The organism is Acinetobacter sp. GN11 (assembly GCF_054823985.1).
The window spans coordinates 1-57,671 of sequence record NZ_JRVL01000039.1 but is presented as its reverse complement, the minus strand read 5'-3'; the positions used below and the strand labels follow the sequence as shown (position 1 = coordinate 57,671).

49 protein-coding genes and 1 riboswitch (1 of these 50 running past the window's edge) are annotated in these 57,671 nt (G+C 39.7%); of the genes, 24 read left to right on the top strand and 25 right to left on the bottom strand.

Annotated features, from left to right (window positions below; translation table 11 throughout):
• The 4 genes from NL42_RS05095 to NL42_RS05080 all read right to left on the bottom strand — a co-directional run.
• Positions 1 to 1,015, bottom strand: the 5' portion of a protein-coding gene (locus tag NL42_RS05095; RefSeq protein ID WP_461311987.1) for a nitrite/sulfite reductase. Its footprint begins 629 nt before the window's first position; 1,015 of the gene's 1,644 nt are visible here — the first part of the coding sequence; the start codon lies at positions 1,013 to 1,015; its stop codon lies beyond the left edge, outside the window.
• A gap of 166 nt (positions 1,016 to 1,181) precedes the next feature.
• The gene (locus NL42_RS05090) at positions 1,182 to 3,587 is read right to left on the bottom strand and encodes a glucose/quinate/shikimate family membrane-bound PQQ-dependent dehydrogenase (protein WP_461311986.1); all 2,406 of its coding nucleotides are present in this window, start codon (positions 3,585 to 3,587) and stop codon (positions 1,182 to 1,184) included.
• A gap of 173 nt (positions 3,588 to 3,760) precedes the next feature.
• Entirely contained in the window at positions 3,761 to 4,993 is a 1,233-nt protein-coding gene (locus NL42_RS05085) for a carbohydrate porin (protein ID WP_151743478.1), read from the bottom strand.
• A gap of 155 nt (positions 4,994 to 5,148) precedes the next feature.
• A complete protein-coding gene (locus tag NL42_RS05080; protein WP_461311985.1) occupies positions 5,149 to 6,267 on the bottom strand; it encodes a CaiB/BaiF CoA transferase family protein in 1,119 nt (372 codons plus the stop codon).
• Positions 6,268 to 6,476: 209 nt separating this feature from the next.
• On the opposite strand from NL42_RS05080, the gene NL42_RS05075 reads away from it, so the two are divergent.
• From NL42_RS05075 to NL42_RS05055, 5 genes are all read left to right on the top strand, one after another.
• Positions 6,477 to 7,487: an AraC family transcriptional regulator gene (locus tag NL42_RS05075; RefSeq protein ID WP_004638954.1), complete on the top strand. Its 1,011-nt coding sequence runs from the start codon at positions 6,477 to 6,479 to the stop codon at positions 7,485 to 7,487.
• A gap of 170 nt (positions 7,488 to 7,657) precedes the next feature.
• The gene (locus NL42_RS05070) at positions 7,658 to 8,863 is read left to right on the top strand and encodes an acetyl-CoA C-acetyltransferase (protein ID WP_461311984.1); all 1,206 of its coding nucleotides are present in this window, start codon (positions 7,658 to 7,660) and stop codon (positions 8,861 to 8,863) included.
• 18 nt (positions 8,864 to 8,881) lie between these two features.
• A complete protein-coding gene (locus NL42_RS05065) occupies positions 8,882 to 11,017 on the top strand; it encodes a 3-hydroxyacyl-CoA dehydrogenase NAD-binding domain-containing protein (RefSeq protein ID WP_461311983.1) in 2,136 nt (711 codons plus the stop codon).
• 164 nt (positions 11,018 to 11,181) lie between these two features.
• Positions 11,182 to 11,439, top strand: coding sequence for a hypothetical protein (locus NL42_RS05060; protein ID WP_016137173.1), 258 nt, complete (start codon positions 11,182 to 11,184; stop codon positions 11,437 to 11,439).
• 15 nt (positions 11,440 to 11,454) lie between these two features.
• Complete coding sequence (locus tag NL42_RS05055) at positions 11,455 to 12,315, top strand: patatin-like phospholipase family protein (RefSeq protein WP_461311982.1); 861 nt, start codon at positions 11,455 to 11,457, stop codon at positions 12,313 to 12,315.
• A gap of 29 nt (positions 12,316 to 12,344) precedes the next feature.
• On the opposite strand, the gene NL42_RS05050 is transcribed toward NL42_RS05055, so the two are convergent.
• Together NL42_RS05050 and NL42_RS05045 are read right to left on the bottom strand one after the other, a co-directional pair.
• On the bottom strand, positions 12,345 to 12,764 hold the full coding sequence (locus NL42_RS05050) for a GNAT family N-acetyltransferase (RefSeq protein WP_461311981.1): 420 nt from the start codon (positions 12,762 to 12,764) through the stop codon (positions 12,345 to 12,347).
• 12 nt (positions 12,765 to 12,776) lie between these two features.
• Positions 12,777 to 13,988: a class I SAM-dependent methyltransferase gene (locus tag NL42_RS05045; protein WP_461311980.1), complete on the bottom strand. Its 1,212-nt coding sequence runs from the start codon at positions 13,986 to 13,988 to the stop codon at positions 12,777 to 12,779.
• Positions 13,989 to 14,116: 128 nt separating this feature from the next.
• Here NL42_RS05045 and trhA point away from each other — a divergent pair, with 128 nt between their 5' ends.
• Both trhA and NL42_RS05035 read left to right on the top strand, forming a co-directional pair.
• The gene (gene trhA / locus NL42_RS05040) at positions 14,117 to 14,758 is read left to right on the top strand and encodes a PAQR family membrane homeostasis protein TrhA (protein ID WP_461311979.1); all 642 of its coding nucleotides are present in this window, start codon (positions 14,117 to 14,119) and stop codon (positions 14,756 to 14,758) included.
• A gap of 133 nt (positions 14,759 to 14,891) precedes the next feature.
• Entirely contained in the window at positions 14,892 to 16,202 is a 1,311-nt protein-coding gene (locus NL42_RS05035; protein WP_461311978.1) for an MFS transporter, read from the top strand.
• Positions 16,203 to 16,265: 63 nt separating this feature from the next.
• On the opposite strand, the gene NL42_RS05030 is transcribed toward NL42_RS05035, so the two are convergent.
• Both NL42_RS05030 and secA read right to left on the bottom strand, forming a co-directional pair.
• On the bottom strand, positions 16,266 to 16,709 hold the full coding sequence (locus NL42_RS05030) for a hypothetical protein (RefSeq protein WP_461311977.1): 444 nt from the start codon (positions 16,707 to 16,709) through the stop codon (positions 16,266 to 16,268).
• Positions 16,710 to 16,842: 133 nt separating this feature from the next.
• Positions 16,843 to 19,563 carry a preprotein translocase subunit SecA gene (gene secA, locus NL42_RS05025; RefSeq protein ID WP_461311976.1) on the bottom strand — a complete coding sequence of 907 codons (2,721 nt, stop codon included), beginning with the start codon at positions 19,561 to 19,563 and terminating at the stop codon, positions 16,843 to 16,845.
• Between the two features lie 407 nt (positions 19,564 to 19,970).
• Here secA and NL42_RS05020 point away from each other — a divergent pair, with 407 nt between their 5' ends.
• The 3 genes from NL42_RS05020 to NL42_RS05010 all read left to right on the top strand — a co-directional run bounded on the left by NL42_RS05020 (position 19,971) and on the right by NL42_RS05010 (position 22,322).
• The gene (locus NL42_RS05020; protein ID WP_461311975.1) at positions 19,971 to 20,612 is read left to right on the top strand and encodes a peroxiredoxin; all 642 of its coding nucleotides are present in this window, start codon (positions 19,971 to 19,973) and stop codon (positions 20,610 to 20,612) included.
• A 319-nt stretch (positions 20,613 to 20,931) separates the two neighbouring features.
• Complete coding sequence (locus NL42_RS05015) at positions 20,932 to 21,744, top strand: MBL fold metallo-hydrolase (RefSeq protein WP_461311974.1); 813 nt, start codon at positions 20,932 to 20,934, stop codon at positions 21,742 to 21,744.
• Positions 21,741 to 22,322 (top strand): dual specificity protein phosphatase family protein, encoded by a 582-nt coding sequence (locus NL42_RS05010; protein ID WP_461311973.1) that lies wholly within the window; start codon positions 21,741 to 21,743, stop codon positions 22,320 to 22,322. The genes NL42_RS05015 and NL42_RS05010 overlap by 4 nt, the downstream gene beginning before the upstream one ends.
• Before the next feature lie 145 nt (positions 22,323 to 22,467).
• On the opposite strand, the gene NL42_RS05005 is transcribed toward NL42_RS05010, so the two are convergent.
• From NL42_RS05005 to NL42_RS04980, 6 genes are all read right to left on the bottom strand, one after another.
• Positions 22,468 to 23,397, bottom strand: coding sequence for a DUF6929 family protein (locus tag NL42_RS05005; protein WP_461311972.1), 930 nt, complete (start codon positions 23,395 to 23,397; stop codon positions 22,468 to 22,470).
• Positions 23,398 to 23,493: 96 nt separating this feature from the next.
• Positions 23,494 to 24,552, bottom strand: coding sequence for an SPOR domain-containing protein (locus NL42_RS05000; RefSeq protein ID WP_461311971.1), 1,059 nt, complete (start codon positions 24,550 to 24,552; stop codon positions 23,494 to 23,496).
• Positions 24,543 to 25,829 carry a bifunctional tetrahydrofolate synthase/dihydrofolate synthase gene (gene folC / locus NL42_RS04995; protein WP_461311970.1) on the bottom strand — a complete coding sequence of 429 codons (1,287 nt, stop codon included), beginning with the start codon at positions 25,827 to 25,829 and terminating at the stop codon, positions 24,543 to 24,545. The genes NL42_RS05000 and folC overlap by 10 nt, the downstream gene beginning before the upstream one ends.
• Positions 25,826 to 26,722: an acetyl-CoA carboxylase, carboxyltransferase subunit beta gene (gene accD / locus NL42_RS04990; RefSeq protein ID WP_016137187.1), complete on the bottom strand. Its 897-nt coding sequence runs from the start codon at positions 26,720 to 26,722 to the stop codon at positions 25,826 to 25,828. Before accD ends, folC begins: the two co-directional genes overlap by 4 nt.
• Positions 26,719 to 27,522, bottom strand: a complete 804-nt coding sequence (gene trpA, locus NL42_RS04985) for a tryptophan synthase subunit alpha (RefSeq protein WP_016137188.1) — start codon at positions 27,520 to 27,522, stop codon at positions 26,719 to 26,721. Before trpA ends, accD begins: the two co-directional genes overlap by 4 nt.
• A 246-nt stretch (positions 27,523 to 27,768) precedes the next feature.
• On the bottom strand, positions 27,769 to 28,818 hold the full coding sequence (locus tag NL42_RS04980) for an AraC family transcriptional regulator (protein WP_461311969.1): 1,050 nt from the start codon (positions 28,816 to 28,818) through the stop codon (positions 27,769 to 27,771).
• 121 nt (positions 28,819 to 28,939) lie between these two features.
• Here NL42_RS04980 and NL42_RS04975 point away from each other — a divergent pair, with 121 nt between their 5' ends.
• Positions 28,940 to 29,815, top strand: coding sequence for a metal-dependent hydrolase (locus NL42_RS04975; RefSeq protein ID WP_461311968.1), 876 nt, complete (start codon positions 28,940 to 28,942; stop codon positions 29,813 to 29,815).
• 8 nt (positions 29,816 to 29,823) lie between these two features.
• On the opposite strand, the gene NL42_RS04970 is transcribed toward NL42_RS04975, so the two are convergent.
• The 4 genes from NL42_RS04970 to NL42_RS04955 are packed head-to-tail and all read right to left on the bottom strand — an operon-like array spanning position 29,824 to position 33,252.
• Positions 29,824 to 30,819 (bottom strand): DUF2804 domain-containing protein, encoded by a 996-nt coding sequence (locus tag NL42_RS04970; protein ID WP_198307077.1) that lies wholly within the window; start codon positions 30,817 to 30,819, stop codon positions 29,824 to 29,826.
• Between the two features lie 37 nt (positions 30,820 to 30,856).
• Complete coding sequence (locus tag NL42_RS04965) at positions 30,857 to 31,369, bottom strand: DUF1543 domain-containing protein (protein ID WP_461311967.1); 513 nt, start codon at positions 31,367 to 31,369, stop codon at positions 30,857 to 30,859.
• Between the two features lie 10 nt (positions 31,370 to 31,379).
• Positions 31,380 to 32,609 carry a tryptophan synthase subunit beta gene (gene trpB / locus NL42_RS04960; protein WP_003655197.1) on the bottom strand — a complete coding sequence of 410 codons (1,230 nt, stop codon included), beginning with the start codon at positions 32,607 to 32,609 and terminating at the stop codon, positions 31,380 to 31,382.
• Entirely contained in the window at positions 32,584 to 33,252 is a 669-nt protein-coding gene (locus tag NL42_RS04955) for a phosphoribosylanthranilate isomerase (protein WP_461311966.1), read from the bottom strand. The genes trpB and NL42_RS04955 overlap by 26 nt, the downstream gene beginning before the upstream one ends.
• 126 nt (positions 33,253 to 33,378) lie before the next feature.
• A riboswitch (cobalamin riboswitch) is annotated at positions 33,379 to 33,585 on the top strand.
• A 36-nt stretch (positions 33,586 to 33,621) separates the two neighbouring features.
• Between NL42_RS04955 and NL42_RS04950 the strand changes: the two genes are divergently transcribed.
• The 3 genes from NL42_RS04950 (at position 33,622) to NL42_RS04940 (ending at position 36,956) form a co-directional block, all read left to right on the top strand.
• Entirely contained in the window at positions 33,622 to 35,493 is a 1,872-nt protein-coding gene (locus NL42_RS04950) for a TonB-dependent receptor plug domain-containing protein (RefSeq protein ID WP_461311965.1), read from the top strand.
• A 96-nt stretch (positions 35,494 to 35,589) separates the two neighbouring features.
• On the top strand, positions 35,590 to 36,168 hold the full coding sequence (locus NL42_RS04945; RefSeq protein ID WP_461311964.1) for a cob(I)yrinic acid a,c-diamide adenosyltransferase: 579 nt from the start codon (positions 35,590 to 35,592) through the stop codon (positions 36,166 to 36,168).
• A 74-nt stretch (positions 36,169 to 36,242) separates the two neighbouring features.
• Positions 36,243 to 36,956 carry a glycerophosphodiester phosphodiesterase gene (locus tag NL42_RS04940; protein ID WP_461311963.1) on the top strand — a complete coding sequence of 238 codons (714 nt, stop codon included), beginning with the start codon at positions 36,243 to 36,245 and terminating at the stop codon, positions 36,954 to 36,956.
• A gap of 27 nt (positions 36,957 to 36,983) precedes the next feature.
• Here the strand turns inward: NL42_RS04940 and NL42_RS04935 are convergent, their stop codons facing one another.
• Complete coding sequence (locus NL42_RS04935) at positions 36,984 to 37,517, bottom strand: META domain-containing protein (RefSeq protein ID WP_461311962.1); 534 nt, start codon at positions 37,515 to 37,517, stop codon at positions 36,984 to 36,986.
• A gap of 208 nt (positions 37,518 to 37,725) precedes the next feature.
• On the opposite strand from NL42_RS04935, the gene NL42_RS04930 reads away from it, so the two are divergent.
• The 3 genes from NL42_RS04930 to NL42_RS04920 all read left to right on the top strand — a co-directional run bounded on the left by NL42_RS04930 (position 37,726) and on the right by NL42_RS04920 (position 41,099).
• Positions 37,726 to 38,898 (top strand): acyl-CoA desaturase, encoded by a 1,173-nt coding sequence (locus NL42_RS04930; RefSeq protein ID WP_461311961.1) that lies wholly within the window; start codon positions 37,726 to 37,728, stop codon positions 38,896 to 38,898.
• Between the two features lie 99 nt (positions 38,899 to 38,997).
• The gene (locus NL42_RS04925; protein ID WP_461311960.1) at positions 38,998 to 40,440 is read left to right on the top strand and encodes a protein adenylyltransferase SelO; all 1,443 of its coding nucleotides are present in this window, start codon (positions 38,998 to 39,000) and stop codon (positions 40,438 to 40,440) included.
• 77 nt (positions 40,441 to 40,517) lie between these two features.
• Positions 40,518 to 41,099 (top strand): L,D-transpeptidase family protein, encoded by a 582-nt coding sequence (locus tag NL42_RS04920; RefSeq protein ID WP_461311959.1) that lies wholly within the window; start codon positions 40,518 to 40,520, stop codon positions 41,097 to 41,099.
• 70 nt (positions 41,100 to 41,169) lie between these two features.
• On the opposite strand, the gene NL42_RS04915 is transcribed toward NL42_RS04920, so the two are convergent.
• A complete protein-coding gene (locus NL42_RS04915) occupies positions 41,170 to 41,856 on the bottom strand; it encodes a response regulator (protein ID WP_461311958.1) in 687 nt (228 codons plus the stop codon).
• Positions 41,857 to 41,877: 21 nt separating this feature from the next.
• The gene (gene baeS, locus NL42_RS04910; RefSeq protein WP_461311957.1) at positions 41,878 to 43,536 is read right to left on the bottom strand and encodes a sensor histidine kinase efflux regulator BaeS; all 1,659 of its coding nucleotides are present in this window, start codon (positions 43,534 to 43,536) and stop codon (positions 41,878 to 41,880) included.
• A 132-nt stretch (positions 43,537 to 43,668) separates the two neighbouring features.
• Here baeS and NL42_RS04905 point away from each other — a divergent pair, with 132 nt between their 5' ends.
• The 4 genes from NL42_RS04905 (at position 43,669) to NL42_RS04890 (ending at position 48,692) form a co-directional block, all read left to right on the top strand.
• Positions 43,669 to 44,046: a hypothetical protein gene (locus tag NL42_RS04905; protein ID WP_461311956.1), complete on the top strand. Its 378-nt coding sequence runs from the start codon at positions 43,669 to 43,671 to the stop codon at positions 44,044 to 44,046.
• Between the two features lie 289 nt (positions 44,047 to 44,335).
• The gene (locus tag NL42_RS04900) at positions 44,336 to 46,138 is read left to right on the top strand and encodes an acyl-CoA dehydrogenase C-terminal domain-containing protein (protein ID WP_016137204.1); all 1,803 of its coding nucleotides are present in this window, start codon (positions 44,336 to 44,338) and stop codon (positions 46,136 to 46,138) included.
• A 167-nt stretch (positions 46,139 to 46,305) separates the two neighbouring features.
• Positions 46,306 to 48,087, top strand: coding sequence for an acyl-CoA dehydrogenase C-terminal domain-containing protein (locus tag NL42_RS04895; protein ID WP_461311955.1), 1,782 nt, complete (start codon positions 46,306 to 46,308; stop codon positions 48,085 to 48,087).
• A 122-nt stretch (positions 48,088 to 48,209) separates the two neighbouring features.
• A complete protein-coding gene (locus NL42_RS04890; protein ID WP_004789131.1) occupies positions 48,210 to 48,692 on the top strand; it encodes a phosphate-starvation-inducible protein PsiE in 483 nt (160 codons plus the stop codon).
• Between the two features lie 48 nt (positions 48,693 to 48,740).
• On the opposite strand, the gene NL42_RS04885 is transcribed toward NL42_RS04890, so the two are convergent.
• The gene (locus tag NL42_RS04885; RefSeq protein WP_461311954.1) at positions 48,741 to 49,124 is read right to left on the bottom strand and encodes an RcnB family protein; all 384 of its coding nucleotides are present in this window, start codon (positions 49,122 to 49,124) and stop codon (positions 48,741 to 48,743) included.
• 164 nt (positions 49,125 to 49,288) lie between these two features.
• On the opposite strand from NL42_RS04885, the gene NL42_RS04880 reads away from it, so the two are divergent.
• On the top strand, positions 49,289 to 49,735 hold the full coding sequence (locus NL42_RS04880) for a hypothetical protein (protein ID WP_461311953.1): 447 nt from the start codon (positions 49,289 to 49,291) through the stop codon (positions 49,733 to 49,735).
• A 270-nt stretch (positions 49,736 to 50,005) separates the two neighbouring features.
• Here NL42_RS04880 and NL42_RS04875 read toward each other — a convergent pair whose 3' ends face one another.
• Positions 50,006 to 51,469 carry a phospholipase D family protein gene (locus NL42_RS04875; protein ID WP_461311952.1) on the bottom strand — a complete coding sequence of 488 codons (1,464 nt, stop codon included), beginning with the start codon at positions 51,467 to 51,469 and terminating at the stop codon, positions 50,006 to 50,008.
• Between the two features lie 75 nt (positions 51,470 to 51,544).
• On the bottom strand, positions 51,545 to 53,596 hold the full coding sequence (gene znuD, locus NL42_RS04870; protein WP_461311951.1) for a zinc piracy TonB-dependent receptor ZnuD: 2,052 nt from the start codon (positions 53,594 to 53,596) through the stop codon (positions 51,545 to 51,547).
• A 136-nt stretch (positions 53,597 to 53,732) separates the two neighbouring features.
• Between znuD and NL42_RS04865 the strand changes: the two genes are divergently transcribed.
• Positions 53,733 to 54,497, top strand: a complete 765-nt coding sequence (locus NL42_RS04865) for a DUF4184 family protein (RefSeq protein WP_461311950.1) — start codon at positions 53,733 to 53,735, stop codon at positions 54,495 to 54,497.
• A 169-nt stretch (positions 54,498 to 54,666) separates the two neighbouring features.
• Positions 54,667 to 56,451 (top strand): aspartate--tRNA ligase, encoded by a 1,785-nt coding sequence (gene aspS / locus NL42_RS04860; protein WP_017392427.1) that lies wholly within the window; start codon positions 54,667 to 54,669, stop codon positions 56,449 to 56,451.
• Positions 56,452 to 56,516: 65 nt separating this feature from the next.
• Here aspS and NL42_RS04855 read toward each other — a convergent pair whose 3' ends face one another.
• The gene (locus tag NL42_RS04855) at positions 56,517 to 57,545 is read right to left on the bottom strand and encodes a stealth conserved region 3 domain-containing protein (protein ID WP_461311949.1); all 1,029 of its coding nucleotides are present in this window, start codon (positions 57,543 to 57,545) and stop codon (positions 56,517 to 56,519) included.
• Positions 57,546 to 57,671 lie beyond the last annotated feature (126 nt).

Below are 57,671 nucleotides of genomic sequence, written 5' to 3'. Positions count from 1 at the left end.
GAGAAATCGTAACAATACGATAGCCCTTCACTTTATGCGCATGTGTGTTGATATTGAACCATTGCTTGAATTTTGGATGCTCAGCAAATAAAGCAGTGAAGTCTTCATCTGCCAAATCTTGATAGTCAAATGGAATGAACTCTTCATCCAGTTTTTTCAAGATTTCTGGCTGAATTCTTAATGATTCACGTGTATGTTCAAATTCAGCTTCAACTTTCTGTGCAAATACTTCAGGAGTTAATGCTTTAACTAGAATTTTGATACGCGCTTTGTATTTATTATCACGACGGCCATGCAAGTTATAAACACGTAGAACCGCTTCTAAATAAGCAATTAAATCTTCACGCGGTAAAAACTCACGAATAACGCTACCAATGATTGGGGTACGGCCTAAACCACCACCAGCCATAATTTTATAGCCGATTTCGCCCGCTTCATTACGCACAATATAAACACCAATATCGTGGAATGCAGTTGCCGCACGATCTTTTTCTTCAAGTGCAGATACGGCAATTTTGAACTTACGTGGTAAAAATGCAAATTCAGGGTGGAATGTACTCCACTGACGAATCAATTCACACGTTGGACGTGGGTCTGCAATTTCACCAGCAACCACACCTGCATATTGGTCAGTCGTTGTGTTACGAATACAGTTACCACTGGTTTGAATGGCATGCATTTGTACAGTTGCAAGTTCAGCCAAAATATCTGGTACATCTTCAAGTGCAGGCCAGTTCAACTGGATGTTTTGACGTGTAGATACGTGTGCATAACCACGGTCATAAACAGTTGAAACTTCAGCAACTTTACGTAATTGCTTAGAATTCATTAAGCCATACGGCACAGCAATACGCAGCATAGGCGCATAGCGTTGCACATATAAACCATTTTGCAAACGTAACGGACGATATTCATCTTCAGAAAGTTTGCCAGCTAAATAGCGTTCAGTCTGATCACGGAACTGAGCAACTCGTTCATTAACCAGCTGCTGGTCGAAATCGGTATATAAATACATGGCGTATGGCTAGTAGATTCATTATTAAGGCAGATAGCATAGCGAGCTTTCATTCATCAATAAAATGCTTTTTTTGCATATTTAATAACGGTTTTATTGATAAGCTTTAATATAAATAGATATAAAAAAAGCCCGGATAAATCCAGGCCCTTTCTATAGAAGCTTTTTATTTGTTATCTGGTAAGGCATAAGCCACTAAATAGTCACCCATTTTGGTACCAAATGAACCATGACCACCGGCCATAATCACAACATATTGCTTACCATTAATTTCATAAGTCATTGGTGTTGCTTGTCCACCTGCTGGTAAACGCGCTTCCCAAAGTTTCTTACCGTTAGTAACGTTAAACGCACGTAAGTAGTTATCTTGAGTTGCACCAACAAACATGACATTACCGGCAGTAGAAATTGAACCACCTAAACCAGGCACACCAATTTTCACAGCTGGTAACTGGAACAAGTTCGGTAAGCTGTCACGAATTGTACCAATACGTTTTTTCCATACCACTTCATGAGTTTTCAAATCAACGCCAGCTACATAGCCCCAAGCTGGTTGTTTACAAGGTAAACCAAGCGGAGATAAGAATGCGCTAATTTCAACGCCATAAGGCACGCCGTACATCGGTTGTACACCCTGCTCAGTTCCCGCACCTTTTGCAGTTTGTGCACGGTTTGGATCGGCAGGAATTAAACGACTGACGAATGGCAAACCAATCGGGTTCATTACAGCAACCTGACGGTCAGGGTTAACTGACATACCACCCCATTCAAACACACCCAAGTTACCAGGGAAAACTAAAGTACCGTTTTCAGATGGTGGAGTATAAATACCATCGTAATTTAGACGTTTGAAAGATACACGACACATGAGCTGATCAAGCATAGTGGCACCCCACATGTCTTTATCAGCCAATTTGTCTTGTGGTGCCAAGTTCAAGTCAGAAAATGGCTGAGTTTTTGAATAATGCTCGCCTTTAGTTTGTGGCCCACGTTTAACTGTTTGCGGAACTGGTTTCTCAGTCACAGGAACAATTGGTTGACCATTACGGCGATCAAGAACAAAGGCATTACCTGTTTTCGTCAATACATAGATTGCAGGAACAGTTTGGCCAGCTTTGTTTTTAATATCAGCTAAAGATGGTTGTGACGGTACATCCATATCCCATAAATCATGATGGGTTGTCTGGAAGTTCCATACTAATTTACCAGTAGAGGCATTAATCGCTAACATTGAGTTTGCATAACGCTCTTTCAGCTCGGTACGGTCACCACCCCAGATGTCTGGAGTACCTACACCTGTTGGCACATAAACGATATCAAGTTTTGCATCGTATGCTAAAGGTGCCCACGCATTTGGTGAGTTATGAACGAAATTCGTACCTTCACCCGGCATTGCATTTGGATCTGCTGCGCCAGTATCAAATACCCAAAGGAGTTTACCAGTATTAACGTCGTATCCACGAATTACACCTGATGGCTCTTTGTTTGAGTAGTTATCTGTTACCGAACCAGCAATAACGACAGTTGAACCAGTCACGACACCAGGAGATGTTGGGTTGTAACCACCTGGGTAAGCGTATGGCATAAACTCTTGCAAGTTCACTTCACCATTTTTACCAAAGTCAGTACATGCTTTACCAGTGTCAGCATTCACCGCAACTAAACGGCCGTCATTCACAGGAACAAAGACTTTACGCGGACATTGTGTAGAGTCAGATTTTTTGCTTTGAAGACTCGTTGCAAACTCAGTTGTGTTGTTTGCATCGTAATACATCACACCACGACAAGTTAAATGCTGGAACGATTTATCCGTTTTAAGCTTCGGATCAAAACGCCATTTTTCTTTACCTGTAGCAGGATCAATCGAGATTAACTGCTGATGAGCTGTACAAATAAACATGTTATTACCGATTTTAATCGGTGTAACCTGATTGGTCGTTTCGCCAGAATCATTACCCGTTTTAAGATCGCCAGTACGTAAAGTCCAAGCAACTTTCAAATCTTTTACGTTTTGATCATTAATCTGTTTTAACGGAGAATAACGTACACCGGCTTGAGTACGACCATACGCTGGCCAGTCACTCTCTGCTACACCAGGCACTGCTTGAGCAGTTTCTGGCTGAGGTGTCTTGATTTCACCATTAATTTCTTGCGGATCGTTGAAAATCGAATAGACCATCAACAAAATTGCAATTGCTAGAGTTGAGGATAAGGCAACTTTACTTGATCCAAGGTTGCTGATTCCACGAGTTACGGCTGGAACCAATAACCATAAACCAAGAATACCTAAAATATCTAAACGAGGTGCAAGCGCCCAGAAGTCTGTTCCAACTTCCCAGACACCCCAAATAATGGTACCCAGCATTAAAGCAGCGTACGCCCACAATGCTGTAGATGCGCGCTTATAGAGTTGCCATGCAACAATCAGGAGTAATACACCAGCAATAATATAGTAAATTGAACCGCCTAATGTAGCGAGCCAAATACCTCCAATTAACAGGAATAACGCTAATAACCCAATAATAATTACGGTAAAAGTCGTTAGCCCTGATCTTGAAGTAGGTTGAGTCATAAACCACCTCTTATCAATCATCATTTTTATCGGAAAGATAGGCCAAGCTTTGAATCAAAAATCGGCCTATCAATACATCTAAAACAAAACTCAGGCATAAAGAAAAAACGGAAGGTCAGGATCATTCAATCAATGATTTAGCCCTCGACAATCCGTTTTCAGAGTAATTACGCTTAGAATGCAGTTGAGAATTTAATACCGCCTACCCAAGTGTTATCACCATTTTTTAATGCGCCAACATGACGAACATATTGCACATTTGGACGGATAGTCAGCCAGTTTGTCGCATGAATACCGTAGTAAAGCTCGGTATTGTATTCAGTGTCGTATTCTTTATTTTGGACATCGTTCCAATCATCGTTGATATGGATACGCGCAACACCTAATGCCAACTCATCTTGAGGACGTTGATTGAGCAAACCTTTATAGACTAAGCCTACATTTTGCATGTTATCAATTTTGTTGGTATCAGAGTCGTGGAACGTCAGGTTCACAAATCCGGTCAAACCACGGTCTGTTTGATCAGCAGGCTGGAATAATTTTTGTTTTGCAGTTACCCATACACCTTGCTTATGAGATGTTTGAGCCTTATTTGTAATTTCTTCGGCATCAGCAGTGCTGTAGTAATACCCTAAACGGTATTCACCAGCCATACTTTGAGCGCCTAATTTAGGTGACCAAACTACTTCAGCAGGAATAATTGCCCCATGTGAACCATCAGTGCTTAGATTAAAACCTTTGCCTCGGTCCAAATTTTCTGGGTTATATTCATATACACCAACTTGAGTATATAAATCAGGTTGCAAGTTATATTTAACACGCATTGCCCATTGGCTGACTGGCCAGTTATACCACTGATCACCAACCCAGTTACCAACTTGCGAACCACAAAGCGCCAAGTTCTGGAAATCACAGTCAAAACTATTAAAGTCTTCACCTTCACCAAAACGACCGACTTTCACGTCTAACTTCTGGTCAAGAAATTTTTTCTTGATCCACAAATCGGTTAAACGCCAAGTTTGCTCACGCCCCCACACTTCTTGTGCAGAACTTAAATGTCCCGCTAAAGCTGGTGAATGTTCAGAAAGTGATTGCCCATCACGATAAGTTAATGTGATTTGAGCTTCAGTATCTTGCCACCCTAAAATTTTGTTTAGATCAAAATGAGTTCCTAATGCCAGTTGCCCCGTATAAGCACTACCATGCGTAGATGTATTTTTTGAATCTAAAATACCGGCATATTCGCCGGTATATCCAAAAGAAAAATCATAACCTTGTGCTTGTAACGCGGTGCGTTGACCGTTCCAATCACCCAACATCCAAGGACTATTTGGGTCAAATGCAGCAGCAGCTTGTGCGTGCTGTATAAAAAGAGTAATTGATAAAACGGATAAACAGGAAGCCATCAAGGATTTATGTGTTTTCATGTTTACATACCTTTTATGTCTTTGTTTATAAAGGGTACGCTAATTTTATGTAAAGAAATTATTCAAAATGTTAATCAATTGATTAATCTAATAATAATCTTAATACACATTGTATAAGAAATGGCCTCTACTCTTTACCACTGCCCTTCACCAAGCTTTTGACCTATAAAGGAATATCTCATTTTCGATCTTGAAAACTTAATTGGACATGCCAATTGTGGTTCTGTATCTGCTGTATTATTTTGCAAAGGTACATCCACAATCCATCCACGTTGTTGTGCTAAGGGCGAGTTTAAGGACTCAGTTAGGCTTAAAACAGGTTCTACACACACATCAAGATTTGCGAATATTTCATGCCACTCTTTAAATGTTTTGGTCTTTATTTTTTCTTGAATAGCTTGTTTAACCTCTTGTCGGTCATCGGCATCTAATGAAGCACCTTTTTGTAATAATAGTGGCAAATCAAGAGCTATTGATAACCCTGACATAAATTGTGGTTCAAGACTGCCAATTGAAAGATAACGACCATCTTGAGTCATATAATAGTCATAGAAAATGCCACCATTGAGCATGCCATGTTCTGGAGCCTGCTCGACCTGTGCAGCAAGTGTGGCTGATGCAGCCATGCTATTTAAGCTTGCCACGCAATCGGTCATGGAAATATCAATATATTGCCCCATGCCGCTACGCGCGCGCTCAACCACTGCGGCTAAAATAGCAATGACTGCATGAAGTGAACCACCTGCAATATCTGCAACTTGAATGCCAAGCGGTGGCGGGCCACTGTCTTGTCGGCCGCTATACCCAGCAATACCAGCTAAAGCTAAATAATTAATGTCATGCCCAGCTCTGTCTTTATAGCTTCCTGTCTGTCCATATCCGGTAATTGAACAATAAATTAAACGTGGATTAATTTCTGCAAGCGTTGAGTAGTCTAATCCTAGACGGCGCATCACATCAGGTCGAAACTGCTCGATGACAATATCAAATTCGGAAATCTTAGCTTTAATCAGCTCAATACTCGCTGGATCTTTTAAATCGAGAACAATCGACTGTTTATTTCGATTTAAATAACTATGTGCCGTTGCTTGTCCATTTGCATAAGGCGGCATGATGCGAATTAAATCTGGACGTGATGGAGATTCAATATGGATGACTTCTGCACCCATATCGGCTAAATACATTGTGGCAAAAGGTCCAGGTAAGAGTGTCGAGAAATCGAGAACTTTAAGTCCATTTAATGCTGTCGTCATCTTTTTTTAACCACTATTATTCATATTTTCTTTTATATTAGTTAAGCAAATATTCTAAAACAATGTCATGTTCAGCCATTTACCTTGATCATTTCGGCAATTTAACATGTAAAAAGTGCTTTTACTCTGTTGTAAATCGCCAATTTATTTTTTTAGACGGTCATTTAGGTCAATTTAAAGTGAACATCAAAGAGACTGAAGGATTCAATATGAGTCGCGATACGATTAGCATCCACTTCGTGAATGCGGCTTTGACAGGCGTAAAACGCCTTGGCATGGATGTCGAGACGTTACTTTCACATGTGGGTATCGAAGCGGAACTATTACGTCAACCTAAAGCTCGAATCTCGCCAGAACAATACACTCGTTTTATAAAAATGTTGTGGATGGTCACACAGGATGAACACGTTGGTTTTGATGTACAGCCACGTCGTTTGGGCACTTTTGCCATTATGTGTCAGTTGATTATTCATGCAAAAACCTTGGGCCAAGCCCTTGAACTCTCATCTCAATTTTACAAATTATTCGGTGATGAATGGTCTGTAAGCCTAGAGCGTGACAAACATGAAGCACGTTTAGTTCCACTCATTCCAAAAACATTAGATCCGGACCATTTCATTACTGAAAGTATGTTAATGATTTGGCATGGTTTGGCATCTTGGCTGATTGAACGTCGTTTACCTTTAGAGCGTGTTCATTTTAGCTATCCACGTCCTGCTCATGCAGATGAATATGATGCATTATTTTTTGCACCGGTCATGCAGTTTGATGCACCGCGTACTGAAATTACCTTTGCAGCCGATTATCTTGATTTGCCAATCCGCCAAGATGAAAAAACGCTAGAAGAGTTCTTAAAAGCAGCTCCTGCTCAGCTTTTAGTAAAATTCAAAAACACCAACTCGCTGACTTCTCGTATTCGTGACGTACTCAAAAGCCAGATTGGTGAAGAAATGCCAACGCTTAATGACGTTGCATCAATGTTGTACTTGTCTCCTCAAACCTTACGGCGCCGCTTGGCTGCTGAAGGTAAAAGCTACCAAGGCGTGAAAGATGCCCTACGCCGAGATGCTGCTATTCATTTGTTACTCAATCCTGAATTAACACTTGAAGATGTTGCACAACAAGTTGGCTTTAGTGAAACCAGTACTTTCCACCGCGCATTTAAAAAATGGACAGGTGTGACCCCTGGTTTATACCGTCAGCTACACGGTTACCACTAATTCTTAAATCTCTTTAGTTTCACATTTAGCCCAAGTTCAACTTGGGCTTTTTTGTATCTCTATTGGCAAAAATCATCACCTGACTGGTGCGCTTATCGTCATTGCACTCGCTATTAAAACTAGTACACTCAAAACACAAATAAATTTTAAGCAATAAAAAAGGAACTGTTATGAGCGAGGCTTATATTATTGATGCCATTCGCACACCACGCGGAAAAGGAAAAAAAGACGGCTCTCTTTACGAAGTAAAACCTATTACATTACTCACCACTTTATTAAATGAATTACAGCAGCGTCATCAACTCGATACGTCTAAAGTCGACGATATTGTTCTGGGCTGTGTAACTCCTATTGGTGATCAAGGTGGTGATATTGCTAAAACAGCCGCCATTGCCGCAGGCTGGAATGATGATGTTGCTGGAGTGCAAATCAATCGTTTTTGTGCTTCAGGTTTAGAAGCAGTCAATATGGCAGCAATGAAAGTTCGCTCAGGCTGGGAAGATTTAGTGGTTGCTGGTGGCGTCGAGTCAATGTCACGTATTCCAATGGGCTCCGATGGCGGGCCGTGGGCGTTAGACCCTGAAACAAACCTTAAATCATCATTTGTTCCACAAGGTGTGGGGGCTGACCTCATTGCAACCTTAGATGGTTATAGCCGCGAAGATGTAGACACATTTGCAGTAAACTCTCAGCAAAAAGCCGCAGCAGCTCAGGCAAATGGCTATTTCGATCAATCAGTGGTTCCAGTAAAAGATCATTCTGGTGTGGTGATTTTAGAAAAAGATGAATTTATTAAAGGAAATACGACAGTTGAAGGACTGACTAAACTCAACCCAAGTTTTGAAATGATGGGACAAATGGGTTTTGATGCTGTTGCCTTACAAAAATACCCTGAAGCACAAAAAATCAATCATGTTCATCATGCAGGTAACTCATCTGGCATTGTCGATGGAGCTGCTGTAGTTTTATTGGCTTCTGAAAAAGCGGTGAAAGAACAAAACTTAAAACCACGCGCTAAAGTTTTGGCGACTGCACTCGTCGGGACAGACCCTACGATCATGCTGACTGGCCCTGCTCCCGCTGCACGTAAAGCCTTAGAAAAAGCTGGTCTCACTATTGATGATATTGACCTATTTGAAGTCAATGAAGCATTTGCAGCGGTTGTTATGCGTTTTATTAATGAACTCAATGTACCTGCTGAAAAAGTCAACGTAAATGGCGGTGCGATTGCTTTAGGCCATCCTTTAGGAGCAACAGGTGCCATGATTTTAGGCACACTACTTGATGAGCTTGAACGACAAGATAAAAAGCGCGGTTTAGCGACGCTCTGTGTTGGCGGTGGGATGGGTATTGCCACCATTATTGAACGCGTATAAAAATTAGGAAAATAAAAGATGAGTGCAATTCAATACGAAAAAAATACCGACAATATTGTCATTTTAACACTTGATTCAACTGGTCAATCTGCAAACACCATGAATGCCGAGTTTCGTGACTCGCTCGATGAAGCGACTCAGAAGCTTAAAGCAGAAACAGAACTTTCAGGTGTTATTTTCCGCTCGGCTAAAAAAACTTTCTTTGCAGGCGGTGATTTAGATGAGCTGATCCAAGTTCAGCCTGAACACGCAACTGACTTTTTCAACATGGTTGAAAAGCTAAAAGGTCATTTACGTACAATTGAAACACTAGGGATTCCAGTTGTTGCAGCATTAAATGGCACTGCACTTGGCGGTGGTTGGGAAATCGCATTAAGTTGCCATCACCGTATTGCAATCAATGACCCGAAAAGCAAATTTGGCCTACCAGAAGTTACTTTAGGTTTACTACCAGGTGGCGGTGGTATTGTACGTATGGTACGTCTGCTCGGACTTCAAAATGCATTTCCTTTCTTAATGGAAGGCAAACAGTTCGGTGTCGATAAAGCAAAGTCTTTAGGCTTAATCCACGATACTGCTGAAAATGAACAAGAGCTTTTAGATAAAGCAATCGCATGGGTAAAAGCGAATCCAAAATCTCAGCAACCTTTTGATGTGAAGGGTTATAAAATTCCGGGTGGTGATCCCAAAACTCCAGCAGTTGCACAAGTTCTTGCAATTGCACCAGCCATGTTAAGAGATAAAACTAAAGGCTGTTACCCTGCCCCTGAAGCGATTATGGCTGCCGCTGTTGAAGGAGCTCAAGTCGATGTCGATACTGCACTGCGTATCGAGTCTCGCTACTTTACTCAGCTTACAACAGGCCAAATTTCTAAAAATATGATCGGCACTTTCTGGCATGGTCTAAATGCAATTAAATCTGGTGCGAGCCGCCCTGCCGACGTTGCAAAATGGCAAGCGACTAAAGTTGGTGTGTTGGGTGCTGGCATGATGGGCGCTGGTATTGCCTATTCAACCGCAATTAAAGGCATTCCTGTTGTACTTAAAGATGTATCTGTTGAAAATGCAGAGAAAGGCAAAGCTTACTCACAAAAGCTTCTTGATAAACGTGTTTCACAAGGCCGCATGACCGCAGAAAAACGTGATCAGATTTTATCACTGATTACGGCTACAGCTTCAGCTCAAGATCTTCAAGGCTGTGACTTAATTATTGAAGCGGTATTTGAAAACCAAGAGCTCAAAGCTAAAGTCACTCAAGAAGCTGAACAATATTTAGCGCCTAATGGTGTAATGGCATCGAATACATCAACCCTGCCAATTACAGGTTTAGCTCAAGCAAGTAAGGATGATAAAGCGTTTATCGGTCTGCATTTCTTTAGCCCTGTCGACAAAATGCAGTTGGTTGAGATTATTAAAGGTAAAAATACCTCCGCAGAGACACTTGCCAAAGCTTATGACTTTGTACAACAAATTGGAAAAACACCGATAGTTGTTAATGATAGCCGTGGTTTCTTTACGAGTCGTGTATTTGGTACGTTCATTCAAGAAGGTATGCGCTTGCTTGCAGAGGGCGTTCACCCAGCACGTATTGAAATGGCTGCACTGAAAGCAGGCATGCCAGTTGGCCCACTCGCCATTCAAGATGAAGTGTCTTTAACCTTAACTGAACATGTTGCTAGTGAAGCACGTAAAGCCCTGCAAGCTGAAGGAAAAGATTTACCTAAAACTTCTGTAGATGAAGTGGTTCACACCATGATTCATGAGTTAAACCGTAAAGGTAAAGCTGCTGGTGCAGGTTTCTATGACTATCCGGAAAATGGTAAAAAGTACCTTTGGGAAGGCTTGAACCGTTGGCAAAAAGATCATGATATTTCTGAACAAGACATAATTGATCGCATTCTGTTTGTACAGGCGCTAGATACATTACGTTGTTATGAAGAAGGTGTGTTGGAGTCGGTTATTGATGCCAATGTCGGTTCTATCTTTGGGATTGGTTATGCGCCTTGGACGGGTGGAGCAATTCAATTCCTAAATCAATACGGCACTGATAAAGCACAAAAACGAGCTGAAGAATTAGCTGCCAAATATGGTGAACGCTTTACACCTCCAACTTTGCTAAAAACCAAAGCTGAGCAGAAACAAAATATTCAATAATTTAGTCGTATTGAATATTTAAAAACTGCATAAACCTTACCCATATAAATATATTTTATTTATATGGGTTTTTCTTTATGACCTTTAAGATTTCAGCCTCACGCCTAAATATGCTATAAATAGACTTCATTTTTGTGCTTCTACAGCACATTCGAGAAATCCTTATGTCCGATAAAAATTCTTCCGAGTCAGCAGTTTTAGGCTGGAAATTTGTTCTGATCGTTGGTGTTTTAAGTGCGATTTTCCTTGGCTTTTTCTATTTAGCGATGAGTAATGAACCTGACTATATGCCAGGTGCACAGCGCAAAGCACAACAAGAGCAAATGCAGCAAAAAGCTGAACACTCTACAGAGCAACACGCTCAACATAGTGACGACATGCCTGAAATGGATATGCAAGAACATAAGCAATCAACTCAGTAATCAGAAATTTTTCAAATGACAGATTTTTCCCGCAACGCACTGGTTGTAGAGGGTGGAGGCATGCGTGGTGCCTTTACCAGTGGTGTACTTGACGCGTTTTTACAACAACAGTTCAATCCTTTCAATTTATACGTTGGCGTATCGTCTGGCTCGACCAATGTGGCCAACTACTTAGCTGGTCAACAAGGTCGTACGTTAACCTTTTATATTGATCACTCACTTCGTCCTGAATTTATCGATTACAAACGCTTTTTTAAAGGCGGTGATTTACTCGATTTAGAATGGATGTGGGAAGTTGGTGAAAAAGAACATCCTCTTGATCAGCAAAGCCTTTTCGCTAAAAATCCAGATTTTTATATGGTATTGACGCATGCTAAAACAGGTCATGCAGAATATCTTCGTGCTGGTAAAGATAATTTGCTAAATGCACTTCGTGCTTCTAGCTCAATTCCAGTTTTAACGCGTCATCCTGTCGACATCATGGGTGAACCTTATTTTGATGGTGGCGTTGCAGATGCCCTACCCGTTCGCTGGACGGCTCAACAAAGTGACGTAAAAAAACTATTGGTTTTACGCACACGCCCGAAAAATTACTTTAAGGCGAGTAGTCGAGGAGATCAATTCCTCGCGAAATACGCGTTTAAACATCATTATGGTTTTGCAAACAGCTTACGTAGCCGTTGTGCTCGTTATAACGCTTCGGTCGATTTTGTTCGTGGTGAAAATCCAGAACAGCAAATTTTAGAAGTTTGCCCACCACCTCTTAAAAATATGGCTGGCCGTTTAAGCACTAATCCTAAAAAGCTTCGTTACAGCTATGAAGTCGGCTTAGAAACAGGTTTACAAGCCATTGAAAGCTGGAATGCAATGAAATAATGCCAAATTGAGATTTCTAAAAAGAAGTCTCAATTTAACTCTAAAGTCATATCAATATGTGGGATACCACAATCTAGATACTCTTCGCCTTGAACTACAAAGCCCAATGCTTCATAAAACGCGGTCACATAAGTTTGAGCTGAAAGCTTTAGATAAGGTAAGTTCTGCTGGCGCGCATAATCAATAATGTGCTGCATTAAAATTTTGCCCACACCCTGCTTTCGATAAGGCATTAAAACAGCTACCCGCCCTACGCTATGCTGCGGCAACAATCGCGCTGTAGCAATTGGTTGTTCACGGTCATACACAATAAAGTGCAAAACCCTAGCATCCAAATCATCCCATTCATCTTCTGGGGCAATTCCCTGCTCTTGAATAAAAACTTGCTCACGGATGAGCTTGGCATCTTTCTCAAGCTGCTCCCACCCACCCGCTATAATTTTATACATGGGTTAACCTGCTTAACACTTACAACCAATATTCTCGATAGGCAACTGGTCTTGTAATAACAATTCTAGAGTTTGTTTTTTAATACCATACATGTCTTTCAAGGCTTGAATTTGAGCCATGATCTTGGCATCAGGCTGAGTGACATCCTTACGCTTCGTCGCCAGAATCATTTTGTTTTTACTGGTATGTTCAAGCGATACAAACTCAAAAACTTTGGTTTCATAGCCATAAGCTTTTAAAAGTAATGCACGTAATGTATCGGTTAACATTTCAGCTTGCTGACCAGCATGAATCCCAAATTGCAGCATTGGCTGTAAAACTTCGGGACTATGTAATTGTGGGCGTAACTCTTTATGGCAACATGGGGCACACATAATCATTGAAGCATTTAAACGAATGCCAGTATGAATCGCAAAATCGGTAGCAATGTCACAAGCATGCAAGGCAATCATAACGTCTAACTTTTCCGGTTGATAACTACGTACATCACCTTCAAAAAAGTCTAAATGATTAAAATGCACTTTATCTGCAACTTTTTGGCAGAATTCAACCAGATTCGGGCGCAATTCGACTCCAGTAATCAACGGTGTTTTCTGCTGCTCTTGCAAATAATCATACAAAGCAAAAGTTAAATAACCTTTACCCGAACCAAAATCGACAATGCGTAACTCTTGTTGAGATGCATCAATTTGCTCATAAGCGCTCGCAAAGATTTCAATAAATTTATTAATCTGTTTCCATTTACGCGCCATGCTTGGAATGATTTGGCCTTTTTCATCGGTAATACCAAGTTCTTTTAAAAACGCATTGCCCTGCTGTACATAGCGTTGCTTTTCACGATCATGAGTCTGAACAGTTTGGGTCGCATTTACAGCCTGCTTTTTACCCATATTTAACAGCGCTTTTTTCTTATTTTTTTTAAGTTGAATTTCTTGATTAGTCGAAAATAAGTTCGCTTGCTTACACTGTATGATTAACTGCTCAATCTGCTGCAAACCATCTTCAAATGAATAGTTTTTGGTCACATCTTGGGTTGTATGGTGATATAAAGCTGAAAGCTGTTTTTGCCCATGTAACTCTACAACGCGGAAAGTGATTTTTTCCAGTTGTTCCAACTCTCCCTTATATTGGCTCAAGATCAAACGCTCAAAAGTTTGTTGATCAAGCATTTGCTTAATTTCATGGAAGAATTGCTGTTCTTGCTCAAAGGAAAAAACCGACACGGATATACCTAAAAATGAAGACTCATATAAGATATGAAGTTTAAAGGGTCTAGGATTAAAAATAAAATAACTTTACGACTGTTTTGTATTTCTATACATTCGTATTTTTAATCAAAAAAATTAAACTTATGAGTAAATCTGTACTGGAAACTTACGATCCTAAAGAAGAACTATTTAATGCCTACAGCCATGGGGCTGGTGTCGTTATGGCAGTTGTTGCTTCTATCTTTTTAATTATGAAGGGATCTTATCTTTCAACTGCTCAGTGGATTGGTTTATGGGTATACTCATTTAGTCTCATTCTGGTTTTCACCAGCTCTACACTCTATCACTTTGCCCAAACACAGAATCTACGTTACTGGTATAAGAAACTTGACCATACAGCCATTTATTATTTAATTGCTGGAACTTATACCCCATTTTTAAGCATCGCTATACCTACTACAAAAGCTCATGTTCTGCTGGTTGCACTTTGGGGCATCGCTGCAATTGGTACACTTTTCAAGTTAGTTTTTATTCATCGTTTTCAAAAAATTTCTTTGCTGGCTTATATTTTAATGGGATGGCTTGCCGTGTTTGTAATGGATGATATGCGCACTTATTTAAGTAAAGACGCATTGATTTTCTTGATCATTGGCGGATTAGCTTATACGGTTGGAGCATTGTTTTACGCGTTAAAAAAGGTAAGATATACCCATGCGATCTGGCACATTTTTGTGCTTTTAGGTGCAGGAGCACATTTTCTTGCTATCTATTGGTACATTGTTTAGTTCATTTTTCACTCTTATTCAGTGATCCTGAAAGAGTCATGGATGATGTTCTTTCACGCTATTCTTTTAGAAAAATACGTCTTTAAAAGGAATAGTAAATTAAAAATAAATTTTAACTGATATAAGGTTTTATATGGATTCAACCTCTGCGGCGGCTGCTCCGGCAGTAGCCACTAATTCAAAAACGCGGGTTTTGTTTGCAAGCTTAGTCGGTACAACCATTGAGTTCTTCGACTTTTATATCTATGCAACTGCTGCCGTTCTTATTTTTCCTCACCTGTTTTTCCCTGCTAGTAGTGGCAGTGCCGCAGTCTTACAATCTTTAGCAACCTTCGCAATTGCCTTTATTGCACGCCCCATCGGTGCAGCAATATTCGGCCATTTAGGAGACCGTATTGGCCGAAAAGCTACATTAGTTGCAGCGTTACTGACCATGGGTGTTTCAACCGTATGTATTGGTTTACTTCCTACCTATGCACAAATCGGGATTTTCGCACCCTTACTATTAGCTTTATGCCGTTTAGGACAAGGTTTAGGATTAGGGGGCGAATGGAGTGGTGCCGTTTTACTCGCGACTGAAAATGCACCTGAAGGCAAAAGAGCCTGGTATGGCATGTTCCCGCAACTCGGCGCTCCAATTGGCTTTATTTTGGCAACCGGTTCATTTTTATTATTGAGTGCGACTATTCCTGAGCAAGCGTTCATGCAATGGGGATGGCGTATTCCATTCATTGCAAGTGCTGTATTAGTGATTGTGGGCTTATATATCCGCTTAAAGCTCCATGAGACTCCTGCATTCCAAAAAGTTTTGGATAAGCAAAAAGAAGTAAATATTCCCTTTAAAGAAGTCTTAACTAAACATACAGGCAAACTTATTCTTGGCACAATTGCAGCAATCTGTACGTTTGTCGTGTTCTATCTTACGACCGTATTTGCCTTAAACTGGGGAACCACGAAGCTTGGCTATGCACGTGGAGAGTTCTTAGAACTTCAGCTCTTTGCCACACTTTGCTTTGCTGCATTCATTCCTTTATCGGCTATTTTTGCAGAAAAATTTGGTCGTAAAACTACCTCTATTGGCGTCTGTATCGCTGCTGCGATTTTCGGCTTATTCTTCTCTAGTATGTTAGAGTCTGGAAATACGTTAATCGTCTTCCTGTTCTTATGTACAGGCCTAGCCATTATGGGCTTAACCTATGGTCCGATTGGGACGGTTCTTTCTGAACTTTTCCCAACCTCAGTTCGTTATACTGGTTCAGCATTAACGTTTAACTTGGCTGGCATTTTTGGTGCATCATTTGCGCCACTTATTGCAACGAAGCTTGCTGAAACTTATGGTTTATATGCAGTTGGTTATTATCTTACTGCCGCATCACTTTTATCACTCGTCGCTTTCTTATTCATTCGTGAAACAAAAAATGATGATGTGAATAATCAGATCTAAAATTAGAAATTCTCATATAAAAAAGCCGGTTCATGATTGACCGGCTTTTTTTATAAATACAACTTAATTCATTGAGGCTGGATTTGAAGGTGCAATGCTATTCGTTACAGCTGGAGCTGTTAAATTGCTTGCAGCAACAGCGGCAGGCCCTGCAACAGCAGCTTCACCAATGAGTGCAACTTTCGCTTTTTCTTGACTCTTTACAGATAAAGCAGGGTTAGTTGCCACAATACGATTAATATTTGCTGAGTTTGCCGGAGCAATCGCAGTAGTTTGTAAAATAATTGGGCGATTACCTGTATTACCCAACGTATAGCGAATGCCTGTACGCGGACTAATCACTGTTGTATTTTCTTGCTTCACTACAGCTTGAGCCGAAGTTGGGCCTTTTGCTGCAAGTACTTTATCAACCGTTGTCGTTTGAGGGGCTGAAGCTGCTTCTGCTGCGAAAACAAAACTAGGCACAGCAAGAACAGTTAAAAATAAAGGTTGTAATACTTTTTTCATTGTCTTTCCAACATACACTCTGGATGAGAAGTAAATAGCATTTAATGCTTAAAACTGCAAACATTATTCACAGGCTTACTACAAACATAAAAAAAGCAGAACAATTGTTCTGCTTTTTTTATGTGAAGGCAGATTAGATCTTACCGTGACATTGCTTATATTTTAGTCCAGACCCACATGGGCATGGTGCATTACGGCTTTCTGGAACAGGGAAAGCTTGCTGATCGTTAGACTCGTTCATGCTTTCTTGAGAAAGTGTAACTTCACCAGTTAACCCATCTACGTCATCATGTTCAAAAGAAAGCTTCATTGATTCAGCTTGCTGCTGCTGTTGAGCTTCCATTTCTGCAAGTTCTTCTGGTGTTGGAATGTGTACACGAGACAAATCAGTCACAACATCAGTTTTAATAATGCTCAGCATATTTACAAACAGGTTGAAAGCTTCTTTCTTGTATTCCTGTTCAGGGTTCTTTTGCGCATAGCCACGTAAATGGATACCTTGACGCAAATAATCCATTGCAGCTAAGTGATCTTTCCAATGGCGATCAAGAGAGTTTAAAACGAAGTGACGTTCTAGCATTGCTGCTGATTCATCACCCATTTGAGCGCGGCGCTGACGATAACGCTCAATCACTTCATCACTGATTCGCTCAACTAAACCTTCTTCATCTAGACGACGATCTTGGTCTAACCACTCTTGAATTGGAAGCTCAATACCCAAATCAATACGTAGAGCGTTTTCTAAACCTTCAACATCCCACTGGTCATGAATTGACTCTGGTGGAATAAAGTTAGTAATCACGCCTTTCATCACTTCATGATGCATTTCTTCAACGTATTCTTTTAAAGTATTTTCAGCTAACACTTCATCACGTTGTGAATAAATGATCTTACGTTGTTCATTATTCACATCATCGTATTTCAATAAGTTTTTACGAATATCAAAGTTACGCGCTTCAACTTTACGCTGAGCATTCTCAATTGAACGACTCACCATTTTGTGTTCAATCGCTTCATTTTCTTGTAGACCCATCGCGCGCATCATTCCGACTACGCGATCACCTGCGAAAATACGCATAAGGTCATCTTCAAGAGACAAATAGAAACGAGAAACACCCGGGTCACCTTGACGACCCGCACGACCACGTAACTGGTTATCAATACGACGTGATTCATGGCGTTCAGAACCAATGATGTGCAAACCACCTGATTTCAACACATCTTCGTGGTCTTGTTCCCATTGTGCTTTCAGATGTGCTTCATCTTCAGCCGTAGGGTTTTCAAGTTTGGCAAGCTTCGCTTTCCAGTTACCACCCAAGATAATGTCCGTACCACGACCAGCCATGTTGGTTGCAATCGTGACTGCATTCGGGCTACCCGCTTGAGCAATAATGTCAGCTTCACGCTCATGTTGCTTTGCATTCAACACTTCGTGATGAATACCAGCTTGCATTAACTTAGAAGATAAAATTTCACTGGCTTCAATGGTCGCTGTACCAATCAGAATCGGTGCTACACCTTGCTCACGAATATTCGTAATTTCCTGAATAATCGCGTCGTATTTACCGTTACGGTTTAAATAAATTAAATCGTTTTGGTCATTACGTACCATTGGTCGATGAGTTGGAATAATCACAACATCAAGGCCATAAATTTCTTTCATTTCCGCAGCTTCAGTATCAGCAGTACCTGTCATACCTGAAAGCTTTTTATATAGACGGAAATAGTTCTGGAATGTTGTGGTCGCTAGTGTTTGGTTTTCAGGCTGAATTTCTAAACCTTCTTTCGCTTCAACTGCTTGATGCAACCCTTCAGACCAACGACGACCTGGCATTGTACGACCAGTATGTTCGTCAACAATCACGACTTCACCATCATGAATAATATAGTGAACATCACGTTGGAATAAGAAATGTGCACGAATAGCAGCAGACACATGATGAACAAGGCTTAGATTCGTTGCTGAATATAGGCTTTCACCTTCAGCCAACAAGCCCATCTGAATAAGTTCTTGCTCAACAGTTTCATAACCAACTTCGGTCATTTCAACTGAACGCTGCTTTTCATCAATCCAGAAATGCCCACCATCTGCCACTTTTTCTTCTTTTTGCGGCTTTAATTTAGGGGGAATCGAATTAATTGCAGAATATAGATGCGAAGAGTCTTCACTTTGACCAGAAATAATTAATGGTGTACGTGCTTCATCAATCAAGATTGAGTCAACTTCATCGATAATGGCATAGTGCAAACCACGTTGTTTCTTTTCTGCTAAAGAAAACACCATGTTGTCACGTAAGTAGTCAAAACCGAATTCGTTATTGGTACCATAGGTAATATCAGCAAGATAAGCTTCCGCTTTTTCAGACGGACCTTGCATTGAATAGATCGTACCAATAGATAAACCCAAAAATTCAAATAATGGGCGGTTCAACTCAGCATCACGCTGTGCCAAATAATCGTTCACAGTAATGACATGAACGCCTTCGCCACTTAATGCGTTTAAATAACACGCCAAAGTACCCATCAGGGTTTTACCTTCACCGGTACGCATTTCGGCAATTTTACCTTCATGTAAGGTAATACCACCAATAAGCTGAACGTCATAGTGACGCATGCCCATTACACGCTTGGCTGCTTCACGACAAACTGCAAATGCTTCTGGAAGTAATTTATCTAAACTTTCGCCATTATTATAACGTTGTTTGAATTCTGGAGTTTTTGCAGATAAGTCTGCATCGCTTAAAGCTGATATCGTCGGCTCGAGCGCATTGATTTGCTCAACAATTTTGCGCATGCGTTTGAGTTCGCGCTCATTTTTTGTACCGAAGATACCTCCGATCAGACTTGCCAACATGGATAAACTCTCTAAATCTTGCTTGGTCAAATGAATAAACTTTTTCTCAGTCGTTTATTATGGTGCCAGAAATTTGAAGTACAAGGGGTTTGCACAAAACCCCTAAAAAAAATCTGATAGTTAGACGAATGGTTTTATCATTCATCTAGTCCCCCGTAATGCGCCTTGCACCTAAAAACGTAGCATTAACGCTCATCTATTAAGCATAACTTCCGAGAAATCTAATTTAGCAAATTTACCTTAAAGTTACATTGATTAAGCACATAAAATAATGAGTTTTAGTCATATATATTTACATTTATATCAAAAGTTCATAATAAAATACAAAAACAATAATTTTAATCATAAAGTAAATGCTGCATATTCATTCAATCGAATAACAAATTATGAGCAATTGAGGAAATATCATGACACTACGATTAGGAGACACTGCCCCCGATTTTCAACAAGAATCGAGCGAAGGCACTATTCATTTTTATGATTTTTTAGGTGATAGTTGGGGAATCTTATTTTCACATCCAGCTGACTATACACCTGTATGTACAACAGAATTAGGCTATACAGCGAAATTAAAAGATGAGTTTGAAAAACGTAATGTCAAAGCGATTGCCTTATCTGTAGATGACGTAGAATCGCATAAAGGCTGGATTAACGACATTAACGAAACTCAAAATACTACGGTTAATTTTCCCATTATTGCTGACAAAGACCGTAAAGTATCTGAGCTCTATGGCTTTATTCATCCAAATGCTAGTGAAACACTTACCGTTCGTTCTTTGGTCATTATTGATCCGAACAAAAAAGTTCGTTTAATTATTACCTACCCTGCTTCAACTGGTCGTAACTTTAACGAAGTCTTACGTGTCGTGGATTCATTACAATTAACTGATAAGCATAAAGTCGCTACACCAGCGAACTGGCAACAAGGCGAAGATGTTGTGATTGTTCCTTCTTTGAAAGACGAAGAAGAAATTAAGCAACGCTTCCCTAAAGGCTATACAGCGGTTAAACCATATTTACGCCTAACACCACAGCCTGAGCAAGATTAAAGCCTTTTAAAAAGGCTTTAATCGAAGTGCAAGACAAACGAAGTGCGTAGGCAAGCATTTGAAAAGTTCGCTACAAGACAAGCGAAGCGCGTAGGCAGGCACCTGAAAGATTCCCTGTAAGACAAGCGAAGCGCGCAGGCAAGCATCAGAAAATTTCAATAAGCCAAGCCCGTAGTAAATCTTAAGCAAAATAAGTAAATACCCTCACCTTGAAAAGTCATCCAACGCGATGGCTTTTTATTTATGTATTGAATACACATGGTTTTTTCTGCTCAGATCAGTTATAACTCGAAGCGATTCGGTATAAAAAATAAAAATCATGATCTATAAAATTCATCATTTAAAGTGTGGCAGCATGTGCCCAGTTTGTGCCCCACTCTTTGGACAAAAAGGCTTTCGAGCTGAAGTAATCTGTCATTGTCTTCTGGTTGAAACTGATCGAGGCTTAGTGCTTATTGATACAGGCTTTGGCTTGCAAGATTATTTACATATGAAACAACGCCTAGGCTCATTAGTTAAACGTTTAGGCAAAATTGAGCCTAACCTTGAGTTTAGTGCCATTCAGCAAATCCAAAAACTCGGGTTTAATCCTAAGGATGTACAGCATATCTTTGTCACTCATCTTGATTTTGATCATGCAGGTGGAATTTCAGATTTTCCCCATGCCACTGTCCATGTTTTAGCGGCAGAATATAACGCGGCCCAACTTCCAAATTTTAAGGGCAAACTTCGCTATAGAACCAATCAATATAAAGACCATCGTTACTGGAACTTTGTTGAATATCAGCAAGGTGAAGCATGGTTTAACCTCGAAAAAGTAAAAGGCTTTCCTATTTTTCAAGATGAAATTTTAATGGTACCGCTGTTGGGTCACTCAGCTGGCCATTGTGGCATTGCCATAAAGCAACAAAATCAATGGTTATTATTTTGTGGAGATGCATACTACTCACACCTAGAGTTAAACCCTAAAAATAAATTAAGATCACTTAGTTTGCTGGAAAAAACATTTGCAGAAGATAATGAGAAACGCCTTGTTAATCTCAAACGCTTACAGCATTTAGCTCAACATGAGCCAACGATTGAAATAATTTGTGCTCATGATCCTTATGAGCTTAACCGGTATCAAACATGAAAAAATTATCGCTCATCACACTTGTCATCTGCATAAATTTACAAGGATGTATGCAACATGAAAGTATTACCTATGAAGATAGGCCAAAAGACTGGGGTACTTTAGTCTCTCAAAGTCATAATTTTTATCAAGTGAGTAACGATGTTTTTCGCAGTGAACAACCTAATGCTGCAATGATTTCAGAATTAAAGAACCATCAAATTGGAACGATTATTAATTTAAGGGCCAAAGATGCAGATACTTTAGTTTTTAAAAATGAAAAGTTTAATCTTGTTCACATTCCTATCAACACTTGGGCAATTAACCGACAAGACCTTTTAAAAGTCATGCAGCAAATCAAAATTGCCAAACAGAATAATCAACGTGTTTTATTGCATTGCTACCATGGTTCAGATCGTACAGGAGCGAGTGTTGCGATGTATCGCATTATTTTTGAAAATTGGGCAATTGATGATGCAGTTAAAGAAATGAAAGAAGGTGGTTATGGCTACCATATTATATGGAAGAACATTGACGGTTTATTTACACCTGAAAATGTAAAATGGATTCAACAGCAACTGTCGGATTCCAGCAGCTAAAGACTGAATTTCTTTTGTATGCAAACATGATTATTAGGCAAATAAGTTGGCTCAATCACCAACTTATTTATTGTTTTCATTTTTATCAATTACATCGAAAAACATACATTTAAAGATAGATGATCATCAAAAATATGATTTAACTTTATGATTTCCCCAAAGCAGCATTGCTAAGTAATACCTTCAAAATTTCAGAATCCCCACCATCGCTGTCTGTCACTAATAAAAAGACTTCGCCATCTGATCTCGACTCGAACCAAGTAATCCCTTCAATCTTGATTGGCAGTGTTCGTCCTTTCGCACCTTGAATCAGATGAGCCGCTAAAGCTTTACCATCAGGCGAAAACACCAAGATAAAACTTCCCAAGACAGCACCGTCATCATAGGTATTGAGTGTTTGCTCGACCGCAGCTGTAGCAACAATCAAATTTTTATCTACTAAAAAACAAGCATCTGAAATGCCACTTGCTGAACCATCAAGCTCAGCTAAGCTCAGTTTGAGCGAATGTATAAGTGCATTTGCTAAGGATTTTCCTGCTTGAATTTTGATTAAATCAAAGACTAAAACCCCATGATGGAAATTTATGTTACCCCGTTGAAAGATATAGAGATAACGATGGTCTGAACATACGGCTTCTATATTGAGATCAGCCCCGCCTGTTAATTCAACCTGATGCTGCAAAAAATCATAATCAACCGCATCCAAGAAAGTTCTGACCTGATCATTGGCAGGGTTATAGAGTAATGCTCGTTTTCGATTTTCTGTAGAACCCGAGCCCATCACTAAAAGCTGTGATTGTCCGTTCCAACTTATAGAGGTTAAAGCTTCAAAATCAGGCTTTTGTTCTTTGCTTAATGCACTTAGCGGTATTTGCTCTGAAGAATCAAATAACGGAATTTTTTCAAAGACCGTTGCATCGGCCATGTTCTGGTTTCGATTGATTCTTAATAAATAAGGGAGATTATCACCAACAAAATAAATATCATCCCCCACGCAAGCAACTCCAGACAGTGCGCTAATCCCTGAATCTTGTGCAAAAACAAATTGTTCTAATATTTTGATCGTTGTATTCATCTTCAAGCCCCCCCCCCTATTGAATGGAACACTTCTTCACAAGAATAAAGCCGTTGAAGTAAGTGTTCCTGATTTGATTTAGGGGATGATCAGCCGTTATCGCTGATCAAGCGGCACCCAATCAATGACCCAAGCCGATTTCATGTTTAAACTTGAATCAGAAGTAATTTTCTTACGGGCTGCATCTGCAGTATCACGGTCTTTCGCAGGTCCAACCATAATACGGATTCCCTTGCTGGTTTGACTCGTAGTTACCTTGTAGCCTTTAGCTCGTAATTTAGAAACAACTGAATCTGCATTTGCTTGGTTAGCAGCTAATGCAACTTGCACCATCCACTTTTTATCACCATTTTCCAGCAGTTCACGCGCTTTCTCAGCATCAGCTTTTTTATCAGCTTCTGCTTTACGTTTAGCCTCTGATGTTTTCTTATCAGCTTCTGCTTTGTGTTTTGCTTCAGTCGCTTTTTTATCAGCTTCTGCCTGACGTTTTGCTTCAGCAGCTTTCTTATCTGCTTCTGCTTGGCGTTTTGATTCAGCAGTTTTCTTATCAGCTTCTGCCTGACGTTTTGCCTCAGTTGCTTTCTTATCAGCTTCCGCTTGGCGTTTTGCCTCAGCTGCTTTCTTATCAGCTTCTGCTTGGCGTTTTGCTTCAGCTGCTTTTTTGTCTGCATCTATTTTTGAAGTATCAGTTGTTTTATTCGCCACATTAGTTTGCTGGTTTTTAGCTTTCGCCTCGCCCACTAACTCTGGTGGAATATTATCTGAACTTTCTTGAGCTGCTGTACGACGTGCATTAATCGCAGCATACTCTGCTGCTGCTTTACGAGCAGCATCAGCTTCAGCTTGCTGTTGCATTGCTAAAAACTCTGCTGCACGTGCTTCTTGTTCAGCAACAGCTTTTTCACGTGAACGGCGCTGTTCTTCTAGCAAACGTTTTTCTGTTTCAACATCAACCGCTAGAGGTTGTAGTTGTACCATTTGGCCTTCAGTTGCTTGCTTTGGCTTAGTTTGAGTTTTTGGCGATGTGGATGCGGGTGGTTGAACTTCAACCTGTTTTATTTCCTCATTTCCTTTTAGAAGTAATGCTGCCAATAAAACACCACCTCCCAGTAAAACAACACCACCCATCCAGCGTTGTTTGTTATTCATTGACATTCTTCCAAATACTCCCAAATCGCTTCTAAAGTATGAAACGAACCACAGGCCAAAATCAGCTGATTGTTATTTGTTTGCTCAAGCGCTGATTTAAATGCCTCTTTGATATTGCCATATTGTTGTACTGTCTGACCTTGCAAGGCATCATTGAGTTGCTGAATCGGTGCAGCACGCGGCACATTCAACTCAGCAATTTTCCAATGTAAAACAGTAGGTTTCAATAACTCGACTACTGATTTTATATCTTTATCTGCCAGCATTGAAAATACTGCGACAACTTCTGTGTACTGTTTATTGTATTCTAAGAAATTTCGCAATTGCTTTAACAAAAATTCAACACCATGTGGATTATGTCCGGCATCAAAAATTACTGTTTTTCCTTCAACTTGACGCTGTTCAAAACGCCCAGCTAAGCGTGCAGATTGAATACCTTTTTCTAATGCCGACTGGGAAACTTCAAGTCCGCTATTTAAAATGGCAGCAACCGCCCCTGCAATATTTTCAATGGCTAAATGACCTAAAGGAAGCTTTAAAGTGGTTCCCTCAGAGGCAAAGTACCAGTTTTGTCCATCATCGGCGAGTTTATAAAAATAATCACGATTAACGGTATATAAGTCTGCTTGTGTACTTTCTGCTTTATCTTGAATTGCTTGAGGTAAAAGTTGTTCGCCAGCAAAGACAACCGGAATTTGTGGACGAATAATTCCTGCTTTTTCAAAAGCAATTTTTTCAATCGTATCGCCTAACCAATCAGTATGATCTAGGCCAATATTAGTAATAACTGCAACGTTGGGATCAATTACATTGACGACATCTAAGCGCCCGCCCAAACCGACTTCGAGTACCCATACATCGCATTGCTGTTGTTTAAAAATGACAAAAGCAGCCAAAGTGGTTGCTTCAAAAAAAGATAAGCTTAAATCACAATCGCGACGAGCCTGATCGACTTGAACAAAAGCATCAATCAGACTTTGATCATCGACTTCAACTCCACCTAATTTAACTCGCTCATTAAAGCGATAGATATGCGGTGACTGATATAACCCAACTTTATAACCCTGTGCGTTTAATATCGCGGCCAGTGTGGTCGTAGTTGAGCCTTTACCATTCGTTCCGGCCACTGTAAAAACTTTAGCAGTAGGCTGAGTGACACCCAGTTTTTCTGCAACAGGAATTACACGTTCCAGACCAAGATCTATCCCTGTAACGTGAACATGGCTCCAATAATTGAGCCATGTATCTAAAGAGTCTATTGAAAGTGGAGCTTGTTGATTCAAGGTAAGTTCATCAATTTCGATACAAGTCGAGATACAGTATCACGTAAAGCATGACGATGAACAATCTGATCGATTACACCATGATCAAGCAAATATTCTGCACGTTGGAACGGTTCTTCTAGAGTTTCACGTACAGTTTGCTCAATTACACGTTTACCAGCAAAGCCAATCATCGCTTTAGGTTCAGCAATATGAATATCACCCAACATTGCTAAAGAAGCTGTTACACCACCATACACTGGATGTGTTAACACTACGATATAAGGCAAGCCTGCATCTTTTAATCTTTGGATCGCCGCTGAAGTACGCGCCATTTGCATAAGTGACAACATGCCTTCTTGCATACGTGCGCCACCAGAAGCTGCGAAACAGATCAATGGTTGACGTTTTGCAATAGCAAGTTCAGCAGCCTGAACAAAACGGTCACCCACTACAGTACCCATAGAGCCGCCCATAAAGTCGAACTCAAAAGCACATGCAATCAAATCAACGCCATTTAAATTGCCTTGCATTGCAATTAAAGCTTCTGTTTCACCAGTTTTGCTTTGCGCTTCACGCATACGATCTGGATATGGCTTAGTATCGACAAACTTTAACGGATCTTTCGCGCTAAACTCTTGTCCTAATTCTGCTACTACATTGTCGAAGAACCAGTTCAAACGATCACGAGCTTTCATACGTAAGTGTTCGTCACACTGTGGACAAACATACGCATTGAAAGAGATTGCTGTACGTGTCACTAGAGCATGACATTCAGGGCATTCAATCGTTGGCTCAGTAAATGTTGCTTTGAGAATTTGTTGCTCATTTGCGACTTCAATACCTGGAACCGGACGTTTTGTCCATGGGGTCGCAGGGCTAAGAACTTTCCCTGATTTCACTTCTTGATTCATACTAACTCATCGAGCGCTGCTCGAAGCTCCTTGACTTTATTCACCGTCTGTTCAACAGCGTCATCCGCTGCCAACGTTGCAAAATTTTTAACGAAAGCACTACCTACAATCACAGCATCAGCAACACTACCCATTGCTTTTGCTGAAGCGGCATCACTAATACCAAAACCAACGCCTACTGGAATATCTGTGGCATTTTTGATTTTTTGAATACGTGCAGCAGCTTCTGCTGTATCTAGTGTTGCTGCTCCTGTTACACCCTTGAGTGAAACATAGTAGATAAATCCACTTGCCTGATTTGCCACATGTTGAATACGTTGGTCTGTAGAAGTTGGCGCGAGTAAGAAAATTTGATCCATGTCATGTTGCTTCAACACAGCAGCAAACTCTTTTGACTCTTCTGGCGGTAAATCCACCAGCAATAAACCATCTACACCACACTGTTTCGCATGAGAAATAAACTTCTCATAACCAATCACTTCAACTGGATTTAGATAACCCATTAAAACAACAGGTGTATCCTGATCCTGTTCACGGAACTCCTTTACCATATTAAGAGCATCTAATGTGTTAGTCCCTGCTGCAAGCGCACGTTCAGCTGCAAGCGCAATTACTGGACCATCGGCCATTGGATCTGAAAATGGTAAACCAAGCTCAATGACATCTACTCCTGCCTCAACCATTTTATGCAGTAACGGAACTGTTACTTGCGGTTGTGGATCACCCGCCATAACATAAGATACAAGCGCTTTACGTTGTTGGGACTTAAGCTTTTCAAAACGGGTGGCAAGACGTGACATAGGGTTGTGCTTTCCTTGAATTATTTAAAATTGAGGAGTTGTTTGTAGAAATACAAGAACATCGCATTTTAACGCTATTTTTTGTCCATTGAACAGGTCTAACGTTATGGCGATATTCGATTGTATGATTCATACAACCCATGGTGTACATTTATCAATATTTTGAAACTTTTCTCAATGATCAAAGCTTCCTATTTTCGAGCCATTATTAGATCGTCATCTGAATAGAAAAACGCCACAGGAAGGCTATTTTATTGCATTTTTATTTGTTAGCTGTAATTGTCTTTTTCTTGCTAATAGGGTTTGCCCTGTCAAATTTTTATGGGCACGTGCAAGTGCTGACTGGTCCGAATATCCCAATTGTTCAGCAATTAAAGTGAGGCTTGCATTTTGGTTGAGTAATATCTCACAGCGCCTCATACGCTCCGCATCTAAAATTAATTTAAATGAAGTGTTTAATGACTGTAGCTGGCGCTGCAAGCTTCGTACTGAAATATTCAACTCGATGGCAATATCTTCTATTTTAGGGGCCTGCTGCCTTTGCTTAAAATATTCATGGACGATCCAATGTATTTGCTGAGCTAAATCTGTATGTATTTTACGCTGAGCTAATGCTTCTTCTGCTTGTTTCACTAAAAGTTGCATTAAGGTTGGGTCTGCATGCTGAGGACGAATACTTAGTCCCTCACTTGCAAAAGTTAATGCATAGTAAGGTTTTTCAAATGATAATTTGCATTGAAAGAAACGCTGATAGTGCACTAACGGACCACGCACCCGATGCACGAACTCAACTTGTTGCAAGAGAAAATCATGCAGTGGGGCTATCTGTTTAGCAAGCTGTACCATCGCTGCCAAGGTCAATTCACAAAGAATGATATTGCTGTCATCAACCAACGGCCAATACAAACGAATTTTTGAAGCATCTTTCTCAATTTGCATAGGTACGACTTGCTCACCGTCAATCACCAGACGATGAAACTTCATAATATATTCAAGAACCTCTGCAAAACTGCCACTTCGGGATGCCATATAGCCCAATACACCAAAATTGGCAGGTGTAATGCAAGTAGCCATTTCCAAAGCTAAATTGGAAACTTGTAGCTGAGATTCGGTTAGCTCTAAAAGCTCAAGAAAAAAATTTAAAGAAGATTGAGCATCGATAGACGAAGCTAAAATATTTTGAACTTGTCGGGCCTGAACATCCGTCAGATTTAATGCCTGCCAGTCTATTTCCCTTTCTTTTAAGTAAGTATTCCAAAGGTAAAAATAACCATTTGAAATCGTAAAATCCTGCATGGCTCATCCTTTTTTTACTGCCACCTTGTCGCAAACTGTATAAAAATTGGCAATAACTGTCAAAACAAAGCCGACCAGTCACGACATACTAGTGAACAAGTTAGATGCGAGAAATAAAAATATGAACGCACATGTTTGTTATCAGGTCGATCCAGTGGTTCGTAAAGATCTAGATTTTCATTTAAACGAAGCGCCTCGCTTTTGGTTTAATAATGATCCTTTTTTGACTCGTATGTTTGATGCACTCAGCTTAACCTTTCCTGATGGAGAGCGTTATTTTATTGAATGTGTTCGTATGTTCCGTGACAAAATTGATGATCCAGAACTACAAAAACGAGTTGTGGACTTTATTAAACAAGAAGCTCAACACGGTATTGCTCATGACAAAATGAATCAGCTCATGAAAGAACAAGGTATGCCTGTTGACCAATTCACAGCTACACTAAAAAGAATTTTTCGTTTTGAACTCACCAAACGCTCACCGCAATACAATATTGCAATGACAGCAGCAGCTGAACATTTAACGGCATTAATGGCAGAAACGTTTTATAGCAATAAAAAAACTTTGGAAAATGCTCACCCATATGTTCGAGCACTGTTTGCTTGGCATGCGATTGAAGAAATGGAGCACCGTGATGTTGCTTTTGATGTCATGAAACAAGTAGGTGAAGTTCCTGAGTCAACTCGTCGATTTGTATTAGTTCTTACGACAGTATTGATGTTTGGCTTTACACTTTATCGCACCAACATCATGTTGAAATGTGATGGCTTTAGTTCTAGAGAAAGACTCTTGATGAGCCTTAAGGGTCTACCTTGGTTTTTCGGCAAAAATGGCACATTAACCGCTATGAAAAGCCAATACTTAGATTGGTTTAAAAAAGATTTTCATCCAAGTCAGCATCCGGTCATTCGTCAATATCCAGTCTGGATTGAAACACTCGAAAAGACCAATGATCCTATTGCAGCTGGTGAAGCATTTTGGCAAGCAGGTTTATAACCCGCTTGTTACCATTTTGCATAATGTTGTTCTAGTAAACCGTATTGCTCATTGCAATTGATGATATCAGTTGCCTCATGCTCAATCGTGCCGCTAATTTTAGCTTGCCACTGGTTGAACTGGCTTCCAATCATTCTTAAATTAATATTTTCGTATCGGCACCAACCAATATGGACCTGTAGATTAAGTTTTTGATCTAGAGAGCTAATTTGCCAAAGCTCATCATTTACTTTTTCAAATAAAACATCAGTCAGTGGAAATAAAACTCCGTTAATCCATAAGCAGTTTTCATTACCAAAGCTTTCATTAACACCTGAAGCCAAATTTAAACCAATACGCCGCCCTTGCTCATCCCAGAAATTACATGAAAGCCAGAACCAAGCTGTTTCAGGGCGCAAAAAACCACAAGTATCATCTAAAGATGCAAAAGTCTTTTCATCAAATTGTACAACTTGGTTTTGTTTATTAATAAACATTCCCTCTACACCCAGCGTGGTCTGCTTTTGGGTATAGGTCCAACCATTGATACCTGTCGGTGTACATAAACTTAATATATCGGTCCCAGCACAAAAAATACGAGCGCTAAGTTGGATCTCACCATATTTGGTCACTCGAATGTACCGCACACCATTGGCATGCTGAATATCAAACTGATAAGGCGATTTAGAAAAATAGCTTTGATTAAACAATGGCTGTTCATCAAGATAGGTTTTATGCCCCAAAGGCTGAATTGCATTCCACTCAATGACTTGCTGGGTTTCATGGTCATAAATATAGAAAAAACCGTGCCCGACCCAACCGATATCTGCAATTGCCAGACCAATACTATAGTGTTTATGTTGAATGCCGCAGAATTTAAATTTTTTATATTTTAATTGCTTACGCCAGCCCTTTAAGACCTTACCATAAGGGGTTTTATAAATATAATGTTGTACATGAATGGTTGACGGTACAGATTCAAAACGCCCGTAGCGAGGCTGTCCATTTTCTTGAATTAAATCCATTTACCCACTTCCATATGAATATTAGATTTCAAATGACCTATACCACGGTCAAATACGTATTTTCCCAAATTGTTGCAGCAAAATCGCCTTTTATTAAATGAATATAGCGCCCTGCTACACAATCTATCGCTAAGCAGTCATCAATATCAATGACTCGATCTGTGTGTGCTTTTTGCCACTCTTGATCTATAAATTGTTTACCTAATTGTTTTGCAACGACAGCGTTTGGTGCAACTACAAACTCATAGCGGTGAAGTTCACCGAATTCACGAGCATTATATCCACCCAGATTAATTAAATATAATTTTAAATCATCTGGTTGTGGAGCAGCATCTGTAAAATGAATTTGATAATTTTGCTCTTGAGAGCTAACACCAGAGAACTTGGCCCAAGCATCAATATGTAATCCTTGAGCCTCACCAAACCAAGCCTGTTTAAGTTGAGGATAAACTCCTTCCAAAGTATCTCCTACCGCCATGACAACATCATGAACCTCTGTATTAGCGCGTGCATGACACCCACCTAACATCACCATAAACAAGCTTGGCATTATAGTTCTCTTACATCTCGACCATTTCTACGCCATCAATGCGTGCAACTGTCATTAAATCTTTATCACCACGACCTGAAACAGTCGCAATAATAATCTGATCTTTAGACATTGTTGGTGCAAGCTTAGAAACGTATGCCATCGCATGAGAGCTTTCAAGTGCAGGAATAATCCCTTCGATTTTGGTTAAATCACGGAAACCTTGCAAAGCTTCTGTATCATTAATCGGCACGTATTCTACGCGTTTCATATCTTTCAAGAAGCTATGTTCAGGACCAACACCCGGATAATCAAGACCTGCTGAGATACTATGTGTCTCAATAATCTGACCTTGCTCATCACTCATCAAGTAAGTACGGTTACCATGTAACACACCAACGTGACCGGCATTTAACGGCGCAGAGTGTTTACCAGTTTCAATACCAAAACCAGCTGCTTCAACACCATACATTTTCACATTGGCATCGTTTAAGAATGGATAGAACAAGCCCATTGCATTTGAACCGCCACCCACGCATGCAACCAATGCATCTGGTAGGCGACCTGCTTGCTCCAAGATCTGTTTGCGTGCTTCACGCCCAATAATCGACTGGAAGTCACGAACGAGTTGAGGATATGGATGTGGGCCTGCAACTGTACCAATTACATAGTAAGTACTATCAACATTGGTTACCCAGTCACGCATCGCTTCGTTCATGGCATCTTTCAGCGTTTTAGAACCACTTTGTACAGGTACAACAGTCGCGCCCAATAAACGCATACGATAAACGTTCATGGCTTGGCGCTTAACGTCTTCAGCACCCATATAAACAACACATTCAAGACCTAAACGTGCTGCAATTGTTGCTGTTGCCACACCATGTTGCCCAGCACCAGTCTCGGCAATAATACGTTTTTTACCAGAAAGCTTTGCCAATAACGCCTGACCAATCGTGTTGTTTACCTTATGTGAGCCTGTATGGTTCAAGTCTTCACGTTTCAGGTAAATTTGCGCACCACCTAACTCTTTTGACCATCGCTCAGCATAATAAAGTGGACTAGGACGACCTACATAGTAGGCGAGATCGCGGTCGAATTCTGCCAGAAACTGTTCATCATTTTTCATGCGGGAATATAGATTTTCTAAATCTTCTAATGCCGCCATTAGAGTTTCTGACACAAAACGTCCGCCATGGATACCAAAATGCCCTGCAGCATCTGGGTACTGTGTATAGTCAATCACATTGTTTTGCTGATCCACGTTGGACTCCTTGCATAAATCGTTCAATGAGTTGTTGGTCTTTTATACCTTTTGCGGACTCTACGCCTCCGCTCACATCTACTGCAAAAGCACCGGTAGTATGAATAGCGTCAATGACATTGTCAGGGGTTAAACCACCTGCCAAGATTAAAGGAATATCAAGTTTTGGGAATTTAGACCAGTCAAACTGATGTCCTGTGCCCCCTTTAAGCTCAGGATGCCACGCATCGAGCAATATAGCACTGGCACCAGCGGCCTGATATTTTTGAATTTCAGCAATTACATCTAAATCAGGTTTAACCTGAATCGCTTTATACCAGCGACGTTTACAATGACGAGCTATTTCCTGACATTGTTCTGGAGTTTCATCTCCATGTAGTTGTAATACATCTAGGGGAACACAATCAAGTACATCCTGAATTTCAGTGGCACTTGCATTTACAAACAAACCAACCATTTGTACATAAGGTGGAATTACTTTTGCTAATTCTTGAACCTGTGCAACTGTCACATGTCTCGGACTTGGCGGAAAAAAAACAAAACCTATCGCATCTGCTCCAGCAGCAACAACTGTCTGAACATCTTCAATGCGAGTAATTCCACAGATTTTTGCGCGTGTACGTTTTTGGTTTGATGGGCTCATGATCTGCCTAAACTACAACCATTTCTTAAAATAAGCGCCATTGTAATGCAATTTTTGCCCCTTGCGTAAAAGTTCTCTGGGAATTGGGCTAAATGACATTGTATGAAGTAAATCGCCACTTTATACTGCGTAAAATTGGAAGCAAGTGTAAGCAATTAATGCTTTAGGGAAGCTGGTGAAAGTCCGGCACTGCCCCCGCAACGGTAACAATGTAAAGCATATTTTTTAAGTCGAGATCGACTTACACCACTGCAGTAATGTGGGAAGGTGAATATGTCCATAACTTAAATATGGCGCTGAAGTCCGGAGACCTACTTGTTTCATTTATCTACCCGATCATTCACGTGGGGTGAATGTATGGAGCATGTTATGTCTAAGTCTTTTCAACCTACTCGTCTGGTAGGGGCTATCGCTATTGCGATGGGGTGTTCACCTGTTATTTTTGCTGAAGATACAACGAACGCAACTCAGCTCGATCCAATTGTAATCACTGCCTCAAAAAGTGCTGAAAAAGCCAGTGAAGTTCCAGCGCGTATTTCAGTCATTTCTAAACAAGAAATTGAAAAAAACCCTGTTTTAAATTTATCTGATGTATTACAAAAAGATGCGTCTATTTATATAAAACAATCTGGTGGCGTTGGTCAACTCACAGACCTATCTTTACGTGGTGGACAAACGGGCTCGACATTATTATTGAAAAATGGTGCTCGCTTAAATACTCAAAACGGCTTAGGCCCTGTTTCACCTGAATTTATTAACCTATCAGATGTAGACCAAATCGAAATTTTAAAAGGCCCAGCTTCTGTTCAATATGGTTCAGATGCTATTAGTGGTGTAGTACAACTAATTTCAAACAATCCAACAAAATCTGGAGCAAGTTTAACAGGTGTGTATGGTGAAAACCGTACTTATAAGACACTTGTAAATGCAGATTATGTAGATGACAGTGGTTTTTATGCAAGTATCGGTGGTCAACGGATGGAGACTGATGGTACTAGTATTATCAATATACAAGATAAAAGTGAAAAAGCAGCATTTGACCAAAAAGGATATAATGCAAAAGTTGGTTATAGTAATGATGTAATTAACACAAGCTTAGCAATTGACCAAAATCAAGGTACGAATAACTATACTACGAACTATTCAACGAATAATGCAAAACGTAATTTTGAAAATCGTCTAGTAAATTGGCTGGCTAGTTATAAGGCTTCTTCTGATTTGGTCTTAAATGCACGCTATTCTCATTATCTTGATAAAATCGAACAAGTAATTTATCAAAGCCACTTTAATACGACCTCTGATGAAGGGGACATAAATGCCAAATGGAATTTTGTACCAAATCAGAATATTTTAGGGGGTGTTACATACAATCGATCAAAATATGATGCTAGCTCATCTCCTGAAGCGGTAAGAGATATCAGCTCTACAGGCTATTATTTACAACATCAATATAACGATAATGGTATTCATACTCAGGTTGGTGTTCGAGTTGAAGATAATGATTGGTTTGGTACCCACACTGTTGGACAAGCTGCTATTCGTTATCAAATCTCTCCTCTAACAAGTATCTACACTAACATTGGTACTGCATTCAAAGCACCAACCCTTGAACATTTATATGGTTCTTACGGCTATGATTTTTATAGTAACCCTGATCTAAAACCTGAAGAAAGCAAGTCATATGAAATTGGTATAGATCAGAAATTTAATTATGGTATTTCTGCCTATCTTTCTGGTTATTATACAGATGTTAAAAATTTAATTAGTTATGGCGCTATAAATGGTAGAACGACATATATCAACTTAAATAAAGCTGATATGAAAGGTGGAGAAATAGGCTTAAAGTGGGCTAAGGATAATATCTTTGTTAATGCTGAATACGCTTATGTAGAAACTAAGGATAAAGATAAAGACCTAGAAGTCCCTTATCGTCCCCGTCAGACATATACTTTAACTGCTGGGTATGATGATGATATTTATGGAGTGAATGCTTCATTAGTATCTCGCTCTAAAGCTAACGCCCAAAATATTGAAAATTCGGTTAAAGTTCCAGGTTATGCAACTGTTGATTTAAATGCTTTTTGGAATATGAATCCAAATATAAAGCTATTTACGAACATCCAGAATATCGGTGATGTACGTTATAACACGGCATACAATGCTCAATCTTCATTCTCCCCTGAATATTGGTATATCAACGGTGGTCGCCAAGCTTCTGTTGGGGTCACTTTCCGTTATTAACATCTCACTTTAATTATAAAAATATTTTCTTAACTCCAGTTTCGGGGTAATGTTCTGACCGACATTATCCCCTTTTTTATGTTCAGGATATCCATCATGGGACACCGTTTAAGCAAAATCTATACACGCACAGGCGACTCAGGTACAACAGGTTTAGGCGACGGCTCTCGTGTTGCCAAAGATGATTTAAGGGTTGCAGCGCTTGGCGATGTCGATGAACTCAATGCAATTATTGGGGTACTTCGTGCTCAAATCACAGCTAGTCAAGTGGCCAACAAAGTAGATTGGGATAAAAGTCTGAGCCTTGTTCAACATTGGCTTTTCGACTTGGGTGGAGAAGTTTGTATTCCAAACTACAATTTACTTGAGCCTGTTTGTATTGAGTTTCTTGAAAAAGAAATTGACCGTATGAATGAAGACTTACCCATGCTTAAAGAGTTTATTTTACCTTCAGGCTCTTTAACTTGCAGTTATGCCCATCAAGCCCGTGCCATTTGTCGCCGCGCAGAACGATCTCTACTGTCAGTACAAACACGTGATCAAAATATTCAAACCACAGCACTCCAGCTTCTAAACCGCCTGTCTGACTGGTTGTTTGTTGCATCGCGTGCTTTACAACGTGCCGAAGGTGGACAAGAAGTGCTTTGGCAAAAAAATATTAATGAGATGATTTAAAAATAGATTAGATTAAACATGGTCTCTACTCTTTTGAAGAGACCATCATTAAAAATACTTGATAGAAGAAAATTATGCGCATTATTGGTCACCGTGGTGCACGCAAAGAAGCTCCTGAAAACACATTAGGCGGTTTTCAGCACATAAAAGACTTAGGTATTCGTGGTGTCGAATTTGATATTCGTCAACTTCAAGATCAAGAGTTGGTCATTATTCATGATGACAACTTTTTACGTACAGCTGGAGTCGACCAAATTGTTGAGCAATCTAGTTTGGCTCAAGCGTTGTCATTTGATCATCGTCAAAACTGGCCTGACTGGCCAAATTCAGAGCCAACACCAACACTCACAGGCGTTTTAAAATTACTTGATAACTTTGATCATATTGAAGTCGAAGTGAAAGCTGTAAGAGACATGGTTTTAGCAGAAAAAATTGTTCAAAAGCTTGAGGCCGAATTACAAGGTTTTGAGAAAGTCGTCACCATAACAAGCTTTGATCTTCAAATTTTAACTGCCTTACGCGATATAAACTCTCAATTCAAACGTGGATTGTTAGTGGAGCTTCCAGTAGGGGCAATCGCAATTGAACTCGCTCATCAATATGGTTGCTGTCATATTGGCTGGCACGATCAACTCGCAACAGATGAAATGATTCAGCTTTCACAACAGGCTGGCTTAAATATTAGTGTCTGGACAGTCAATGATGTAGAAAGAGCAAAAAAGCTTAGGGATTTAGATGTACAAGGGCTAATTACAGATATTCCAGCCACAATGTTACAAGCTCTATAAATATAAAAAAGGTGGTAAAACCACCTTTTATTTCTTTTGTGCCTGAATAAGGCGTTGTCCACTCTGATCGAGCAGATATAACGTATTGCCCACTAACTGGAAGCGTTGAATACGTTGTAAAGCATCCACCAGCTCTGCTTCTTGAGCTAAAGCACCATCGCAACTTAAATGTCCTGCATTAACCTGCATATCAAGTTTTTGCTGGCTAAAATCAAATGTATATCGACCAAAAACTCCGTTACAGCCAGTATGGCCTGATACGGTTTTGATCGCAGAATTTAGAGAAAGAGTTGGCCACTGTGTAAAGAATTTTGCCTTATGGCCACTGATCTGAGTGATCTGCCAATCAATATCTTGAATGCCATCAGGACTCACTCTCTTTTTCACAACAGGCGATTGAACATGATGAACTGTTTTTTTTGTTTGAACTTTTTTTGTATTTTGATCGGGTGCACTTTGACATGCTGCTAATACAAGACTGATTGTGACCAAGACACACTTCAATGATAATTTTCTTGCAATATCAATGCTGTTCTTTTTTTTCAATCGTTGTACGTTCATTAAACAACTTCTCCTACTTGAAAAACTCTGTGACATAGTTTAAATCTGTTACCGTTCTTTCAATACATCTGTACAATAATCTTAGTGACTCTCACTAAGCACGTGTTAATATGAAGGATAGAATAGCAATATATCTTGATGATTGGTTTTGCTATGTCGTTTTGTCTTTGTACCTTGTCTAACAAGGATTCTAGGAGCGCTGCCGGATATGACTTCCGCCCCACTCAAAGCCCCAATTAACTGGACCGCTAGCATTACCTTAATTGGTTTACCAATTCTTGCCGCAATAATAATCCCGATTTACGCGTATTATTATGATTTTAGTGTAAGCGCATGGGTAAGCTTATTTTTTCTTTTAGCTCTAAGTAGTATGGGGATTACTGCTGGTTATCATCGCCTGTGGGCTCACCGAGCTTACGAAGCGTCGTTACCGCTTAAAATTCTTTTAATGATCGGTGGAACGTTTGCCGTACAAAATAGTATTTTGTTCTGGGCATCTGGTCACCGTACTCACCATCGACATGTTGATCATGTTGATGAAGATCCGTATTCAATTGAGCGTGGTTTTTGGTATGCCCATATGGGTTGGATGATTCGCGATCATTCACCATCTGAGCCTGACTTTAAAAATGCACCTGACTTGCTCAATGATAAATTAGTTATGTTCCAACATAAATACTACGGTTTACTCGTAGTTGCAGTTCATGTTGGGATTTTAGGCCTAATTGGTTGGGCAACTGGCGATTTATGGGGTGTGATTCTCATAGGTGGTCTATTACGCTTAATCATTAGCCATCAAGTGACTTTCTTTATTAATTCACTTTGTCATATGTGGGGTAAACGTCCTTATACAGACGAAAACTCAGCACGTGATAATTTCTGGTTAGCTATCGCCACTTGGGGCGAGGGTTACCACAACTATCACCATATCTTCCAATACGATTATCGTAACGGTGTGAAATGGTGGCAATATGACCCAACAAAATGGTTGATTTGGTCTTGTTCTAAACTTGGTTTAGCTAAAAATTTACGTCGTATTCCAAGCTTTAATATTAAAAAAGCAGAACTGGCGATGAAGTTTAAATATGCCGAACAAGATCTTGCTATTTATGGTCATGATGTAAATGCTGACATTAGTCAAATGAAGCAACGTATTGCACAAGAATACGAAGCATTTACCCATACTTTAAATGACTGGGCAAAACTTAAAGAAAAAGAATTACAAGTGAAAAAAGCAGCAATGGCTGAAAAGATTCATAAAATGGATCATAAGCTTAAAGTTGATTTTCAATTGCTTGAACACCGTCTAAGTCATCACCGTGAATGCTTAGAAACACTTATGCGTAGTGTTAAAAAGAATACCAACGTGGTGTCAGACTAAAATAAATTCTGATCTAAAATAGCTCTTTCGGGAGCTATTTTTATGCCTGCTTTTTAACTATGGTATAGTGAAATTCGCTCTCTCTATTTTGCCAAGCCCATGCAATTTAATCCGCTCTACCCTTCACTTCCTTCTAAATTATTCCATGTTCAGCAGCCGTCCCCTTTACGTGGTGCAAAAGCAGGTCATTTCAATACTGCTTTGGCAGATGAGCTGCAATGGTCAGAAGACGAAAAAAATGCATGGGTTGAAATCTGTAGTGGACAGCGTACTTTCTCTGAATTTCCTTCTCTTGCTATGGTCTATGCTGGCCACCAATTCGGACAATGGGCGGGACAACTCGGTGATGGTCGTGGCTTATTGATTGCGCAAATACTTAATACAAAGGGTCAAACCATAGATCTACATCTAAAAGGTGCAGGCCCGACACCCTATTCAAGAATGGGAGACGGACGCGCAGTGTTGCGTTCTGTCGTCCGCGAATATTTAGCAGGACATGCTCTAAATGCTTTAGGAGTCGCTTCTAGTCATGCAGTAGGTTTTACAACGTCGACCCAAGGCGTACAGCGTGAAAAACTAGAGTTAGGTGCAATTCTACTCAGAACATCTGAATGTCATATTCGTTTAGGGCATTTTGAATGGATTAATCAATACGCTCCAGAGTTGCTGCCAGAGTTTACTCAGAAATGTATTGAGTGGCATTATCCTGAGTGTCTAGAAACTGAGAATCCTATTTTATCCTTTGCTAAAAAGGTAATTGAGCGTACAGCAATCATGATTGCTAAATGGCAGTTGGTTGGGTTTGCTCATGGCGTGATGAATACAGACAATCTCAACATTACTGGTTCTACACTCGATTTTGGTCCATATGGTTTTATGGAGCGCTTCCGTCCGAACTGGATTAATAACCACTCAGATTACCAAGGCCGTTATACTTATCAAAACCAACCAAGCATAGGCCATTGGAATTTATGGACGTGGTTAAACAACTTGATTCCACTTGCTGAACCTGAACAAAAGGATCAGTTCAAAGAAGAGTTAGCAGCCTGCTTAGAACAATTTGAACCAACCTTCATGGAACATTACACAACTGGTTTATGTAAAAAAATGGGATTACCTCATTTTCATAAAGACAGTCTTGATTGTAGTTTTAGTTTTTTAAAAATCTTACAAACTGAACAACTAGACTACACTCAGAGCTTTATCCGGCTTCAAAATAAAGAATATAAAATTCTACGAGATGATTGCCTTGATATTCGACAGTTTGATGAGTTTCTTAGCCAATATCAAAGTATTCGTGAACATCAAGATACTGATGAACTTGATGCAAACATGCAGCAATCAAATCCGATTTATATTTTACGGAATCACATGGCCCAACGTGCTATTGAAGCAGCTGAACGAGATGATTTTAGTGAAGTAGACCGCTTATTTAAGTTACTCAATAATCCTTATACAAGACAACCAGAACTTGAACAGCCACAAGATTTAGGTCCTTTACCAAGTGACGTACCAGACATAGCAGTCAGCTGTTCTTCTTAATATTTTAAAAGACTAAAACTCTCTTAAGCCGCTTTAGTGGTAGCTTAGAGAGTTTCTTAAACATTAAAGAATAATATATGAAAATTAAACCTATCATTATTTGTACACTTCTCATGATTCCATTGGGAATCGCTTTTTATAATTATGAAAAATATTTACCGACTTTTACATCATCCCATAAAGCTCTTTCAACCGAAGAGATCTTAGAACTAATCAAGACCAAACCCATCACCTCAATTGAAGTATTTAAAAATCAACGCATACTCCTCCTCAAAAATAATAATGAGGTGATTCGTCGTTATCCTATTCGTCTAGGCTTTAATCCTAACGGACATAAACACTTTGAAAATGATGGCAAAACACCTGAAGGGATTTATTCGATAGACTGGCGCAACTCACAAAGTGCGTACTATAAATCCTTGCATATTTCCTATCCCGATACGAAAGATATTGCTTATGCCAAACAACATAATCAACCAACGGGTGGAGATATCATGATTCATGGATCAGTTCCAAAATCTTTTTTACCTATACCTTTTAGCTCGACTTATATGCCACATAAGGATTGGACTTTAGGATGTATAGCCGTTAGAAATGTAGATATAGACGAGATTTGGCAATTCGTGCCGAATCATACAAAGATTATAATTTATCCATAAAATCTTTAAAACTATCCACATTTTCTGTGGATAACATTGTGGTTATCCACAGAATAACTTTTGTGAGTGCTTATTCTTCTGGATATTCGAAGCGGTAACCTACACCGTAAACTGCTTGAATCCACTCATGGCGGTTACCAGTTTCAGCCGCTTCACTAATTTTTCGGCGCAAGTTTTTGATATGACTGTCAATCACACGATCGGCAACGTCAAAACTATCTGGATTAATATGATCTAATAATTGTGCACGTGAATAGACTTGTCCTAGATGCTCTAAAAATAGCTCAAGTAAACGAAATTCTGTAGGAGTTAAACTCAACGATTTTTGTTGATACCAAATTCTTTGCTGTGCTTTATCAATTCGGAAAGAATCATTTTGTTCAGGCTCTGCCTTACGTTCTAAACGGCGTAAAACTGCCTGTACACGAGCAACTAACTCTTTTGGGCTAAACGGTTTACATACGTAATCATCAGCGCCCATATTCAGACCTAATACACGGTCAATTTCTTCGGTACGAGCCGTCACCATAATAATTGGTAAATCTGACTGTTCACGAACTTTACGGCAAATGGTCAAACCATCCATTCGTGGAACCATTAAGTCTAGAACCATTAAATTAGGTTTACGTTGCTGGAAACTCGCATACGCATCTTGACCATCATGAAACATACTTACTTCAAAACCGGCAGCTTCAAGATAATCACGCACCAAATGCGCTAATTCGACTTCATCTTCAACCAACATCACATGTTTCATGAGATATTTTTCCTTTTATATTTAACTCTGCTTTTTAAAAGTGAGTACACAACGTAAACCACCTAGCGGTGAATGTTCAAAACTGAGTGTACCACCCAGTGCTTGCGCAATTTTACAAGACAAAGCTAAACCAAGCCCTGTTCCACCTGTACTACGCGTACGCGAATCATCTACACGATAGAAACGTTCACCTAAACGGGATAACTGCTCATCGTTTAAACCAAATGGGCTGTCATCAACATACAACGTCCACTCTTGCGGAGTTTGAGTCGTATGAATATGAATTTTGCCACCTGTTTCTGTGTAACGAATACTATTACTAATTAAATTAACAATAATCTGTTTAAAGCGATCACGGTCTAATAATAGCGGAGAACCTGTTCCTTCAACCTGAATTTCGAGACCAGCCTGCTCAAGTTTCGGTTTAAAGTTTTCAATCTCTTGTAATACCACTTCCCATGGATTTACAGAACTCAAATAGCACTTGAGTTGTTGTGCATCTGCCTGTGCCAAGTCTGCAAGGTCTTGGGTCAATTTTTTCAGACTTGAGACCTGACGCATCATCGCATCTAAATGTTCAGGTGTTGCTTTTCGAATCCCGTCTTGCATCGCTTCAATTTGCGCTTGCAATACCGCTAACGGCGTTTTTAACTCATGAGAAGTGTCTGCCACCCATTGACGTCGTGACTCTTCATGCTGATGTAAAATTTCTGCCAAATGGTTCAATTGAGTTGATAAATCGCCCAACTCATCATTTCGTTTAATAACAACTTGATGTTGATAATTTCCTTTCGTTAATTCATTGGTTGCATTTAATAAACGCTGAATCGGTTTTTTAAAATACGTCGCCATCAATAGCGCCGCAACTAAACTTGAAAGTAAGGTTAAAGCATAAATTAAGAGTAAATAGCGCTTTTGATTACTAAAGAAATTAATACTCAAAGCATCTTCTTTATCTAAAACGGGTTTCAAGCCTAAATATCCGACCACTTGATTATTTAAGATAATCGGGCGAAATGACATCTGATCTGAAGAAGGTGGCTCACCTACAACAAACTGGTGACGTGCATCATATAAAGATAAACGAGAACTCAAACCCAAACGGTCAGGCAAAGCAATAAAACGCTTCTTACCATTTTGAGTTTCAATATCTTTTAAGCTCCCTTTCTTAGACTTATTTTTATCATCACTTGGACGAAACTGGTTTGCACTCAAGGGGAATCTTAACCCTTCAAAGGGTTGATATTGAGAGGGTAAATTTTTCTCAAGTGTTCTAAGTTCTTCATCACTAAAAATAGTATTTTTATTTGTCGGCGTAACTTGAGGTGAAATATTAATGAGAGCATGTTCATCGAAAGAATGCTGTTGTATTGCAATATCATATTGGCGACGAAGCCACCACTGTGAGAGACGATCGTAGTCATCAGGAGCCGCGGTTCCTTCGATTTGTAAAATCTGCGCCTGAATTGCATTTCCCCAATCATGGTACACCGTATAGACATCGCCCAGATTGGTAATAAGGCGGTCGAGCTTCTGCATTTCAACGTCGGCCACATATTTGGCAAAGTTCTTTTGCATTGTCCAGTGCAAAACGCTCAAGCTTGCAGTCGCAATAAGCAATGTGGTGAGCAAGACTGTCAAAAACAACCGTAATGCAATGGGAACACGTAGAACGTTCAAAAGCACTCTCTCATTTTTACCCTATATTTGGCATTGTAACCAACAACGAAAAGAAAAACTCTCCATTGTTTCTACATCTTTATTATCTAATCTTTAAGCCATGAGTAAACACAACATTAAAAGGCTTTAAATATGAAAATGACGGCAAAAATTGCATTATTCAGTGCGGCAATTGTAACAATGGGAAGTTTAGCGGCGTGTCAAACAACGACTCAACCACCTAAACCAGAGCGTGGAATGATGCAAGATGGCCCACGTGAAGGCCACCACCGTATGAAACATCGTGAGTTCACACCAGAGCAAAAAGCAGCATGGGAACAACACCGTGCAGAACGTCAAGCTCGCTTTGAACAAATCCAAAAAGCATGTGATGGTAAGGCCAACGGACAAGCAATAAATGTTCAACTTGGCGACAAAACAATTGAAGGTACTTGTAGCCTTCGTTTTGAACCAAAACGCCCTCAACCACCAGTTAACGCCCCTGCTCCTGCATCAGCTCAAGCAAAATAATTCTAAAAATCATGAAACAAAAGGCGCCTATGGGCGCCTTTTGTTTATACATAACTGTTTACGATTTTGACTATTTGTATCATATAAACATAACCAAAAGTGTTTACACTCAAAGCACTTAGCTAGTTTAAGCATTTTTTTCTTGACTTTGCAGTCACAAAGTAAAGGTCCTGAGGTGCTTGTGCAGTTATGCAAGTTGTTGCACGATGTAATAGTCCAAGGTGCCTCATGGCACATTCTCATAGATTAAGATTATAACTCTGGTTTCACCAGTATTGAGGAACCCGATATGCCACAATACAAAGCGCCCTTACGTGATATGCAATTCGTTTTGCATGAATTATTAAATGCTGAAGAACACTATGCAAAATTACCTGATTTCCAAGGTAACGTAAGCCGTGAATTGGTTGATCAATATTTAGAAGCTGCGGCAGACTTTTGTGAAAATGAACTTTCTCCTTTAAACCAAGTTGGTGACCGCGAAGGTTGTACTTGGAATGATGGTGTAGTTACCACGCCAACAGGCTTTAAAGAAGCTTATCAAAAATATATTGAACTTGGCTTCCCGTCTTTATCAGCAGAAGAACAATACGGTGGTCAGGCTTTACCTAACTCTTTAGGTATTGCAATTTCTGAAATGGTTGGTACAGCAAACTGGTCTTGGGGTATGTACCCTGGCTTGTCTCACGGAGCTGTACGTACATTAGAACATCATGGTTCTGATGAACAAAAAAATACTTATTTACCAAACCTTGTTTCAGGTGTTTGGACAGGTACGATGTGCTTAACTGAATCTCATGCAGGTTCGGACTTAGGTATTATCCGCTCTAAAGCAGAACCAAATGCTGATGGTAGCTATGCAATCTCTGGCGAGAAAATCTTTATCTCTGCTGGTGAACATGACATGGCTGAGAACATCATCCATATCGTTCTTGCTCGTTTACCAGGTGCACCAAAAGGTACCAAAGGTATCTCATTATTCATCGTTCCTAAATTCCATGTAAATGCAGATGGAACTGTGGGCGAGCGTAATGCGGTTCGTTGTGGTTCTATCGAACACAAAATGGGTATTCATGGTAACGCGACTTGTGTCATTAACTTTGACCAAGCAAAAGGTTACTTGATCGGACCTGAAAACCGTGGTTTGAACTGTATGTTTACCTTCATGAACACAGCACGTATTGGTACTGCGGTTCAAGGTTTAGCAGCATCTGAATCATCTTTCCAAGGTGCGTTAACTTACGCAAAAGAACGTTTAGCAATGCGTTCACTTTCTGGTCCAAAAGCTCCAGAAAAAGATGCAGATCCAATTATTGTTCACCCTGCTGTTCGTAACATGCTTTTAACTCAAAAAGCATTTGCTGAAGGCGGTCGTGCACTTGTTTACTTACTTGCTCAATATGCTGACATCGTTGAAAAAGGCGAAACAGAAGAAGAGCGTAAGTTTGCTGACAACATCTTGTCTTTATTGACTCCAATTGCAAAAGCATTCTTAACTGAAACAGGTTCTGAATCTGCTAAGCATGGTGTTCAAGTCTTCGGTGGTCATGGCTTTATTTCTGAGCATGGCATGGAGCAAATCGTACGTGATACACGTATTGCTTGCTTGTATGAAGGTACAACTGAAATTCAGGCCCTTGATTTGTTAGGTCGTAAAGTATTGCAAACTCAAGGTGCAATGCTGAAAGACTTTACCAAAATGGTTCACAAATTTGTTGAAGCAAATAAAGACAACGCTGCCATGAAAGAATTTGTTGAGCCGCTTGCAGCTCTTAACAAAGAATGGGGCGATCTCACCATGCAAATTGGTATGCGCGCAATGCAAAACCCAGATGAAGTAGGTGCTGCTGCTGTAGATTACCTCTACTTCTCAGGTTACATTACTTTAGCGTACCTATGGGCTCGTATGGCACTTGTAGCGCAAGAGAAATTGGCAGAAGGTACTACCGATGTTAATTTCTACAACGCAAAAGTAACCACTGCTCGCTTCTACTTCAAAAAAATCTTGCCGCGCGTTCGCTCACATGTTGATGTGATTGCTGGTGGTGTAGATCCATTAATGTCATTAGATGCTGAACATTTCGCTTTCTAACCATAGTTAGTTGCGATATGCAATGTTAAAAAACAAAAAAGGACTGCTCAGTTTTGACGGTCCTTTTTTTATAAAATCAATGATAAATTTACACTTTAAATTCCATATCCATTTCGTTTTACAGGATATCTAGCACAGGCCAATGTGCACAAAAAAGGTGAACGATTATGCCAATTTACAATGCTCCTTTAGCTGATATGAAATTCATCTTAAATGATGTATTTAAAGCAGAACAATTTTGGCAGTCTAATGAGAAACTCGCTCATGTAGATGCTGCAACAGCTGAAGCAATTTTAGAAGAAATGGCTAAATTTGCTCAGAACGTGACTCATCCATTAAACCGTACTGGTGATGAAGAAGGCGCTCGCTATGAAAACGGCGAGGTATTCACACCAGCTGGTTTTAAAGATGCATTCCGTCAATATGCAGAAGGTGGTTGGATTGGCTTAGGTGCCGATGAAGAATGGGGCGGTCAAGGCATGCCAAAAATGCTCACCGTTCTTTCTGATGAAATGTTATTTGCAACTAACCCATCATTTATGCTCTACCCGCTTCTTTCTGTGGGTGCAGGTATGGCTTTAAACAGCTATGCATCTCAAGAACAAAAAGAAACTTACTTACCAAAGATTTATTCAGGTGAATGGTCGGGCACGATGTGCTTAACCGAGCCACATGCAGGTACTGACTTAGGTATTATTAAAACTAAAGCAGAACCTAATGAAGATGGTACTTATAACATTACAGGTACTAAAATCTTTATCACTGGCGGCGACAACGATTTAGCAGAAAATATCATTCACTTGGTACTTGCTAAAACGCCAGATGCCCCTGCGGGTTCACGCGGTATTTCTTTGTTCATCGTGCCAAAGTATTTGGTAAACGAAGATGGTTCATTAGGTGAACGTAACCTCGTTGGCCCAGGTTCTATCGAACACAAAATGGGGATTAAAGCGTCTGCAACTTGTGTGATGAACTTTGATGCAGCAAAAGGTTACCTTGTTGGTAAAGAAAACGAAGGTCTTGCTGCCATGTTTGTCATGATGAACTACGAACGTTTATCTATGGGTATCCAAGGTTTAGGCGCATCTGAATTTGCTTATCAAAATGCAGCGCAATATGCGACTGACCGCTTACAAGGTCGCAGTGCAGTTGGTGTTCAATCACCAAATAAACCTGCTGACAGCATTTTAGTCCATGGTGATGTTCGTCGTATGTTGTTAAACGTACGTGCAAACAATGAAGCATCACGTGCTTTTGCAGTCTATGTTGGTCAACAGCTCGATATCACTAAATTCTCAACTGATGCTGAAGCTGTGAAAAAAGCCAATAATCGCGTTGCGCTTTTGACACCAATTGCTAAAGCTTACCTCACAGATACCGCATTCCAAGCAACTTTAGATGCTCAGATGGTGTTTGGTGGTCACGGTTATATTCGTGAATGGGGCATGGAACAATGTATTCGTGATCTTCGTATTGCTCAAATCTACGAAGGAACGAACGGCGTTCAGTCTCAAGATTTAATTGGTCGTAAAACCATTAAATGTGGCGGTGCGTTCATTGCTGAATACATCACTGAGATTCGTGACTTTGCAAATGACCTAGACACCGATTTGAACTTCATTAAAGATGCAACTTTAGATGCTGCAACTGAAATCGAAGCAATCACTCAGTTTATTATTGAACAAGCTGCTGAAAACGTAGACTTCCCAAATGCTGCGGCAGTTGATTATTTACATGCAGTTGGCTTACTCAGCTTTGCATTTATGTTTGCGAAAATTGCTGCGGCAGCAAAAGATAAGTCTGGTGACTTCTATCAAAACAAACTTGCTTTAGCTCAATACTTTGCTGATCGTATCTTGCCGGATATTGATGCACGTATTGCTAAAATTAAAGCTGGTTCTGACTTAATCATGGGCTTCAGTGAAGACTACTTTACGAATCAAGCTTAATTAAGTTCTTTATGAAAAAGCGTCTGAATATTCAGGCGCTTTTTTATTTTGTATTTACTATTTCCATTGGCATGAAATTTGTTTAATTTCTAAACATTAAGAAACAAACAAAAGATCTTACTATGCCTGATCCTAAAAAATACGAGCGAATACTTGACCGTTTTGGTCATTACGCCGTAGAAGCCTTCCACTATTTAGCCCTGTTTATTATTGGATGTATGGTGGCTTGGTCCGCAGCCAATACTGTTTTTGAAATTTTGACTGTCAAAAAGTATGCTTCAATTGATGATATTTTATTATTATTTATATACTTAGAACTTGGGGCGATGGTTGGAATTTACTTTAAAACCAATCATATGCCTGTACGCTTTCTTATTTATGTTGCGATTACAGCATTAACCCGCCTACTTATTTCGGATATCCAACATGACCATAAAGCGGATATGGACCAAGTCATTATTACCGGCTCGATTCTTATTTTAGCTCTGTCTATCTTGGTTGTTCGTTTTGCATCTTGGAATTATCCGTCAGTAATGAAAGAGAAACATGCAAAAACGCCAACACCCTTAAAGCCCCCTCAGCCTCAAGATGATGAATTAGCATAAAAAAATGGCCTCAATATTGAGGCCATTTATATATTCTATATTTCAAAATTAACGAACACGATAAATTTGATGTTTTGAGTCTACGAGTAAATATTGGTTAGGCGTTTTAACCCAACGGTATCCACGTGGCGGCTCATACAAACGATGCGATCTCCAGTCTGAAACATAATAGCGACTATTACGGTATTCCGCAGGAATACGATCACCGCGTTTAAATGCTACATATCGACCATAGTGCTTACCACGATCGGCATTTGACCACTGTGGAGCGCGATGATCATTTCGGTAGTCATGACGGCGGTCATCACGATGCTCATATCGATCATAGTTTTTACCATGATTATTGTCCCAACGATGACTTGTATCGGCCATCGCAGTAGCTGACATACCCAACATTAATGTTGAAAGTACAAGAACGATTGGCTTTTTCATGACCTATTTCCTTTTATCTTGATCTGGGGCTAGATTAAAAGAGAGTCAAGGAGAAACCATGAATAAAACAGCTTTGATTGATATTGTTTGTAATGACTATAAAGAAAATATGAAGAATCTGTATCTGTGCTACCATTACCATTTTTCAAACTAGGTCAATTGCTGTGTCTGAAATCAGTTTTGAACGTCTTCATCAATTTTTTTGCAAAGTTCCAACCGTACAAGAAGCCCGTATCATGGCTCATGGAGCAGACGGCGAACATGCTTGGTGGTTTAAGTTCAGTATTGATGTAGAACATCCGCTAGCATGGCAAACAGTTCAAGAATTAGGACATGTTTTAAACTATCTCTCGACGAATGAACGTCTACCGACTTTATTCTTTCCTGTTTCTCCACCGCCTTACATGAACGGTGAAGCGAAAGACTTTTTATCGTGGATTATTCAGTGTAACCATCCTGAATTTAACCCAGATGTAGTCTGTGACTGGCTTGAGGCTCGTTTACCAAAACCTGTAGATGATGAGTCGCAGTGGAAAATTAAGACTGATTTGAGTGAATTAGAAAAGTTAGATGATAAGACTTTGGATCAGTTGATTCCTCCAGCGCCTTAAATCGGACTTATGGCACAGCCTTTACTTACAGTGATGTTCTAATGTCTTTTGTATAGGCGAATGCCTCACTTTTGAGAGGTCAAAAGTGACAAAAACCTTTGTTTCACTGATGTTGCTTCCTTGCAACACAGTGAAACGGCGACATCCATGTCGCCAATCATCTCGCCAACTTTGTACAAAATTAAGCCAAAGAATAAGCTCCAAGTTTAGAACCAAACTAAGTAAGACTCCGTCGTGAACATAGAACCTCAACGTTTATAAAAAATAGAATTAGAAAGTAGACAATCCTGACCATTCCATAAAACGATAAATCCAATACTTCACTTTAGACTCATCTGCATACTTCGCGTAATCCACGCTCATCTGTCTACCTTGTAGGTTTGACCAAGAGGTATTGAAGTAATCTTGAGCATCTTTAAAGACTTGATCTTGAACTTTACCCACAACCAACATATCAGTTTCAAGGTTGTAATTTTTTAAATTACGGGCTGTAAAATTAGCAGATCCCACAATTAACTCAGCGTGTTGGGCGTTATATTTCAAAATCATTTTGCTATGGTTCTGCTCACCATGTGTGTCACACCAACGGATTGGAATGCCCGCAGCATGTAACTCTGAAGCAACTTGTCGGTTTGGAATACCATTCTTTTGTCGACCAAACGCATCTTTATTTGGATCAAGTAAAACTCGGACAATAACTCCTCTATCTTGAGCACTTTTTAGAGCTTGAATAATCTTGCGTTCAGACAAATAGAACATACTTAAATCAAGATGTTCTTTAGGCTTAGCCGAGTTAATCAATTTCAATACAGATTGATAAATGGCCCCTTCAGTTAACACCTGAACTTGAGGTTTGGTTACGTCTTTTTCGAAGTCACCTAAAATGAGCGATGGAGAACTACTGCCTGACATTCGCGCAACCGCGGCTTCAGTTTGTAAAACATCCGCTGCTGTCGTTCCTGTTACTGCTAATGCAACATTTGAGTGTCTAGAACTACCATCATGTGGATTTGCTGAAGTCACCAGTGACTTCCAACCAGCATCAGTATCGACAACTACAGTTTTACGGTGATTTGCCTTAAAGTTAAATAAGCTCAGATAACTGCGCAGTGTAATTTTTTCATCACCGAATGGATTTGGTAACCAGCCTTTCTCAGGGTTATTTCCAACATTCTGACAACAGATGTACCAAAAACCCGACCAAAGTGGATTAGAAGCACGTAAAGGGCCTAAATTGGTTTCAACTACCTCAACACCTGCTTGACGTAACTGGCGGTAATGTTCAGGGCTTAAACCACCATATACGGAGTTAATCGGATCAGTAATTAATACAATCTGGATTTGGCGATTTTGTCTTTTTTTACTTACTAATGCATCGGTTAACTCTTGCATTAATGGTCTTTGCTTCAGTTTTGAGTCACCGACTTCTGAATTAAACAAGAACATGTCAACCACAACTGTAGTTTTTGCCTCATCAATCATTTTCAAGATTTCATCAAAGATGTGCTGATCAACCTGTTGTTGCCCTTTTGCATCAAGGTAGGTTTTATCTGCTAAAAATTTGACATCGGCATGTCTAAGCTTGCCACTAAAGTTAATCCCTTGTGGCAATGGTTTTACCGTGTGATAAATTGCCGATGCAAGATATGCAATAGCAACAACGCAAAGTAATATCGCCATATAACGACGCCCTGACCAATTTATTTTTTGATGAATTCGTTGAAAAATACGCATAAAAAAGACCTAACTTGATGCTTTCAAATTAGGTCTTTTGGATTGAGTTTTCAAGTTTAGTTTCGTGTTAAAGCCTTAAAAACTAAAATCAACACCTACCGTAAAATTGCGTCCAACTTGTGGAATATTTGATAAGAACGATGCATGTTGATAAACCGTGTCATCTAACAAGTTATTCGCTTTCATATAAACACGATAATCTGTTTTTGCACCATATTGCCCAGAATATGCCACTCCAAGATTAAGCATGTTATAGCCTTCAGTGTCGGTCTCGTAAGCTGCGATCTTGTCTTGGTTAAAGACATGATAATACTCAGCAGAACCACTAAAACCATCACCAAAATCTGCGTCGACTTTAGTACCTAAACGTCCTGCTGGAATACGCGGAGCGTTACCTTCTGCATCAATTTTACCGCGCACATAGTCACCAAAAGCACTGATCTTGTACATTGGAGTAATTTGATAACCAATTTCACCCTCTGCACCATAGAAGCGTGCTTTATCTTGAGTGTATTGAACTAAACGGAAGTCTTTATAACGGTCAAGGGTTTGCCCATAGATGTAGTCATCAAACCAGTTATGGTAAACATGAATATGGTAATCAAGTTTGTTATTATCAAAATGCAAACCTAACTCAACATTATTCGATTTTTCCTTACTGAGTTGATCATTTCCTAACTCATAAGTATTTGTCGCAAAGTGCCCACCATTTGCATATAACTCTTGAGCTAAAGGTAAACGTTCCTGATGTGAAGCGACAAAAGAAAGTTTATAGTTTGGTGCAAACTCCCAATTCGCAGCACCTGCATAAGAAAATGCCGAGCCATCAAAATCTTGTTTAGAGTTATCGTCTACATCAACTTCTTGCTGATCTGCACGTGCAGAAAGCTCAAAGTGTACGTCTTTCCATTGTTTATGTTCTAAAGCAAATACGCTCCACTTTTTGGTAGTGGTCGGTGCCATAAAGGCTTCTTCGCCAGTTAAATTCAGTTTTTGCTGACCTAACTGTGCACCAATGACCCCTTCCCAACTTGCAATCGGATTATGTACTAACTCAATACGTCCGTCATAGCCTTTGTTTTGGAATCGGGTTGCAATTGCTCCCTCTTCAATTTCGTCGTGCTGATAGTCGGTATAGCTCGCCTGAGCACGTAATTTTTGGAAACCTGCAAATGGATCATTTAACTCTGTTTTAAAATCATAACGCTCAGATTTTAAGTCAATCCACGGGCCGCCATGTTCGTGATCATGAGCTTCTTCATCACTATGACCTGCATGATCATGATCTCCACAATGCAAGCTCAGATCATCAACATGGCAGGTTTCATATTCATGACTATGCCCAGGCAAACCATATTGGTCTCGACGGTTGCTATAAGAAATACCTGTATAACCACGGTCATAAATCCAAGACAACCCAACGTTAACTGAATCACCCTGAGCAAAAGTATTGTCTACACGACGCTCTTTTTCACCTTCATGAATATAATTTGGTGCAATGTAGTTATTCGCATCACGCGTTAACCCTTCAACACGTAAAGCTACTTGGCTACCCAAGCCAACAGTTACACCAGCGCTCGCCAGTTTTTCATCACTTCCAGTGTTGTAACGTAAGCCAACTTGTCCTTCATAACCGTTTTCAGGCATCTGCGTAGGGATCTTGTTATCAATAACGTTAACTAAACCGCCGACAGTTCCAGCACCAAACAGTAACGTAGAAGGGCCTCGAATCACTTCGACTTGTTTTGCAAGAACAGGATCTACAGTTACCGCATGGTCAGGAGACAAAGTCGACACATCAATATTTTCTGATGAATTTTGAAGCACTTTAACGCGTGGGCCATCTTGTCCTCGGATGACTGGACGACTCGAACCAGCCCCAAACTGATTAGCGTAAATTCCCACTTCGCTACTGAGTGCATCCCCAATGATCGCAGCCCCTTGCGATAAATGCTTTTGGTCAACGACAGTATCTGCAACAGCAAAATCTTGTGAGGTTTGCTCAAGTGGATGAGCCTTAATTCGAATGGTTTCTAACTTTTCAACATTTTCACTTTCTGCTGCAAACGAAGGAACAGATATGACAGCTAAAATGGATAAGGTCAAAATATTTTTATAGAACAACATGAGGTGATTCTCTAATCGCTATGCCTTTTGTTTTGTTATATTATAACATTTCAGTTGTTTTGCAATAAAAAACATTTATTAACCGATGATTCGTTAGACTGGTCAATTAAATGATGTGAGTAATTTTTGATTTCTAATGCCTTTTACCATCTCTCATGCCGTTATAGCTCCTCCTCTATCCAAGCTTAGCCAAAACACTTTACCGATTGCTGCTTTAGCAATTGGGAGTATGACACCCGATCTTTACCGCTTATTTACAGTTCAGTCCAGCATGCTGACGCACCAATGGAAAGGTCTGATTTATCCCAACCTTGCGTTAGGCTTCATCTTTTGTGCAATCTGGTATTTTCTTTATCGCCCAGTGGTTTACCGTTTTTTTGGTATTCAACATGATTTGAAATTAGACTCTTTTAAACGTTTTATCCAGTTTTTTATTGGCGTTATATTTGCACTCATTGTCGGTATAGCAACTCATTTGATTTGGGATGGTTTAACACATTCAGACTTTCGAACGTTTGTATTTAAAGATGTATTAGCCACAACTATTCATCTTTTTGGTCATCCCTACCCCTTGCATCGTCTTTTACAGCTTGGCTCCTCTGCTCTTGCCTTACCTTTTCTCGGTTGGATGAGTATTCACTATTACCAGCGCTACAAACAACACTGGAAAGTAAGTAAAAAAATTAAATTTTTTGCATGGTCTCTATTTATTCTATCTACAGTCTTAGGCTTATTTTCACTTTGGGATTATGCCCGCTACATACCTCATGAAGTTTGGCATGCCGATACCTATTATTTTACAGGGCGTTCTATCAATGAGTTTATGCAAGGTTGGTTAAGTACCTTTAGCTTAGGATGCTTATTATTCTTGTTTTTAGATCGACAACAAAGAATAGGATGAATCAGAAAAGTTGCTGCCAAATTGCTCATTTTCAGCTTAATTTCCGCGGTTTTTTGATCTAGTTCTTGTGACAAACCATGCAACAAGGCATAATCGAAAACTTATTTTTTGACGGTGCGCGGTTTACGCATCCGTCTTTTCAGCCAATATAGTTTGGATATTTTTCATCATGATGCGAACTCATTACTGTGGCTCTTTAACTGAAGCCCAAATCGACCAAACCGTTACATTATGCGGTTGGGTACATCGTCGCCGTGACCATGGCGGTGTTATTTTCCTTGATATGCGTGACCGTGATGGTCTCGTTCAAGTGGTTATTGACCCAGATACTCCAGAAGCATTTGCAACTGCAGATAAAGCACGTTCTGAATATGTATTAAAAATTACAGGTCGTGTTCGTCGCCGTTATGAAGGCACTGAAAATGCCAACATGGTGAGTGGTCAAATTGAAGTTTTAGGTAAAGACATCGAAGTTCTTGCCGCTTCAGAAACACCTCCATTCCCGTTAAATGATGAAAATACTAATATTTCTGAAGAAATTCGTTTGAAATATCGTTTCTTAGATATTCGTCGTCCTGAAATGTTGGATCGTTTACGCTTTCGTTCTAAATTGACCAATCTTATTCGTAATTATTTCGAAGATAATGGTTTCTTGGACGTTGAAACACCTATTTTGACACGTGCAACTCCTGAAGGTGCGCGTGACTACTTAGTACCAAGTCGTGTACAAAATGGTAGTTTCTATGCACTTCCACAATCACCACAATTATTCAAACAATTGTTGATGGTGGGTGGTATTGATCGTTACTACCAAATCGCGAAATGTTTCCGTGACGAAGACTTACGTGCTGATCGTCAACCAGAATTTACTCAAATCGACGTTGAAACATCGTTCATGAGTGACGATGACATTATGGACTTAATGGAAGTCCTTACTGTGAAGATGTTCGATGAACTTCTTGGCGTTAAATTCGATAAATTCCAACGTATGACGTATGCAGATGCAATGCGTGACTATGCATCAGACAAACCTGACATGCGTATTCCGTTGAAACTCGTCGATGTTGCAGACTTAATGCAAGAAGTAGAGTTCAAAGTATTTGCGGGTCCTGCAAAAGATCCTAAAGGTCGTATTGTTGCCTTACGTGTTCCAGGTGCAGCATCATTGCCACGTAGTGCAATCGATGAATACACCAAATTCGTTGGCATCTATGGTGCAAAAGGTTTGGCTTATATCAAAGTTAATGAACTCGCTAAAGGAATTGAAGGTCTTCAATCTCCAATCGTGAAATTCATTGAACCGATCGTACTTGAATTGTTGGCACGTGTTGGTGCGCAAGATGGCGATATCGTATTCTTTGGTGCTGATAAAGCTAAAGTTGTAAATGATGCAATGGGCGCGCTTCGTGTGAAGATTGGCCATGATTTGAATCTTTCAACTTGTGAGTGGGCTCCTCTTTGGGTTGTTGACTTCCCAATGTTTGAAGAAACTGACGATGGCAAATGGACTTCTGTTCACCATCCATTCACTCTACCAAAATCAAGCGTAGAAGAAGTGAAGAGCAATCCAGGTGAAGCTCTTTCTGTTGCTTACGACATGGTATTGAACGGTACTGAGGTTGGTGGTGGTTCTCTACGTATTTATACATTAGAAATGCAAAAAGCGATTTTTGAAGCGCTTGGTATTTCTGATGAAGAAGCAGAAGAGAAATTCAGCTTCTTATTAAATGCGCTTCGTTATGGTGCTCCTCCTCACGGTGGTTTGGCATTTGGTCTTGACCGTTTAGTAATGTTAATGACTGGCGCGACTTCTATTCGTGACGTTATTGCATTCCCTAAAACCAAGACTGCTGAATGTCCACTTACTCAAGCACCGGCTCCTGTTGAAGCAAATCAGCTTCGTGACTTGGGCATCCGCTTACGTGAGAAGCCAAAAGCTGAAGAATCTAAATAATTTTTAGATTTTCAAATTAAAAAACCCTGCTTATGCAGGGTTTTTTATTAAGTAAATTTCAAATTTTAATGGGATATTTCTTTTTCAAAACTTGAGAGCGTTTTAAATTTTTGATCAAAAATTTGAATGATTTCTGTTTTAAGCTTTTCAAAATCGACAACGTGTTCATCATCATTTAGACAAATTTGTGGAAGTTGTTCATTCTTAATAACCTGATTAATTTCAGGAAGATTTTGTAGCCTTAAGTTAAAGTTTTGTCCACGCTCAAATATATTGACAGGATAAAAACGGGATGAGCATAACTGCCACAATCGAAAAAGATACTGATTAACGTCTAAAGGTTGTCTAAATCGATGACTTGATACTTCTTTTAAATAAGCTTCTTCAGTTTTCCAAACTTCTTCAAATACCGATTTCAAAAAAGGTTGAGGCAAATGAGTACTATAAAAACTTGAAAATTTTCGATTATATAAACTTAAAAAATTACCCAAATTACTGCTCATAGAATAGCGATAGTTAAAAAGCGCATAGGGATTTTTATGAAGTAATTTTCGCTTATCAAAATGCTTATTAATTATTGCAACATCAGTCAAAGCAACTGCACCTAGAAAGTTCTCTTCACCTACCACCATAAGTGGCTGTAAACGCACACCATCACAAGGTAAACCATTTCTAAAAAAGAACTCAGGCTCTAAAGGCCTATTGATAAAGGTATCATCATTAAAATAAACAAAATGCTCTGCTAGTCCCTCAATTTTATGAATATTGATTTCAATAGCATGTGAGTTAAATGTTGGTAAACAGTTTGATTCCATGATTTGATCATGTGTGACCAAATTTAACTTAGGATGATTTTTGACTAAAAATTCAGGGAAATGACCACAAGTCACCAGATGGATCTTTCTAACCCACGGGCAAAATTTCTCAACAGATCGGAACCAGTAATGAAGATTATTCCAGTCGCGATAGCGGCATTGATCAACAAGTTCAACCGCCTTTATTTGAGTTTCTTTGGATTTATAATATATGTATTGTTGCTGCCATTTCGTATCGGTTGAGTCCACCCAAATCATTACAAAATCAACAGGCTGCATTAAACATATATCCAAATAAGTACAGAAATTTACTAGAAAATTTCAGATAAAAAATGGAATTCAAGGTTTATTAATGTTAATAAAAATTCACAATTCATTCATAATTTTAATTTTTCTACATAATTG

Excerpts from the sequence above, each read along its gene's own strand:
- NL42_RS05090 (WP_461311986.1), bottom strand. The coding sequence starts at position 3,587 with ATGACTCAACCTACTTCAAGATCAGGGCTAACGACTTTTACCGTAATT.
- NL42_RS05085 (WP_151743478.1), bottom strand. The coding sequence starts at position 4,993 with ATGGCTTCCTGTTTATCCGTTTTATCAATTACTCTTTTTATACAGCAC.
- NL42_RS05080 (WP_461311985.1), bottom strand. The coding sequence starts at position 6,267 with ATGACGACAGCATTAAATGGACTTAAAGTTCTCGATTTCTCGACACTC.
- NL42_RS05075 (WP_004638954.1), top strand. The coding sequence starts at position 6,477 with ATGAGTCGCGATACGATTAGCATCCACTTCGTGAATGCGGCTTTGACA.
- NL42_RS05070 (WP_461311984.1), top strand. The coding sequence starts at position 7,658 with ATGAGCGAGGCTTATATTATTGATGCCATTCGCACACCACGCGGAAAA.
- NL42_RS05065 (WP_461311983.1), top strand. The coding sequence starts at position 8,882 with ATGAGTGCAATTCAATACGAAAAAAATACCGACAATATTGTCATTTTA.
- NL42_RS05060 (WP_016137173.1), top strand. The coding sequence starts at position 11,182 with ATGTCCGATAAAAATTCTTCCGAGTCAGCAGTTTTAGGCTGGAAATTT.
- NL42_RS05055 (WP_461311982.1), top strand. The coding sequence starts at position 11,455 with ATGACAGATTTTTCCCGCAACGCACTGGTTGTAGAGGGTGGAGGCATG.
- NL42_RS05050 (WP_461311981.1), bottom strand. The coding sequence starts at position 12,764 with ATGTATAAAATTATAGCGGGTGGGTGGGAGCAGCTTGAGAAAGATGCC.
- trhA (WP_461311979.1), top strand. The coding sequence starts at position 14,117 with ATGAGTAAATCTGTACTGGAAACTTACGATCCTAAAGAAGAACTATTT.
- NL42_RS05035 (WP_461311978.1), top strand. The coding sequence starts at position 14,892 with ATGGATTCAACCTCTGCGGCGGCTGCTCCGGCAGTAGCCACTAATTCA.
- NL42_RS05030 (WP_461311977.1), bottom strand. The coding sequence starts at position 16,709 with ATGAAAAAAGTATTACAACCTTTATTTTTAACTGTTCTTGCTGTGCCT.
- secA (WP_461311976.1), bottom strand. The coding sequence starts at position 19,563 with ATGTTGGCAAGTCTGATCGGAGGTATCTTCGGTACAAAAAATGAGCGC.
- NL42_RS05020 (WP_461311975.1), top strand. The coding sequence starts at position 19,971 with ATGACACTACGATTAGGAGACACTGCCCCCGATTTTCAACAAGAATCG.
- NL42_RS05015 (WP_461311974.1), top strand. The coding sequence starts at position 20,932 with ATGATCTATAAAATTCATCATTTAAAGTGTGGCAGCATGTGCCCAGTT.
- NL42_RS05010 (WP_461311973.1), top strand. The coding sequence starts at position 21,741 with ATGAAAAAATTATCGCTCATCACACTTGTCATCTGCATAAATTTACAA.
- NL42_RS05005 (WP_461311972.1), bottom strand. The coding sequence starts at position 23,397 with ATGAATACAACGATCAAAATATTAGAACAATTTGTTTTTGCACAAGAT.
- NL42_RS05000 (WP_461311971.1), bottom strand. The coding sequence starts at position 24,552 with ATGTCAATGAATAACAAACAACGCTGGATGGGTGGTGTTGTTTTACTG.
- accD (WP_016137187.1), bottom strand. The coding sequence starts at position 26,722 with ATGAATCAAGAAGTGAAATCAGGGAAAGTTCTTAGCCCTGCGACCCCA.
- trpA (WP_016137188.1), bottom strand. The coding sequence starts at position 27,522 with ATGTCACGTCTTGCCACCCGTTTTGAAAAGCTTAAGTCCCAACAACGT.
- NL42_RS04980 (WP_461311969.1), bottom strand. The coding sequence starts at position 28,818 with ATGCAGGATTTTACGATTTCAAATGGTTATTTTTACCTTTGGAATACT.
- NL42_RS04975 (WP_461311968.1), top strand. The coding sequence starts at position 28,940 with ATGAACGCACATGTTTGTTATCAGGTCGATCCAGTGGTTCGTAAAGAT.
- NL42_RS04970 (WP_198307077.1), bottom strand. The coding sequence starts at position 30,819 with ATGGATTTAATTCAAGAAAATGGACAGCCTCGCTACGGGCGTTTTGAA.
- NL42_RS04965 (WP_461311967.1), bottom strand. The coding sequence starts at position 31,369 with ATGCCAAGCTTGTTTATGGTGATGTTAGGTGGGTGTCATGCACGCGCT.
- NL42_RS04955 (WP_461311966.1), bottom strand. The coding sequence starts at position 33,252 with ATGAGCCCATCAAACCAAAAACGTACACGCGCAAAAATCTGTGGAATT.
- NL42_RS04950 (WP_461311965.1), top strand. The coding sequence starts at position 33,622 with ATGTCTAAGTCTTTTCAACCTACTCGTCTGGTAGGGGCTATCGCTATT.
- NL42_RS04945 (WP_461311964.1), top strand. The coding sequence starts at position 35,590 with ATGGGACACCGTTTAAGCAAAATCTATACACGCACAGGCGACTCAGGT.
- NL42_RS04940 (WP_461311963.1), top strand. The coding sequence starts at position 36,243 with ATGCGCATTATTGGTCACCGTGGTGCACGCAAAGAAGCTCCTGAAAAC.
- NL42_RS04935 (WP_461311962.1), bottom strand. The coding sequence starts at position 37,517 with ATGAACGTACAACGATTGAAAAAAAAGAACAGCATTGATATTGCAAGA.
- NL42_RS04930 (WP_461311961.1), top strand. The coding sequence starts at position 37,726 with ATGACTTCCGCCCCACTCAAAGCCCCAATTAACTGGACCGCTAGCATT.
- NL42_RS04925 (WP_461311960.1), top strand. The coding sequence starts at position 38,998 with ATGCAATTTAATCCGCTCTACCCTTCACTTCCTTCTAAATTATTCCAT.
- NL42_RS04920 (WP_461311959.1), top strand. The coding sequence starts at position 40,518 with ATGAAAATTAAACCTATCATTATTTGTACACTTCTCATGATTCCATTG.
- NL42_RS04915 (WP_461311958.1), bottom strand. The coding sequence starts at position 41,856 with ATGAAACATGTGATGTTGGTTGAAGATGAAGTCGAATTAGCGCATTTG.
- NL42_RS04905 (WP_461311956.1), top strand. The coding sequence starts at position 43,669 with ATGAAAATGACGGCAAAAATTGCATTATTCAGTGCGGCAATTGTAACA.
- NL42_RS04900 (WP_016137204.1), top strand. The coding sequence starts at position 44,336 with ATGCCACAATACAAAGCGCCCTTACGTGATATGCAATTCGTTTTGCAT.
- NL42_RS04895 (WP_461311955.1), top strand. The coding sequence starts at position 46,306 with ATGCCAATTTACAATGCTCCTTTAGCTGATATGAAATTCATCTTAAAT.
- NL42_RS04890 (WP_004789131.1), top strand. The coding sequence starts at position 48,210 with ATGCCTGATCCTAAAAAATACGAGCGAATACTTGACCGTTTTGGTCAT.
- NL42_RS04885 (WP_461311954.1), bottom strand. The coding sequence starts at position 49,124 with ATGAAAAAGCCAATCGTTCTTGTACTTTCAACATTAATGTTGGGTATG.
- NL42_RS04875 (WP_461311952.1), bottom strand. The coding sequence starts at position 51,469 with ATGCGTATTTTTCAACGAATTCATCAAAAAATAAATTGGTCAGGGCGT.
- znuD (WP_461311951.1), bottom strand. The coding sequence starts at position 53,596 with ATGTTGTTCTATAAAAATATTTTGACCTTATCCATTTTAGCTGTCATA.
- NL42_RS04865 (WP_461311950.1), top strand. The coding sequence starts at position 53,733 with ATGCCTTTTACCATCTCTCATGCCGTTATAGCTCCTCCTCTATCCAAG.
- aspS (WP_017392427.1), top strand. The coding sequence starts at position 54,667 with ATGATGCGAACTCATTACTGTGGCTCTTTAACTGAAGCCCAAATCGAC.
- NL42_RS04855 (WP_461311949.1), bottom strand. The coding sequence starts at position 57,545 with ATGCAGCCTGTTGATTTTGTAATGATTTGGGTGGACTCAACCGATACG.